54 protein-coding genes (2 of these 54 running past the window's edge) are annotated in these 57671 nt (G+C 56.2%); 24 read left to right on the top strand and 30 right to left on the bottom strand.

Features of this window, described 5'->3' with window-relative positions; genetic code table 11:
- Positions 1-667 carry the 3' portion of an RNA-guided endonuclease TnpB family protein gene (locus EDB95_RS05070; protein ID WP_211352048.1) on the top strand. 497 nt of this gene lie to the left of the window's left edge, so 667 of the gene's 1164 nt are visible here — the last part of the coding sequence; its start codon lies beyond the left edge, outside the window; it ends in the stop codon at positions 665-667.
- 36 nt (positions 668-703) lie between these two features.
- Positions 704-1570, top strand: coding sequence for an aldose 1-epimerase family protein (locus EDB95_RS05065; protein WP_133991207.1), 867 nt, complete (start codon positions 704-706; stop codon positions 1568-1570).
- A gap of 1 nt (position 1571) precedes the next feature.
- Here the strand turns inward: EDB95_RS05065 and EDB95_RS05060 are convergent, their stop codons facing one another.
- Genes EDB95_RS05060 through EDB95_RS05050 form a run of 3 tightly spaced genes read right to left on the bottom strand, consistent with a single transcriptional unit; the run spans position 1572 to position 6833 of the window.
- Entirely contained in the window at positions 1572-2588 is a 1017-nt protein-coding gene (locus tag EDB95_RS05060; protein ID WP_133991205.1) for a glucokinase, read from the bottom strand.
- A 14-nt stretch (positions 2589-2602) separates the two neighbouring features.
- Entirely contained in the window at positions 2603-5947 is a 3345-nt protein-coding gene (locus EDB95_RS05055) for a methylmalonyl-CoA mutase family protein (protein WP_133991203.1), read from the bottom strand.
- Positions 5948-5990: 43 nt separating this feature from the next.
- A complete protein-coding gene (locus EDB95_RS05050; RefSeq protein ID WP_133991201.1) occupies positions 5991-6833 on the bottom strand; it encodes a hypothetical protein in 843 nt (280 codons plus the stop codon).
- 415 nt (positions 6834-7248) lie between these two features.
- Between EDB95_RS05050 and radA the strand changes: the two genes are divergently transcribed.
- From radA to EDB95_RS05035, 3 genes are all read left to right on the top strand, one after another.
- The gene (gene radA / locus EDB95_RS05045) at positions 7249-8616 is read left to right on the top strand and encodes a DNA repair protein RadA (protein WP_133991199.1); all 1368 of its coding nucleotides are present in this window, start codon (positions 7249-7251) and stop codon (positions 8614-8616) included.
- A gap of 64 nt (positions 8617-8680) precedes the next feature.
- Positions 8681-9205: a glutathione peroxidase gene (locus EDB95_RS05040; protein ID WP_133991197.1), complete on the top strand. Its 525-nt coding sequence runs from the start codon at positions 8681-8683 to the stop codon at positions 9203-9205.
- Between the two features lie 61 nt (positions 9206-9266).
- Positions 9267-10076 (top strand): N-acetylmuramoyl-L-alanine amidase, encoded by an 810-nt coding sequence (locus tag EDB95_RS05035; RefSeq protein ID WP_133991195.1) that lies wholly within the window; start codon positions 9267-9269, stop codon positions 10074-10076.
- A 5-nt stretch (positions 10077-10081) separates the two neighbouring features.
- Here EDB95_RS05035 and EDB95_RS05030 read toward each other — a convergent pair whose 3' ends face one another.
- Entirely contained in the window at positions 10082-10261 is a 180-nt protein-coding gene (locus tag EDB95_RS05030) for a hypothetical protein (RefSeq protein ID WP_133991193.1), read from the bottom strand.
- Positions 10262-10298: 37 nt separating this feature from the next.
- The gene (locus tag EDB95_RS05025) at positions 10299-10856 is read right to left on the bottom strand and encodes a DUF6934 family protein (protein WP_394346384.1); all 558 of its coding nucleotides are present in this window, start codon (positions 10854-10856) and stop codon (positions 10299-10301) included.
- 374 nt (positions 10857-11230) lie between these two features.
- On the opposite strand from EDB95_RS05025, the gene EDB95_RS05020 reads away from it, so the two are divergent.
- A complete protein-coding gene (locus EDB95_RS05020) occupies positions 11231-13684 on the top strand; it encodes a bifunctional YncE family protein/alkaline phosphatase family protein (protein ID WP_246073521.1) in 2454 nt (817 codons plus the stop codon).
- 64 nt (positions 13685-13748) lie between these two features.
- The gene (locus tag EDB95_RS05015) at positions 13749-14897 is read left to right on the top strand and encodes an acyltransferase family protein (protein ID WP_133991189.1); all 1149 of its coding nucleotides are present in this window, start codon (positions 13749-13751) and stop codon (positions 14895-14897) included.
- Here EDB95_RS05015 and EDB95_RS05010 read toward each other — a convergent pair.
- From EDB95_RS05010 to EDB95_RS04995, 4 genes are read right to left on the bottom strand one after another with little or no spacing between them, the layout of a single operon-like run.
- The gene (locus EDB95_RS05010; RefSeq protein ID WP_133991187.1) at positions 14894-15826 is read right to left on the bottom strand and encodes an aldose 1-epimerase; all 933 of its coding nucleotides are present in this window, start codon (positions 15824-15826) and stop codon (positions 14894-14896) included. The genes EDB95_RS05015 and EDB95_RS05010 overlap by 4 nt on opposite strands.
- Before the next feature lie 6 nt (positions 15827-15832).
- A complete protein-coding gene (locus EDB95_RS05005; RefSeq protein ID WP_133991185.1) occupies positions 15833-16558 on the bottom strand; it encodes a nucleotidyltransferase family protein in 726 nt (241 codons plus the stop codon).
- Positions 16559-16587: 29 nt separating this feature from the next.
- Complete coding sequence (locus tag EDB95_RS05000; protein ID WP_133991183.1) at positions 16588-17679, bottom strand: PA0069 family radical SAM protein; 1092 nt, start codon at positions 17677-17679, stop codon at positions 16588-16590.
- The gene (locus EDB95_RS04995) at positions 17676-18281 is read right to left on the bottom strand and encodes a 2'-5' RNA ligase family protein (RefSeq protein ID WP_133991181.1); all 606 of its coding nucleotides are present in this window, start codon (positions 18279-18281) and stop codon (positions 17676-17678) included. The genes EDB95_RS05000 and EDB95_RS04995 overlap by 4 nt, the downstream gene beginning before the upstream one ends.
- A gap of 105 nt (positions 18282-18386) precedes the next feature.
- Here EDB95_RS04995 and EDB95_RS04990 point away from each other — a divergent pair, with 105 nt between their 5' ends.
- Positions 18387-19532, top strand: coding sequence for an acyltransferase family protein (locus EDB95_RS04990; RefSeq protein ID WP_133991179.1), 1146 nt, complete (start codon positions 18387-18389; stop codon positions 19530-19532).
- Here EDB95_RS04990 and EDB95_RS04985 read toward each other — a convergent pair.
- Positions 19517-22450 (bottom strand): glycoside hydrolase family 3 N-terminal domain-containing protein, encoded by a 2934-nt coding sequence (locus tag EDB95_RS04985; protein WP_133991177.1) that lies wholly within the window; start codon positions 22448-22450, stop codon positions 19517-19519. The genes EDB95_RS04990 and EDB95_RS04985 overlap by 16 nt on opposite strands.
- Positions 22451-22488: 38 nt before the next feature.
- On the opposite strand from EDB95_RS04985, the gene mutL reads away from it, so the two are divergent.
- Positions 22489-24321: a DNA mismatch repair endonuclease MutL gene (gene mutL / locus EDB95_RS04980; RefSeq protein WP_133991174.1), complete on the top strand. Its 1833-nt coding sequence runs from the start codon at positions 22489-22491 to the stop codon at positions 24319-24321.
- A 2-nt stretch (positions 24322-24323) separates the two neighbouring features.
- On the opposite strand, the gene EDB95_RS04975 is transcribed toward mutL, so the two are convergent.
- The gene (locus EDB95_RS04975) at positions 24324-25295 is read right to left on the bottom strand and encodes a hypothetical protein (protein ID WP_133991172.1); all 972 of its coding nucleotides are present in this window, start codon (positions 25293-25295) and stop codon (positions 24324-24326) included.
- Between the two features lie 45 nt (positions 25296-25340).
- Entirely contained in the window at positions 25341-26465 is a 1125-nt protein-coding gene (locus tag EDB95_RS04970) for a formimidoylglutamase (protein ID WP_133991170.1), read from the bottom strand.
- 41 nt (positions 26466-26506) lie between these two features.
- Here EDB95_RS04970 and pheS point away from each other — a divergent pair, with 41 nt between their 5' ends.
- The 3 genes from pheS to EDB95_RS04955 are packed head-to-tail and all read left to right on the top strand — an operon-like array spanning position 26507 to position 29383.
- On the top strand, positions 26507-27535 hold the full coding sequence (gene pheS, locus EDB95_RS04965; RefSeq protein ID WP_133991168.1) for a phenylalanine--tRNA ligase subunit alpha: 1029 nt from the start codon (positions 26507-26509) through the stop codon (positions 27533-27535).
- A gap of 2 nt (positions 27536-27537) precedes the next feature.
- Positions 27538-28380, top strand: coding sequence for a 3-hydroxyacyl-CoA dehydrogenase NAD-binding domain-containing protein (locus tag EDB95_RS04960; protein WP_133991166.1), 843 nt, complete (start codon positions 27538-27540; stop codon positions 28378-28380).
- Positions 28373-29383 (top strand): NAD-dependent epimerase/dehydratase family protein, encoded by a 1011-nt coding sequence (locus tag EDB95_RS04955; protein WP_246073519.1) that lies wholly within the window; start codon positions 28373-28375, stop codon positions 29381-29383. Before EDB95_RS04960 ends, EDB95_RS04955 begins: the two co-directional genes overlap by 8 nt.
- 18 nt (positions 29384-29401) lie before the next feature.
- Here EDB95_RS04955 and EDB95_RS04950 read toward each other — a convergent pair whose 3' ends face one another.
- Positions 29402-30355 (bottom strand): UDP-3-O-(3-hydroxymyristoyl)glucosamine N-acyltransferase, encoded by a 954-nt coding sequence (locus tag EDB95_RS04950; RefSeq protein WP_133991162.1) that lies wholly within the window; start codon positions 30353-30355, stop codon positions 29402-29404.
- 218 nt (positions 30356-30573) lie between these two features.
- On the opposite strand from EDB95_RS04950, the gene EDB95_RS04945 reads away from it, so the two are divergent.
- The 5 genes from EDB95_RS04945 to EDB95_RS04925 are packed head-to-tail and all read left to right on the top strand — an operon-like array spanning position 30574 to position 34278.
- Positions 30574-31170 (top strand): pseudouridine synthase, encoded by a 597-nt coding sequence (locus tag EDB95_RS04945; RefSeq protein ID WP_133991160.1) that lies wholly within the window; start codon positions 30574-30576, stop codon positions 31168-31170.
- 59 nt (positions 31171-31229) lie between these two features.
- On the top strand, positions 31230-32096 hold the full coding sequence (locus tag EDB95_RS04940) for a YicC/YloC family endoribonuclease (RefSeq protein ID WP_246073517.1): 867 nt from the start codon (positions 31230-31232) through the stop codon (positions 32094-32096).
- Entirely contained in the window at positions 32093-32569 is a 477-nt protein-coding gene (locus EDB95_RS04935) for a gliding motility lipoprotein GldH (RefSeq protein WP_133991156.1), read from the top strand. The genes EDB95_RS04940 and EDB95_RS04935 overlap by 4 nt, the downstream gene beginning before the upstream one ends.
- Positions 32569-33567, top strand: coding sequence for a sensor histidine kinase (locus tag EDB95_RS04930; RefSeq protein WP_133991154.1), 999 nt, complete (start codon positions 32569-32571; stop codon positions 33565-33567). Before EDB95_RS04935 ends, EDB95_RS04930 begins: the two co-directional genes overlap by 1 nt.
- A gap of 3 nt (positions 33568-33570) precedes the next feature.
- Positions 33571-34278 (top strand): response regulator transcription factor, encoded by a 708-nt coding sequence (locus EDB95_RS04925; protein WP_133991152.1) that lies wholly within the window; start codon positions 33571-33573, stop codon positions 34276-34278.
- Between the two features lie 22 nt (positions 34279-34300).
- On the opposite strand, the gene EDB95_RS04920 is transcribed toward EDB95_RS04925, so the two are convergent.
- Together EDB95_RS04920 and EDB95_RS04915 are read right to left on the bottom strand one after the other, a co-directional pair.
- Complete coding sequence (locus EDB95_RS04920; RefSeq protein ID WP_133991150.1) at positions 34301-36343, bottom strand: BatD family protein; 2043 nt, start codon at positions 36341-36343, stop codon at positions 34301-34303.
- Between the two features lie 126 nt (positions 36344-36469).
- Positions 36470-37183 carry an SDR family NAD(P)-dependent oxidoreductase gene (locus tag EDB95_RS04915; RefSeq protein ID WP_133991148.1) on the bottom strand — a complete coding sequence of 238 codons (714 nt, stop codon included), beginning with the start codon at positions 37181-37183 and terminating at the stop codon, positions 36470-36472.
- A 39-nt stretch (positions 37184-37222) separates the two neighbouring features.
- On the opposite strand from EDB95_RS04915, the gene EDB95_RS04910 reads away from it, so the two are divergent.
- Complete coding sequence (locus EDB95_RS04910; RefSeq protein WP_246073515.1) at positions 37223-37921, top strand: YjjG family noncanonical pyrimidine nucleotidase; 699 nt, start codon at positions 37223-37225, stop codon at positions 37919-37921.
- A 31-nt stretch (positions 37922-37952) separates the two neighbouring features.
- Here EDB95_RS04910 and EDB95_RS04905 read toward each other — a convergent pair whose 3' ends face one another.
- Together EDB95_RS04905 and EDB95_RS04900 are read right to left on the bottom strand one after the other, a co-directional pair.
- On the bottom strand, positions 37953-38558 hold the full coding sequence (locus EDB95_RS04905; RefSeq protein WP_133991146.1) for a superoxide dismutase: 606 nt from the start codon (positions 38556-38558) through the stop codon (positions 37953-37955).
- A 39-nt stretch (positions 38559-38597) separates the two neighbouring features.
- Positions 38598-39044, bottom strand: coding sequence for a nucleoside deaminase (locus EDB95_RS04900; protein ID WP_133991144.1), 447 nt, complete (start codon positions 39042-39044; stop codon positions 38598-38600).
- 40 nt (positions 39045-39084) lie between these two features.
- On the opposite strand from EDB95_RS04900, the gene EDB95_RS04895 reads away from it, so the two are divergent.
- Positions 39085-40452 (top strand): aldehyde dehydrogenase, encoded by a 1368-nt coding sequence (locus tag EDB95_RS04895; RefSeq protein ID WP_133991142.1) that lies wholly within the window; start codon positions 39085-39087, stop codon positions 40450-40452.
- Here the strand turns inward: EDB95_RS04895 and dusB are convergent.
- Entirely contained in the window at positions 40449-41492 is a 1044-nt protein-coding gene (dusB, locus tag EDB95_RS04890; protein ID WP_133991140.1) for a tRNA dihydrouridine synthase DusB, read from the bottom strand. The two genes, EDB95_RS04895 and dusB, sit on opposite strands and share 4 nt — an antisense overlap.
- A gap of 46 nt (positions 41493-41538) precedes the next feature.
- Here dusB and EDB95_RS04885 point away from each other — a divergent pair, with 46 nt between their 5' ends.
- From EDB95_RS04885 to EDB95_RS04865, 5 genes are all read left to right on the top strand, one after another.
- Complete coding sequence (locus EDB95_RS04885; RefSeq protein ID WP_162852484.1) at positions 41539-42387, top strand: CPBP family intramembrane glutamic endopeptidase; 849 nt, start codon at positions 41539-41541, stop codon at positions 42385-42387.
- On the top strand, positions 42378-43292 hold the full coding sequence (locus EDB95_RS04880) for a phosphatidate cytidylyltransferase (RefSeq protein ID WP_133991136.1): 915 nt from the start codon (positions 42378-42380) through the stop codon (positions 43290-43292). Before EDB95_RS04885 ends, EDB95_RS04880 begins: the two co-directional genes overlap by 10 nt.
- Before the next feature lie 23 nt (positions 43293-43315).
- Complete coding sequence (locus EDB95_RS04875) at positions 43316-43972, top strand: phosphatidylserine decarboxylase family protein (RefSeq protein WP_133991134.1); 657 nt, start codon at positions 43316-43318, stop codon at positions 43970-43972.
- Positions 43973-44057: 85 nt separating this feature from the next.
- Positions 44058-44372 carry an ArsR/SmtB family transcription factor gene (locus EDB95_RS04870; protein ID WP_133991132.1) on the top strand — a complete coding sequence of 105 codons (315 nt, stop codon included), beginning with the start codon at positions 44058-44060 and terminating at the stop codon, positions 44370-44372.
- Positions 44373-44378: 6 nt separating this feature from the next.
- Positions 44379-44867 carry an SRPBCC family protein gene (locus EDB95_RS04865; RefSeq protein WP_133991130.1) on the top strand — a complete coding sequence of 163 codons (489 nt, stop codon included), beginning with the start codon at positions 44379-44381 and terminating at the stop codon, positions 44865-44867.
- Here EDB95_RS04865 and yidD read toward each other — a convergent pair.
- The 12 genes from yidD to EDB95_RS04805 form a co-directional block, all read right to left on the bottom strand.
- A complete protein-coding gene (gene yidD / locus EDB95_RS04860; protein ID WP_133991128.1) occupies positions 44864-45094 on the bottom strand; it encodes a membrane protein insertion efficiency factor YidD in 231 nt (76 codons plus the stop codon). The genes EDB95_RS04865 and yidD overlap by 4 nt on opposite strands.
- Complete coding sequence (gene rnpA / locus EDB95_RS04855) at positions 45091-45420, bottom strand: ribonuclease P protein component (protein WP_246073514.1); 330 nt, start codon at positions 45418-45420, stop codon at positions 45091-45093. The genes yidD and rnpA overlap by 4 nt, the downstream gene beginning before the upstream one ends.
- Before the next feature lie 91 nt (positions 45421-45511).
- Positions 45512-45667 (bottom strand): 50S ribosomal protein L34, encoded by a 156-nt coding sequence (gene rpmH / locus EDB95_RS04850; protein WP_133991124.1) that lies wholly within the window; start codon positions 45665-45667, stop codon positions 45512-45514.
- 145 nt (positions 45668-45812) lie between these two features.
- Positions 45813-46322 carry an OmpH family outer membrane protein gene (locus EDB95_RS04845; protein ID WP_133991123.1) on the bottom strand — a complete coding sequence of 170 codons (510 nt, stop codon included), beginning with the start codon at positions 46320-46322 and terminating at the stop codon, positions 45813-45815.
- Positions 46323-46358: 36 nt separating this feature from the next.
- A complete protein-coding gene (locus EDB95_RS04840) occupies positions 46359-46874 on the bottom strand; it encodes an OmpH family outer membrane protein (RefSeq protein WP_133991121.1) in 516 nt (171 codons plus the stop codon).
- A 14-nt stretch (positions 46875-46888) separates the two neighbouring features.
- On the bottom strand, positions 46889-49654 hold the full coding sequence (locus EDB95_RS04835; protein ID WP_133991119.1) for a BamA/OMP85 family outer membrane protein: 2766 nt from the start codon (positions 49652-49654) through the stop codon (positions 46889-46891).
- Between the two features lie 127 nt (positions 49655-49781).
- Positions 49782-50567 carry an isoprenyl transferase gene (locus EDB95_RS04830; protein WP_133991117.1) on the bottom strand — a complete coding sequence of 262 codons (786 nt, stop codon included), beginning with the start codon at positions 50565-50567 and terminating at the stop codon, positions 49782-49784.
- A gap of 181 nt (positions 50568-50748) precedes the next feature.
- Positions 50749-51900 carry a SusE domain-containing protein gene (locus EDB95_RS04825; RefSeq protein WP_133991115.1) on the bottom strand — a complete coding sequence of 384 codons (1152 nt, stop codon included), beginning with the start codon at positions 51898-51900 and terminating at the stop codon, positions 50749-50751.
- A 6-nt stretch (positions 51901-51906) separates the two neighbouring features.
- Positions 51907-52779, bottom strand: a complete 873-nt coding sequence (locus EDB95_RS04820; RefSeq protein WP_133991113.1) for a SusE domain-containing protein — start codon at positions 52777-52779, stop codon at positions 51907-51909.
- A gap of 21 nt (positions 52780-52800) precedes the next feature.
- Positions 52801-54387 carry a RagB/SusD family nutrient uptake outer membrane protein gene (locus EDB95_RS04815; RefSeq protein WP_133991109.1) on the bottom strand — a complete coding sequence of 529 codons (1587 nt, stop codon included), beginning with the start codon at positions 54385-54387 and terminating at the stop codon, positions 52801-52803.
- A gap of 34 nt (positions 54388-54421) precedes the next feature.
- Positions 54422-57415: a SusC/RagA family TonB-linked outer membrane protein gene (locus EDB95_RS04810; protein ID WP_133991107.1), complete on the bottom strand. Its 2994-nt coding sequence runs from the start codon at positions 57413-57415 to the stop codon at positions 54422-54424.
- Between the two features lie 54 nt (positions 57416-57469).
- Positions 57470-57671: the final stretch of an alpha-amylase family glycosyl hydrolase gene (locus EDB95_RS04805; protein ID WP_162852483.1), read on the bottom strand. Its footprint extends 2756 nt past the window's final position; only the last 202 of its 2958 coding nucleotides appear in the window; its start codon lies beyond the right edge, outside the window — the gene reads right to left on this strand; its stop codon occupies positions 57470-57472.

Here is a 57671-nt window from a genome sequence, read left to right as displayed (position 1 = left end):
CAAGATCCAGCCCTCAAAAACGGAGCGAGCCATAGGTATAGACATGGGGTTAGCACATTTTGTAGTGCTATCGAATGGAGAAAAGATCGACAATCCCAAATATCTTGCAACATCTTTGACCCGTCTAAAGGTCATGCAACGGAGGGCGATCAGAAAGAAAAAGGGGAGCCAAAACCGAACGAAAGCCAACCGAAAGGTGGCGGTCCTCCATGAGAAAATAGCGAATCAGCGGAATGATTTCTTACAAAAGCTTTCCACACGGCTCATCGTTGATAACCAAATCGATACGTTCTGTGTGGAGAATCTTCGGGTGAAGAATATGGTCAAAAACCATAGGCTTGCCCGAGCAATCAGCGACGTGGGTTGGTCTATGTTCATAACGATGTTGGAATACAAGGGTCGATGGTGTGGTAAGCGGGTTTTTCGTATAGACCAGTGGTATCCCAGCTCTAAGACCTGTTCCCATTGTGGCTATATATTTGAAGAGCTGGACCTGTCGTTGCGCGAATGGATCTGTGCATCCTGCCAGACAACCCATGACAGGGATGTGAATGCGGCTAGGAATATCCTGTCAAAAGGAATAGAATCAGGGGTGGGTAGCTCCGAAGAGCCTGTGGAGCCACGGCGGATGCGCCGGACGATGAAGCAGGAAAGGATACAAATGTGAATTTGTATAGTATTGCCAATACGATAAATTTGGAACATGATCGAACTGCACAACGACCTTTTACAGGTGGCTATCGACCCCAAAGGGGCGGAGTTGCAAATGCTATGCCGGAAGGATAACGGGCTGAATTACTTATGGAAAGGCGACCCGGCCTTTTGGGGAAAGTTCTCCCCCGTACTTTTCCCTATCGTCGGTACCCTAAGGGATAACCATTACCGTTACCAGGGTAAGACATACACCCTCCCCAGGCACGGGTTTGCCAGGGACAAGACCTTTGTTGTAAGCCACCTCGGTCCGTCGGAAGCCGAATTCAGTCTTTCGGACGACGAGAGCACCCGTAGCGTCTTTCCTTTTCCTTTCATATTACGCCTTCATTATCGGTTGGACGGCGCCGTGATGGAATTACGATACGAGGTCCACAACCCCGGTGACGGGCCCTTGTTTTTCTCCGTCGGTGGCCACCCTGCCTTTGCGGTGCCGCTGGTAGCGGGAACGGAATACGAAGACTATACCCTGACGTTTAGCCAACCGGAAACGGCCAGCCGTCGCGTGCTTGCGGACGGTCTTTTGAGCAAGACGGCCACACCCTTTTTACAAGACGAACGCCTTGTCCACCTGAGTCATGCGCTGTTTACCCAGGACGCCATCGTGCTGAACGGCCTGGTATCCGACACCGTGACGCTGGGCAGCAGCAAAACCCCGCACGGGTTGACCTTCCGCATCCGCGACTGGCCAGACCTCGGGATATGGGCGGCACCGGATGCCCCTTTTGTGTGTATCGAACCCTGGCAGGGGCACGCCGACGAGGTGGACACCGACCAGGAGCTCACGCATAAAAAGGGGATCGTGGCGCTGGCGGCAGGGGCGACGTGGAGCCGCGCGTGGACCGTCGAACTGCACTAAACTACATATTGTACATTCCGTACCAGCCCGCGCCAAAGAGCGCCGTCTTTGCCTGGAGAACGATGTGCACATCGACGCTTTCCAGCAGCGGCCGCATACGCCCGCCCTTGTGAAAGACATGGAGCCATTCCCCGGATTGCAACAGCGGCAGGACGGCGACGGGTATGCCGCCCCCGATATACAGCCCGCCCGTGCCTTTCATTTTGAGCACAAGGTTGGCTGATTCGATCGCGAGGTAGCGCACGAACATGTCCAGGGCTTCCCTGGCGGTGGGATCACCGGCGGTCAGCGCCGCCTGGCTTACGGCGGCAGCCCCGTCTTCTTTGGCGGCGGCCATCAATGCTTCGGAGCAAGGTCTTTGCTTCACCTCCACCAGGAAGTGAAAGATGTTCATGATCCCCTGACCGGAGACCACGCGCTCCCAGCTGATGTGTTCGTATTGGGTGTGCAGGTGGTTGAACAATTCCAGGTCAATGGCTTCGCGTGGTCCGAAACCTGCGTGTCCGCCTTCGGTGGCAAAGGGATGATAGTGCGCCCCGTCCCAGTAGAGACCGGCTTCGCCCAAACCCGTGCCGGGCGCGATCAGGGCGATGTTCCCCGGAGTGCCGCCATTGCCGGGGAAACTCAGGACATCCTTATCCTCCAGCGCCGCAAGACCATAGGCGGTGGCTTCGAGGTCGTTGATCAACGCTACTTTTCCCACGCCCAATTCTTGCTCCAACTGTTGCTGGTCGACGTCCCAGGTCAGGTTCGTGAGTTTGGATTTGCCCTCCAGGACGGGACCGGCCACGCCTATACAAATAACATCGGGCATGGGGTCTGTGCCGATAAACTTCCGGACGATGTCCGCCATGGAGGAGAACTGGGCGGAGGGAAAATGATCCTGGCGAAGCAGGACCGGACCTTGATCCTGGTGGCGGAAAAGCGCCATGTTGCACTTGGTGCCCCCGAGGTCGGCGGCCAGCACGAGGGGGCGGCCGGGGGAATCGGTATCTTTTAAAGCGATGGGGATGCGCATAGGCGCTAAAGATACTACATATTCCTCCTGTACTGTCCGCCCACTTCGTACAACGCGTGGGTGATTTGCCCGAGAGAACACACCCTTACGGTGTCCATCAATGTCCCAAAGAGGTTCTCCCCGTTCAGGGCCGACTGTTTCAACCTTTCCAGGGCAAGGGCGCCCGCTTCGGCATGATAGCGGTGAAACGCTTCCAGGTTTTGGATCTGTTGCTCCTTTTCCTCCGTCGTACTGCGGATGACCTCGGTGGGCACGACGGTAGGACTCCCCTGTTTGCCTAAGAAAGTGTTGACCCCAACGATGGGATAGGCGCCGGTATGTTTGAGGGTCTCGTAGTGCAGGCTTTCTTCCTGGATTTTGCTGCGCTGGTACATCCGTTCCATGGCGCCGAGGACCCCGCCCCGTTCGGTGAGCCGGTCGAACTCGGCGAGCACGGCTTCTTCAACCAGGTCGGTGAGCTCTTCCACGACAAACGACCCCTGGATAAAGTTTTCGGTGGCGGCGCTCCCCAGCTCCCGGTTGATGATCAGCTGTATGGCCATGGCGCGGCGCACCGAGGCTTCCGTGGGCGTGGTAATCGCCTCGTCGTAGGCGTTTGTATGAAGGGAATTGCAGTTATCGTAGATGGCGTACAGGGCCTGCAGCGTCGTGCGGATGTCGTTAAAGTCGATCTCCTGGGCGTGGAGGCTCCGGCCGCTGGTCTGGATATGGTATTTGAGCTTCTGGCTGCGTTCGCCCGCGCCATAGGTATAGCGCATGGCCTTCGCCCAGATCCGCCGTGCGACACGCCCGATAACACTGTATTCCGGATCCATTCCATTGGAAAAAAAGAAACTAAGCGAGGGTGCGAAGTCATCGATGCGCATCCCGCGGCTCAAATAATATTCCACATACGTAAACCCGTTGGCCAGTGTAAAGGCCAGTTGGGTGATCGGGTTGGCACCCGCCTCGGCGATGTGGTACCCGCTGATGGATACACTATAAAAGTTGCGGACCTTGTGGGTGATGAAATAGGCTTGTACATCGCCCATCAGCTTTAGCGCAAACTCCGTGGAGAAGATACAGGTGTTCTGCGCCTGGTCCTCCTTGAGGATATCGGCCTGCACGGTGCCGCGTACGGCCGACAAGGCGCCTGCCTTGACCGTTTCGTAGGCGTCTGGCGGCAACACTTCCGCCCCGCTGATCCCCAGAAGCCGGAGACCCAGGCCGTCGTTCCCCTCGGGCAGGCGTTCGGGTGCACCGGGGTTGTAATAGCCGGGACGCGTGTGGTGGGCGTATTTTTGCTGGAGAATTTTTTCCACTTCGTCCCATCTTCCCTGTTCGGTGATCCACTTTTCGCAAGCCTGGTCGATAGCTGCTTGCAGAAAAAAGGCTAAGATCACAGGCGCGGGTCCGTTGATGGTCATGGACACCGACGTCCGCGGATCACACAGGTCAAAACCGCTGTACAGCTTTTTTGCGTCGTCGACGGTGGCGATGCTCACCCCCGAGTTCCCTATTTTGCCATAGATATCCGGACGGCGGCCGGGGTCTTCACCGTACAAGGTCACGCTGTCAAAGGCCGTGCTCAACCGGCGTGCAGGCTGTCCCAGCGAGACGTAGTGAAAGCGTTTGTTGGTCCGTTCCGGGCCGCCTTCCCCGGCAAACATGCGGGTAGGGTCTTCGTCGGCCCGTTTCAGGTCGAACACACCCGCCGTATAGGGAAAGGAACCCGCCACGTTTTCCTGGCATTGCCAGCGGAGGATGTCCCCCCAGTCCTTGTATTTGGGCAGGACGATGCGGGGGATGCGGGTCCCTGAAAGACTCGTCGTTGTCAGGGGCTGGCGGATGACCTGGTCCCGGACCTTGTATTCAAGGAAGTCCGCGTTGTATTTTTCCAGGACGGACGGCCAGCGTTCGATGGCCTGGCGGGCGTCGGGGTGGAGACGGGCGAGGCAGTCGGCCTTCAGGTGTTCGACGGCGTCAGCGCTTTGTCCTCCGAGAGCCGCGAGCACCCCCTCCGCCTGATACCACTTCGTGGCGATCGCCGCCTGCTCCTCCACCCACCGGTCGTATTTCCGGTTTCCCTCGGAGATTTCCGAAAGGTACCGCACCCTGCTCCCCGGGATGATCGGTGTCCTGCTGACGGTGTCCCGGTGATGCACGATGTTTGCTGTGGGAGGAAAAGTACGATTGGGGGTTTGACCCAGCACCTTCACCAACCGGTCAAAGAGCTCTTGCACGCCTGCGTCGTTAAACTGGGCGGCAATAGTGCCCACCACGGGCAGATCCTCGTCCCGGGCTTCCCAGAGGCCGTGGCTGCGTTTGTATTGTTTGCGTACGTCCCGGAGGGCATCCAGGGCGCCGGCCTTGTCAAATTTGTTGATGGCAATCACGTCGGCGTAATCCAGCATGTTGATCTTCTCCAGTTGGGAAGCCGCGCCGTATTCGGGGGTCATCACGTACAGGCTGGCGTCGCAGAAGGGTAGGATGGAAGCGTCACCCTGGCCAACCCCGGCGCTTTCGAGGATGATCCAGTCATATCCCGCCTGTTTGCACACCTCCAGCGCCTCGGCAACGTGGTGGCTCAGGGCCCGGTCGCTGTCCCTGGTGGCGAGGGAACGCATATAGATCCGCGGATCGGCGATGCTGTTCATCCGGATCCGGTCGCCCAGCAGGGCGCCGCCTGTTTTTTTCTTCGAAGGGTCCACCGAAACGATGGCCAGCGTCTTGCCGGGGTATGTCCGCAGATAACGGCGCACGATTTCGTCGGTCAGGGAGGACTTTCCCGCGCCCCCCGTACCTGTGATCCCCAAAACGGGGACCGCGCCTTGAGGGGCTTCGCCCGGTATACCCAGCCCATTCTCCGCGTTGGTGATCAGCCGCGCCACCCGCCGCACATCCCGTTCTTTCGACAATGTGAGCGGGGTATCCCAGCGGGCGTTGCCGTTAAGCGGGAAATCACACGCCTTCACTACTTCTTCAATCATCCCCTCCAGCCCCAGCCGTCTCCCGTCGTCCGGGGAATAGATCCGCGTAATGCCGTAGCGTTGAAGGTCCCGGATCTCGGCGGGCAGGATGGTCCCACCCCCGCCCCCGAAGATCCGGATGTGGCCGCACCCGTTCTCCTGCAGGAGGTCGTACATGTATTTGAAGAATTCCAGGTGTCCGCCCTGGTAGCTGGTCAAGGCAATTCCTTGGACGTCTTCCTCTATCGCCGCCTCCACGATTTCCCGGACGCTGCGGTTGTGCCCCAGGTGAATGATCTCCGCTCCTTTGCTTTGGAGGATGCGCCGCATGATGTTTATAGCGGCGTCGTGACCGTCAAAAAGGGAGGCCGCGGTGACAAGCCGGACTTTATGTTGGGGGATATAACTCATGACCTGCCGAAGGTACGAACTTCCCCGCAGAGGTTAACAACTGTTAGTTTTTATTATGCCGTCGCCGGAACAGGAAATAGGGGTCCACCCCCACGGTCAGCGCTGCATTGGCAAAATAGACATACCGGTTCAGGGTGCCGCTGGACAGGTACGCATCCTCGCCCAGCCGCAGCTCCAGCCGGAGGGCCTGGGTCCCCGGGTAGACCCGGAGCATCATGAAACACTGGCTCATGGGTAAGGTCGACCCGCCCAGGTTGTCCAGCGAGAGTTGCGCCTGCTGGTCTGCCGTATAGTTGGTCGACACACGGGCAAAATGATTGAGCGACACCCGCATGCCCAGGCCGAGGTCCATCCAGCGCCAGGTAAACAGAAAGGCGGGTTGGACATAAGCCTGCAAAAGACGGCTGTCGTGTGTGTAGTCGTCGCGCGTATGGGCGCTGGTGTCGAATTCCCGGTCCCCGATATGAAACACACCTCCGCCACCACCAAACGACGGTGCGAAATAGACGTGTTTTCTCAATAACCACATATAGGAGGCGCCTACCTCCCAAGTGGTGTTGCGGTAAAACAGGCGGCAACTGTCGTACCCGGGGATCATGTTTGTAGACCCCGCATAGGCTGCCGACCGCCGGTCAAAAGCCCCTTGTACCGTCCAATGATCGGACAACGCGTAGGCCCCTTCCAGGTCGTACCCATGGAGTGCGTAGGGCTGAATACCATCTCCGTTCGATTGTCCATTGCTGGCGATCGTCCCGGACACCACCGCTTCCCCTTTGTGGGTCAGCCCCGGCATGGTGGCGGTGTTGTCTCTGAATACATAGCGGCCTTGGGTGATACAGGAGGTAAAGCCGATGGTGAAAATAAGCAGGTATGGTTTGGGTGTCATATTGTTTGCAGGACCACCCGGCCCCGGTTTCTGATGCGCCCTTTTTTGCATTTAGGGAATCATTATAATGCCTTTAAAACACCTTTAACAAGACGTACAAAATGGCAGAAATCGGGTCATTGCACATGCCAAAACGACAGTGACGCTTTCTCCTTATGAAGTGCCCAACCGACAAAATGTCCGCCGGCCGACGGACGATAAGTTAATTTGTATTTCTTTGTTTATCAATCAATTAAGGGGCTTTTTTGGCTCCTGTCAGGAGGCCTGAAAGGGCCTTGAAAGTTATTCACAAAGGGAAAAATTAATTTTTTTATGTGGCGTCAATTTGTAATTTAGTGCAAGAATTTAATGGGTTAGTAAGTACAAAGGGTCGGTAGTCTTGCCGATCCTTTCTTTTTTGTATAAGGGCACATCCATGGCAAAAAGTAAAACGGTCTTCTTCTGTCAGAATTGTGGGTATGAAAGCGCCAAGTGGTTGGGTAAATGTCCCAGTTGCCAGGAGTGGAATACGTTCGTCGAAGAAGTCATCATAAAGGGCCCGGGCCCCTCCCTCTCCGCCAGAACATCCGGCGCCGCTGTTTCCAAAACCGTTCCGCTCCACGAAGTGAAAGGAGGGGAAGACCTCCGCATCATCACCCCGGACCAGGAGCTGAATCGCGTGCTGGGCGGGGGTATCGTGGCGGGAAGCCTTGTCCTTGTCGCGGGAGAGCCGGGGATTGGAAAGAGCACACTTTTCCTGCAAACAGGTCTGCACATGACGGGTTTAGCGACCCTCTATGTCAGTGGAGAAGAAAGCGAGCAGCAGATCCGCATGCGGGCCGATCGCATCGCGAGCCCTCACGAACAATTTTACCTGCTGACCGAAACCAACACGCAGGTCATTTTTGAAGAGATCAGGAAAATGCAACCCGGGCTTGTCATCGTCGATTCCATTCAAACCCTGCATACCCCTTACATCGAATCGTCCCCCGGCAGCGTCTCACAGATCCGGGAATGCGCTGCTGAATTTCAACGTTTTGCAAAGGAAACCGGGATCCCCGTATTCCTCATCGGGCACATCACCAAGGACGGCAACATTGCAGGTCCCAAGATCCTGGAACACATGGTCGACACCGTTCTTCAATTCGAAGGAGATCAACACTACACCTTTCGCATCCTGCGCACCACCAAGAACCGTTTTGGATCCACCTCGGAGCTCGGCATCTACGAAATGACCGGCGCCGGTTTGCGGATGGTCGCCAACCCCTCCCAGCTCCTCATCGCCCAACGCGAAGAAATCCTCAGCGGGACCGCCATCGCCGCTACCCTCGAAGGACTGCGCCCCCTCCTCGTCGAAGTACAAGCGCTCGTGACCCCTTCCGTATACGGCACCCCCCAACGTACCGCCACCGGCTTCGATACCCGCAGGCTCCAACTGCTCCTGGCTGTGCTGGAGAAACGGGGCGGTTTCCACTTCGGCCTAAAGGACGTATTCCTAAACATTGCCGGCGGACTAAAGATCGAAGATCCCTCCATCGACCTCGCCGTGCTGTGCGCCCTCCTGTCTTCATACGAAGACCTGCCGCTGCCCCCCCATACCTGTTTTACCGGAGAGGTCGGCCTCAGCGGGGAGATCCGCGCCGTCGGCCGGATCGAACAGCGTATTGCCGAAGCCGCGAAGCTCGGTTTCGAAAAAATGGTGATCAGCCGGTACAACCTGAAAGGCCTCGATCCTTCAATGTATCCCATTGATATAGTATCTGTTGCAAGGGTCGAAGAAGTCTACGAGCTATTTTTTAAGTGAGTGGGTATGCGGTTTGACAAAACGGTTTTAAGGGCGTACCTTGTATCTACAAAATGCAAGAACTATGTTAAAAGCCGTACTGCTGATGAGCCTGTTGCTCGTCACCAACGTTACACCCCAAACCATTCATAAATTCAAGGTGACCGACATCGACGGAGGCACCATCAATTTCGCCAAATTCAAAGGCAAGTACATCCTCGTTGTCAACACCGCCTCCCAGTGCGGCTACACCAAGCAATACGCCGACCTGGAAAAGCTCTACGAAACCTACAAAGATAAGCTCGTCGTGGTCGGCTTCCCCGCCAACAACTTCGGCGGCCAGGAACCCGGTTCCAACGCAGAGATCAAAACCTTCTGCACCGGCAAATACAACGTTACTTTCCCCATGGCCGCCAAGGTGTCCGTCAAAGGCGACGACATCGCCCCCCTCTTCGACTGGCTCACCCACAAGCAAAAGAACGGTGTGATGGACGCCGAGATCAAATGGAACTTCACCAAGTTCCTCCTGGATAAGGACGGCACGCTCATCACCAAGTTCGATAGCCCGGTGACGCCGATGGATCCGAAGATTACGGCGTATTTGAACTAAACCATCGCCTTCCTAAAATATTGTACCTTCAAGGGTCGTCGCCACCGACGGCCCTTTTTTTATGCCAAAGGTTAAGCTCCTTCTTCTCGCCTTCCTCCTGGCCGCCTGCGCCACCAACCCCTACAAGGCGACCAACCGCTCTTACAGACAGCAGGTGAAGGCCTACGCCCGTTCCCTCCGTCAGACACCGCTCACCCCCGGTACCGATTCCGTTCCCGCGCCCCCCTACTGGGCCGGCACCGTCAACTTCAACCTCCGGAAACCCAATATGGTCATCATCCACCATACTGCCCAAAACGGCTGCCCGGAGACGCTACATACTTTTACGGTTACCCGCACACAAGTCAGCGCCCACTACGTTATTTGCCGGGACGGTACCATCTACCACATGCTCAACGACTATCTCCGCGCCTGGCAGGCCGGTGTCAGCAAGTGGGGGAATATCACCGACGTCAATTCAATATCCATTGGGATAGAACTCGACAACAACGGGTTCGAGCCTTTCCCCGACGCGCAGGTCGGGAGCCTCCTGCGGCTGCTCGCAACGCTAAAGACAACGTATCATATCCCCGCCGCCAACTTCATCGGTCACGGGGACATAGCGCCCACGCGCAAAGATGATCCCAGTGCGTACTTCCCCTGGAAGACGCTGTATGATCATGGGTTTGGGTTGTGGTATGGGGATACGACCGGGGTGATTGTTCCCTCCGGGTTCAGTCCGCTGTTGGGACTACGGCTGATCGGGTATGACATTACCGATAGCAGCGCGGCGGCACTCGCGTTCAAGCGGCATTTTATGTCGGATACTGTTAAGTCTTGGGGGGATCAGGAAAGCAAGATTCTGTATATGCTTTACCGGGCTTATCAGTAAAGACGCTATGCGTTTTTTAGCAGGTGCATAAACCTGTCCGCTTGCTCCTTGGTCTTGATGATTTGGTGCAATGAAGACCTATTATGGACCCCTCTCGAAGGCTTATATTTGAGGCCGTCCTTTTTGGCTTTTTCGATTAAAGCCTGGATCATTTTTTCTACTCTTTCTTTTTCTTCGTCCATCATATAAAACTACAATTTATTCCGAGATCAATCAAGTAACTCATTTTCTATTGAAAATAAAATAGTTGTACATCAAGTCCACACTTGTTCTCCCCCCTTTTTGTATCCTGGCGGGAGAGGGCAAAACATCTTCAAAATCAAAGGGGTTATCATATTGGCGTTTTCCAAACCGGGTGATCCTCACATAATATTTCAAACCATATATATTGAAATAGTGGTCAAGGTAATCGAAGTTCTTTTGTATAATCCTATAGTATAGGAATGCCCTTGCATTGTTGGAACCGTCAATGCCGATGAAGTGTCCATTGTTGATGTTCAAATACGTAAGACCGGTGAAGAGAATCGTTGAAAATACTTTAGAATAGTCTTTATAGGTTAGCAGGGCTTTGTCATCGATGCGGCCTTTCGGGCCCCGGGGGCCAAAGGCCAGGTTATACACGTTTGGCAGCAGTTCATGGGCCTCACTGCCGATCTCTACAATTAGTGGTACTTTTTCCCCCTTCATCACCTCCGGTCGAAAGGTGCTTTTTTTCCAGTCCTCGGAAACCGAGTCGAACTTGTAGACATTCTCAAAATCGATAGCGATTGCAACAGTCACAACAAGCAATTTAAAGTACCAAGTTACAGAATATCTGATCGGCCCAAAAACAATACTGGCAATGGTTTCAATAAAGTATCAAATAGGAAAAAATAGAAGAAAAACTCCCATTTTCTACCTATGTTATAGCAGGGATAAAAGGCTCTTTAGCCATTGCAAGAGTGCTGGGAAGTAGGCATTGTGAAAGACGATTGCCATTGTTTCGAACAGTAGAAGTATTGTCAGGATGGGAAGCTTGTGGAGCAGGAAATCTAACCGCAGGGGCTCAATTTACCCTTTGCAAACGATTACGCTTACGTTAATTTTCACAACCGGCCACGGCCGAAAAAACGGCGACGGTACCTTTGGCGCTTCAAACCTAACGACCTGATCGCATGAATATCCTTCGTATGACTTCCGGCCGCGTGTCTGCGGTGGCGCTTTTGATGTCGGTGCTCCTCGCGGGGACAGCCGCAACGGCGCAAACCCTCGATCAACTCAATAGCGAACGCATCCACCTCCCCAACGGCTGGGCACTAACGCCAGTGGGTACCAGCATCGGCCTCGGCGACCTGCCGCTGAACATGGTCGTAGCACCAGGACGGAAGTACATGGCCGTAACGAACAACGGCCAAAGCGATCAAAGCATCGAACTGGTGGACCTGGCGAAAGGGGTCGTCTCCGACAGCATGCCCATCCGCCGGTCGTGGCTGGGGCTGACGTTTTCGGAGGACGGGCATTACTTATATGCGGCAGGAGGGACAAACAATTGCATCTTAAGATACACCGTAGCGGACGGGAAGCTCACGCAGTCGGACTCGATTCCGCTGGGGCCGCGCTGGCCGAATGCGATCTGGCCGGCGGGGATCGCGGTGAATAAGGGTCAGCTATACGTGGTGACCAAGGACGACAAGTCGCTGTATGTCCTGGACCTGGCGAGTCACGCCATCATGCAAAAGATCGCGTTGCCGGGAGAGGGATATGCCTGCTTGTTGTCCCCGGACAAAAAGGAGTTGTACGTGACCTGCTGGGGTGGAGACGCGGTGTTGATATACGACACGCAAAGCTGGCAGCAGCTCGCAAGCATCCCCGTGGGGGACAATCCCAACGACGCGTGTTTGTCCCGCTCGGGGAAATATCTTTTTGTGGCGAACAGCAACGACAATTCGGTGTCGGTGATCGATGTAAAACACCGGAAAGTGCTGGAGACGCTGAACGCGGCCCTTTACCCGGACGCGCCGGACGGGTCGACGACCAACAGCGTGGCCCTGAGCGAGGACGAGCGGACGCTGTACATCGCCAACGCGGATAACAATTGTCTCGCGGTGTACGACGTCAGCCATCCGGGTTCCAGCACGAGCAAGGGTTTTATCCCGGTGGGGTGGTACCCTACCTGTGTACGGGTCATGGGCAAGACGATCTTTGTGGCCGATGGCAAGGGATTTTCGTCTGCGGCCAACCCGTTTGGACCCAATCCGATCCAGCGGCGGCAACGCGTAAACTACCAGGCGGGGGACGCGCAAAAACCGAGGGATGTGCAATACATCGGGGCGCTGTTTCGGGGGACCCTGAGTATGATCCCGGAACCGGACGCCGCCCAGCTGGCCATCGATCAGCAGGCGGTGTATGCGAATACGCCGTACAACAAAGGGGAGGAAAAGCAGGCGCAGGGCGAAGAAGGGAATCCCGTTCCCCGGACGGTGGGGGCGCCTTCACCGATTCAATACGTGTTTTATATTATCAAAGAGAACCGGACGTATGACCAGGTCTTAGGGGACATGCCGGAGGGCAACGGGGATTCGAGCCTTGTGTTGTTCGGGCAAAAGGTGACGCCCAACGAGCACGCCATCAGCCGCGATTTTGTGTTGCTGGACAATTTCTACGTGGACGCGGAGGTGAGTGCGGACGGTCACAACTGGAGCTCCGCGGCGTATGCGACGGACTATGTGGAAAAGACCTGGCCGACGAGCTATGGCGGAAGGGGCGGTAAATACGACTTTGAGGGCCAGGGCAAAACGGGCTGGCCCAAGGGGGGATATATCTGGGATCATTGTAAAGCGGCGGGGGTGACCTACCGGACCTACGGTGAATTTGCCGACGATGGGAAACCGAACATTCCGGCGGTGGAAGGTCACTTTTGCCCCTATTATACCGGTTTTGACCTTTCGGTGAGGGACACGGTACGGTACGGGCAATGGGTCCGGGACTTCGACTCGCTGGTGGCTAACCATGCCGTCCCCCATTTCAACTACGTCCGTTTCGGGAACGACCATACACAGGGGTTGAGCATGGGCAAACCGACGCCTTTTGCTTTCGTGGCGGACAACGACCTGGCCTTTGGCTTGTTCCTGGAGCACCTTAGCCAAAGCCCCATCTGGTCCCAAAGCGTGGTATTCGTCCTGGAGGATGACGCCCAAAACGGACCCGACCACGTGGATGCGCACCGGAGCACGGCGTATATCGCCGGCGGATACGTCAAGCGGCACTTTGTCGACCACACGGCGTATTCTACGTCGTCCATGCTCCGCACCATTGAACTGATCCTGGGCATGTCTCCGATGAGCCAGTACGACGCGGCGGCCACGCCGATGTGGCGCTGTTTTGCCGACACGCCGGATACGACTGGTTATATGGCCCTGCCCGCACAGGTGGACCTGAACGACAAAAACACCGTGGCCAGCATCTGGTCGAAGCGCTCCGGGCAAATGGACTTCACCCGGGAAGACCGCGTCCCCGACCGGGAATTCAACGAGATCCTCTGGAAGGGCCTCAAGGGTGACCAGGCGCCGCTGCCGGCGCCGCACCGCAGCGCGTTCGTGCGCCCGGCGGCGCAGGGGGATAACGACTAACGCGGCACCGGGCCGCGCCCGGGCGAAGGCGACCACGCAACAATTATTTGCGTATCTTCCGCTAATGCGCGAGCGCTATTACTCTTTAGACGTCTTCAGGGGAGCCACGCTGGTCCTGATGATCCTGGTCAATAACCAGGCGGGAAAGTTTGTATACACACCGTTGGACCATGCGCCCTGGAACGGGTGTACACCCACGGACCTGGTCTTCCCCTTTTTCCTTTTTGCGATGGGGAACGCCTTTGCCTTTGTGTTGCCGCGTTTGGAGCAGGCGGGGCCGGGGGCCTTTTTGAAAAAAGTCGTCTGGCGGAGCTTTCTGATTTTCCTCATCGGTTACCTCCTGAACTGGGCGCCTTTTTTCGAGTGGAAGGATGACCACCTGGTGTTCCGGGCGATCGGCCAGATCCGTGTCATGGGGGTCTTACAGCGGCTGGCGCTTTGTTACCTTATAGGCGCTTTCCTGCTGTACTATCTAAAGCCGAAAGGGGCATTTGTGGCCGTCGTGGCGATCTTGTTGCTGTATTGGTGGGCGTGTTATGCATTTGGTACGCCGGGCGATCCTTACAGCCTTCAGGGTTACTTTGGGCTAAAGGTCGATAAGGCGGTGTTTGGAGAAGCGCTGCTGTACCATGGCGAGGGCGTACCCTTCGATCCGGAAGGCCTGATGAGCACGCTTCCTGCGGTGGGGAATATGGTATTTGGCTATTTCGTGGGGAATTATATCCTGACCAAAGGCAAGACCTATGAGATGCTGAGCAACCTTTTTGTCGCGGGTTGTGTGTTTGCCGTGCTGGGCTTGTGCTGGGACCTGGTTTTCCCGATCAATAAAAAGATCTGGACGAGCTCCTATGTTCTTTATACCGTGGGGCTGGCGATCCTTTCCCTGTCGGTCCTCGTCTTCGTGATCGAGTTCCGCGGGTGGAAAGGAGGGTGGACAAAGTTTTTTGACGTCTTTGGCAAGAATCCCCTTTTCCTATATATCCTCAGTTCTTTTTTCCCCAAACTCCAGCGACTGATCCGGTGGGACGATATTGACCCGGTAGACGGAAAGCCCATCCATACGGCCCCGCTGGGCTGGTTTTATAACCACGTCTGTTATCCGCTGGCGATCGACAAAAGGGCCGCGGCCGTCATGTACGCGGTGACGCTGATCGCGCTTTATTGGGTCGTCGCTTATTACCTGGACAAAAAGAAGAAATACATCCGGGTCTAACGCCCCGCGTGTATCGTATACGTCGTCGAAAACACCTTCACCTCCCCGGGTTGCACCTCGATCAACCCGATCCCGTTGTTGAAATTATCGGGCGCGCCGCTTAGGTTTTCGATGGCGATGCTGCGACGGTGGGGAGGCGTGTAGATCTGGAGAATGGGGTAGCTGGCGTCGGGGGCGATCTCGACACTAATCCCGGTCAAAGGGTCCCGAAGGATGCAAGCAGCTCCGGTGTATCCTTTATCCAAAACAAAAGCATTGTCGAGTTCGGTCTTGCCGATCTTTTCCAAACGGTTGAAATGGGTGTTGCTAAGCCGGCGGCCGGTGGGCAGGAGGTTTTCGAATTCGAGCATTTCGTGGGCGTGGAACTGGAACTCCAGTTCGTCGATGGGTTTGCCCAGGGTGAAATAAGGGTGCCAGCCGTCGGCCAGGGGGATGCTGCGGTGGCTGGTATTGAGGACCTCGGTATCCAACCGGATGGAGGCGCCTTTGAGCGTGTACCGTACCAGGCAGTCAAACGTGAAGGGATAACCGGGATCGGTGCCTTTGTAGACAAAACGCAGGGCCACCGAGGCTTCATCGGGGCCTTCGAGGGATTCCACCGGGACAAAGTCTTCGTCAAACAACAACCCGTGGATGGCCGCCCCGTTGAGGGTGAACTTCTCCAGGGCATACAGGCTCCCCTGGTAACTATAGCGTGCGTCCCGTATGCGGCAGACGAAGGGAGACAGCTTGGCGCTTTGAAACGCGGGCTTGATGGCGCCCTTTGCGGACGCAGGGTCCGGAAAAGCGTCGATGACGTTAAAGGGTTTTCCCCCGATTTGTATGGCAAAATAGTTGAGCAACGCGCCGCAGGAAGGGATGATTTCGGCCTGGGTGCCGTCGGGTCCGCTCAGGAGGATGGAATCGGGCTGTTCGGTTATACGGTACATAGCAAGTTATTGAAAGTACATTTCCGCCTTGGCAATGCTTTCCGGGCGGCCGATGTCGACCAGTTGATCCCCGGTATGGTCATAGCCCAAGACCAGTGCGTGTTTGGCGACCTCTATATACAGGTCGATGATGGAAAAGGCACCCGTCTTGGTGATCAGCGGGAAAACCGATGGCTGGAAAATATTGATACAGCTGTAGGCCTTGGGGATAAGGGGATGGTCTGCCCGGCACATCCGTTGTTCACCTGTCTGGGTGTTGATCCACCCGCAAAGACGGCCCTGGTCGTTGAAAAGGAAATTCCTGGACGTCAGCCGCTTGGTCACGGCCATCGTCACCTTGGACCCGTGGGACTGGTGGAAGGCCAGCATTTTGTCCAGGTCCAGGTTGGTGAGCATGTCTACGTTCATCACCACGAAGGGGTCGGTGTCACCGAAATACCAGGCGGCGTGTTTGAGACCGCCTCCGGTCCTTAAAAGTCCACCGGTTTCGTCGGAAATCGTTACCTGGCTTCCCCACCCTTTGCTGCGCTCTATTTCACCGATGACCTGGTCCGAAAAATGGTGTACGTTTACGATCACGTCCTTGATGCCGTATCGCTGCAGGTATTCTATGTTGCGCTGGAGAAGGCTTTTGCCATTGACCTGGGCCAGGGCTTTCGGATGTTGGTCTGTCCAGGGTTTGAGGTGCGGTCCCTGTCCCGCGGCAAAAATAATGGCTCGTTGCAGTGGCATGTTCCGGGCGATGAGGGCTCAAAACTACGTTAAAAAAGCCTCATTTGTTCTCCGGGCCGGCGGAACAGGGAAGTATCCAGGGAAAGCCGCTCGCTGTTGAGTCCCAGGCGTTGTGTATGGATGCGGAACTGCTGGCGGATCACGTCGGCTTCGCCTCCTTCCCCGCTCATTCGCCGTCCGAATTCGCTGTCGTTGACCTTGCCACCGTGGCAGGCTTCTATCTGGTGCCAAACCTTGTCGGCCCGGTCCGGGAAATTCTTGTACAGCCAGTCATGAAAAAGGAGCTTGATGGCCCCATTGAGCCGGACAACGGTATACCCGGCCCTGGATGCCCCCGCTTCTTTGGCCGCTTTGAGCAGGGCGGGCATTTCATGGTCGTTGAGGCCAGGGATCATGGGCGCGGTCATCACGCCCGTGGGTATCCCCCAACTACTCAGTGTCTCCAGCACCTTTAGCCTTTGGTGAGCCGTCGTCGTCCGGGGTTCCATCGCCCTGCGGAGGTCCTCGTTAAACGTCGTGAGGGATACCAATACCGTGACCAGGCGCATGGAGGACATTTCCCGAAGCAGGTCCGCGTCCCGGAGGACGCCCGCGTTTTTGGTGAGGATCCCTATGGGTTGCCGGTACTCCAGGGCCACCTCCAGCAGGCTGCGCGTGATCCGGAACTTCCTTTCGGCGGGTTGATAACAATCCGTATTGCCGGACAGGGAGATCGGCACCACCTCCCAGTCCTTGCGATCCAGGAATTTCCTCAGGAGCTGGGCGGCGTTCTTTTTCACCAGGATCTTGTGCTCGAAATCGCTCCCGGCGCTGTATCCCCAATACTCGTGCGCGTTCCGTGCGTAACAATAGATACAGCCGTGTTCGCAGCCCTGATAGGGGTTCATGCTGTACCACATCCCCACGTCCGGGCTGTCCACCTTGTTGACAAGGGTCTTGGCATTTTCTTCCAGGTAAATGGTGGCTTCGTCGGGCTGTCCCCATTCGTCGATCCCTTCGGCGTGTTCCTGCACATACGACTGTTGCAGGAAACGGTTCCGGGTATTGATCTGGGCGCCCCGGCCCTGAAAGTAGTCTGGCGAATCGCCTTGTGCAGGTTTTATGAGCCTCTTGTTTCTCATGCAAAAAGACTGGCCTGCCGGGCCGTGACGGGCAGGTGCTCGAAGTCGAACCGCGCCAGTATCTGGTACGGCTGTCCTCCGGCGCGCCGCTTGAGGAGCAGCATGGCACTCGCCACAAAGGAGGCGTGGAAGTGCTTGCCCCCCAAGACCTGCATGGCCTGTTCATATTGGGGTGCGGTCAGCCCGCGCGCGATGGTCAGGTAGGGCTCGCTGACGAAATAGGGGTCGTTTTCCATGGACCGCATCAGCCGTTTGTGTTTTCGGACCCTGGCCACCAGCCGGAGGATGGGTTCCCGGGTAGGGACCTGAATGCACACCGTGTGCGAAGGGAACCCCTTGAAATCCTCCATCTGCACCTGGAACGGGTATTGCTCCATGGCAAGGACGCGGAGGCGCTGCAACAGGCGTTCCTCCATCATATCCCAGGCCTGCCAGCGGGCCAGCGTGATGTGGGTTTTGCCTTCCCGCGTACGGATGCCGGTCTTTTCAGAAAGGCTTTGACGGACGCGCGCGATGCGCTCCTGCAGGTGTTCCTCAGGGGAAATGACCAACATGTATTCGGCCTCGGGGAAGGGGGGTATCGAGGTGGGTTTGACAGCCATGACCAAATATTTTAGCACAATTTACTAAAATATTTAGTTTATGGCTCCATATTTCTCCTTCCTATCTGATTTTTTTTCATTAATATTGATTACCAATATTCTATTATGCTCTCTTTGAGATCTGCATGGAAAACCATCGGCGACGCTCGTTTTGATGCCATACCTGCCAGCCTTTCTGTTTCCTACCTCCCTTCGCTGGACGGTTTGAGGGCCATATCCATCATCTTTGTCATTGTAGGTCATATCCTGTACACCACCCCTTATGGGCGGTATATCAGCGGGAGCACGGGGGTGATGATCTTTTTTGCCATCAGCGGATTCCTGATCACGACCCTGTTGCTAAAAGAGCAGGTCACGACCGGCTCCTTTTCGCTGAAGCGTTTCTATATCCGGCGTTTTCTGCGGATTTTCCCGGTTGCCTATCTCTTTCTACTGGTCTTGCTGGTCATCAACCAGGTTTTTGCCTTGCACATCGCGCGGCTCGATTTCCTGATGGCCTTTTTCTATGTAAAAAACCTGATGACGGTATACGATACGTCCTGGCAAACCGGGCATTTCTGGAGCCTGGCGGTGGAAGAGCAGTTTTATTTCGTCGTCCCTTTTTTGCTGAAATACCACTACCGAACCTATATACGCCTGATCTTTATTCTGCTGCTGATCGGTCCCCCGATTTCCATCCTGTACTATCATAGCCACATCACGGGAACGACGGGGATACTCCTGGGCATCGGGGTGGATCTGTTCGGGAGAGGGATCACCTCGATTCTTTTTGGCTCTTTTTGCGCCATCCTGATGTTCAAGGGGATGATCCCCCTGCAGGTCCTTTCGAAGTATCGATTCCTGGCGCCGTTCCTGGTGCTCCTGGTGGCGGTCGGGCACTTCAATATCACGGTGGGGGGGTGGCAATCCTTCTGGATGTATGCGAACCCGCTCCTGGCGGGCGCGGCGGTGCTGTTGAGTCTCCAGCCCGGGTCGTGGTTTTACCGGCTGCTGAACATTCCTTTCCTGAAATGGATCGGCGTGCTGTCGTATAGTCTCTATATCTGGCAGCAGCTTTTTACAAACCACCAGCCCTGGGCACACACCATTCCCCACGGGGATGCTTTCTGGGTAAACATCCCGGTCCTGCTCCTCGTCGCCTGCGCGTCCTATTACCTTTTTGAAAAGAAATTCCTGAAGCTGAAAGACCGGTTCCATGGCCCCGCAAAGGCCGTCCGGGGAGAACCCGCCCCGGTTCACTCCATGGCCTGATAGATCGCTTCCTGGATGTTGCTCCGTACGTTCAGCTTGGACAAAAGGTTGTTGTTCCCGTCCGGGCAAACCCGGTTGGACAGGAAAACAAAAACCAGGTTGTATACGGGGTCGACCCATATACAGGTCCCGGTAAAACCGGTATGACCAAAGGTTTCCGGGGAGGCGCTCCGGCAAGGATAGGGATCCGGGCGCCCGGCATTGTCCTTTTCCGGTTTGTCAAAGCCAAAACCCCTGCGGCTGATGGTGCTGTGGTAGTCCGTAAAATACCGGACCGTACTGTCCCGGATGTAGCGGACGCCGTTCATTTCTCCCCCGTTGAGGAGCATCTGGAGCAGGATGGACAAATCGTAAGCGTCGCTGAACAAACCGGCGTGTCCGCTGACGCCGCCAAACATCGCCGCACCCGGGTCGTGTACGTCACCCCGGAGAAGCTGGCGGCGAAATGTTTTTTCGTCTTCGGTCGGAGCGATCTGCGAAAGCGGAAAACGATCTCTCGGATGAAAACCCGTCGTGATCATGCCCAGGGGCACATAAAAGTGTTGCCGGGCATATTGGTCGAGGGACATCCCGCTGACGGCCTCCACGATTTTGCCCATCAGTATAAAGTCGTTGTCGCTGTATACATACTTGCCTTCCGGGCCCAGGGGGCTGGTAGCGATCTGCCGGTACATGCTGTCGACATAGTCGTTGCGCATGTACAGGCCTTCGGCGACGCGTACGGTAAAACCCGTTTCCGGACGGCCGGTGAAAAAAGCCGGGAGCGGATCATCCTTTTTGTCGGACACGTCTTTGTAAAAGGGTATAAAGGCTTTCAGACCCGCCTGGTGGAGCATGATGTCCCTTAGGAAAAGACCGGCCTTGTCCGTACCGGCGAGCCAGGGCAGGTAGTCGCCCAATGTTTTGTCCAGGTCGATCTTGCCCTCATCGTAGAGCTGCATCACGGAGACAGTGGTGGCGCAGATCTTGGTGACCGAGGCCAGGTCATACAGGTCGTCCGGGCGCACGGATTCGGTCCGGTCAAACGTCATATAGCCATACGCCTTGTCCCAGACGATCTTCCCGTTCCTGGCCACCAGGACCACGCAACCGGGCGTGGCGTGACGGGCGATGGCGTCTTCGGCCAGGGAATCAATGACCTGGAGCCGCCGGGCGTTAAGCCCCACGTCTTCCGGCCGGGCGGCCGGCATCGGCAATGGTTCCGGCGGAACAGCCGGTTGCAGGCCCGTTCCCACGGCAAAACCTCCGGCGCTTACGGGCAATACGCCCATCGGCTCCTTCCGGCCGGCGAGCATTTCCGCGGCGACGCACTGGGTGACCGAGTCGTCCTCGTAACAGGCGACGAGGTTGTGCATCCCGGGGAAATACCTTATCGCATACGGATTACCAAACACAAAGGTCACGGCATTTGAAAAGGTCTGCAGGCTGTCCAGCAAGGCAAGGGCGGGCGCGCTCAACCCATAGTGTCCCTGTGGTCTGCGGCTATACCCGTGTATGCCAACGACTACGGCCTGGTAATTCCCTTTTAACAGCCGGAGAAGGGTGGGAACACGCTCCATCCCTTCTGTATAAGGGAAATAAAAGGCGTCGGCGCGATACCCTTCGCGAATCTTCCGGGCAAAAGCATTGTCGTCTTCCAACCCGATCCCCAGGTAGGCCACCCGGAGCGCAGTACTGTCGCCCTGTTCGATCCGTTCCGGCCGGTTCAACAAGGGGAATAACCGCGGGTTGTCACGGCGGAGGAGCGTCAGCGCCTCCAGCGCCACCTGCCGCCGGAGCACAGCAGTTCCCGCATTCAGGTCCTGGACGAGGTGACCGGTGTCAACCACCCGGGGAGACACGCCTACATAGGTATATTTCGCCATCAGTACCTTGCGGACCTTGTCGTCCAGGCTGGCCGCGGAAAGGACGTGATGCCGGACCGCTTTGCGCACCGACTTCAGCGTTGCTTTGACGTCCACGGGGAGACACAACAGGTCGTTGCCTGCGCGCAACGCTTCGAGGGCAGCGTTGCCCTTTGGAAAGTATTTGGTGACACCCTTCATGTCAAGGGCATCGGTCATCACGATCCCTGTATAGCCCCACTGCCTCAATAAACCGATGGCTTTGTCGGAGAGCGACGTAGGGCGGTTCTCCCGGGCATCCAGGGCGGGGATATACAGGTGCCCCACCATAACCGCAGGTACGCCCGACGCCACCAGGCTCCGGAACGGGTAGAGCTCCAGGGAATCCAGCTCCGCCCGCGTCTTGCGGATGACGGGCAGGTCCAGGTGCGAGTCGGTCTGGGTATCCCCGTGTCCGGGGAAGTGTTTGGCGCAACCCATCACTCCTTGCCGCCCGAGTCCTTTGACGTACAACGCGCCGTACCGGGCGACGGTATATTTATTTTCCCCAAAAGACCGGTCGTTGATTACCGGGTTATCGGGGTTGTTGTTGACGTCTATATCGGGCGCCAGGTCCATGGTGACGCCCAGCCGCTTGCATTGTATACCGGCCTGTTCACCGATGCGTTCGATGAGCCCCGTGTCCCGGACCGCCCCCAGCATCATCTGGTGGGGCAGGGCGTCGACGCTGTCAAGGCGCATCCCCAGGCCCCATTCGGCGTCCTGCGTGATCAGCAACGGGACCGCGCTCATCTGCTGGTACGCATTGGTCAGCTCCGCCTGCCGGACGGGTCCGCCCTGGAAAAAACAAAGCCCGCCGACGTGGTACCGCCGGACCGCGTCCTCCGTCTCCGCGGTGTAGTACCGCGCCTGGTCCGACGCCCGGATTACCATCAATTGTGCGATCTTGTCATTTACGCTGAGCCTTAAGAGCACGCTGTCCGCCCAGTGCCTGGCCACGGCATCCGGCACCTGAGCCTGGAGTGTCGTCCGCGTGAGCAGGGAAAAAGCGGCTGCACAGAATAGCTTTATCATCAATATTCGCAGTAATTTTACCCTGTAAATTAAAAGATTTGCCCGACATCATTCGTTTGCTACCGGATGGCATCGCCAACCAGATCGCGGCAGGAGAGGTCATCCAGCGTCCATCCAGCGCCGTAAAAGAGCTGATGGAGAACGCCATCGACGCCGGCGCGACCGACATTCGCGTGATCATCCAGGACGCCGGAAAGGCCCTGGTACAGGTGACCGACAACGGATCGGGCATGAGCGCCGCCGATGCCCGGAATTGTTTTGCTCGCCACGCCACCTCCAAGATCACAGGCATCGACGACCTTTTCCACATCAAGACCATGGGGTTCCGGGGTGAAGCCCTGGCGTCCATCGCCGCCGTATCGGAAGTGATCCTCAAGACCCGGCGGGAAGAAGACGAATGGGGCACGTGTATCGAGATCGACAATACCACCCTTCGGAAAGAAGAGCCTGTAGCTATGGCCAAAGGGACCAGTATCTCGATGAAAAATCTTTTTTTCAATGTTCCCGCGCGAAGAAACTTTCTAAAAAGCAATGCCTCCGAGATGAGGCATATCGTCGAGGAATTCATGCGGATCGCGCTGGCCTTCCCGGAGATCTTTTTTTCGCTGGTGTCGGGCAGCCAGGAAATGTTCCATCTTGAAAAAGGCTCCCTCAAACAACGCATCGTCCAGCTCTTGGGTAATGGGTACAATGCCCGGCTCATCCCCGTCCAGGAAAATACCGATTACCTCAACATCTTTGGTTTTGCGGGGAAACCCGATACCGCCAAAAAAACAAGGGGTGACCAGTACTTCTTTGTCAACAGCCGCTTTATAAAAAGCCCCTACTTACACCACGCGGTCATGACCGCCTACCAGGAGCTCATCCCCGCCGACAGCTTTCCGGTGTACACCCTTTTTATCGACATCGACCCTTCCCAGCTCGACGTCAACGTACACCCGACCAAACAAGAAATCAAATTCACCGACGAGAAGATCGTCTACGCCTTTGTACAGGCGGCCGTCAAACACGCCCTCGCCCAGTTCAGCGTCACCCCCACGCTGGACTTCGACCTGGACGCCTCCATCCAGCAACTGGATGCGGTCACCAAACCCTTTACCTCCCGGGAACGCACCGCCGCCACCGGTTCCTCGCTCTACCAGACCTTTAGCCGCGGGAACCAGGCGCACAAGATCGAAAAGAGCGAGCTAAAGGACTGGAAAGAGTTCTTCACCCCACCTTCAGCTGTGGAGGAGCCCTTCCAACCCATTACCCATACGCTCCAGGAGCCTCTGGGGCTCCCGGGCAGGAACGACCTCCCCGAGTCCGACAGCCAATACCTCCAGATCCTGCGCACGTATATCCTGGTGGCCTACCCCGGCGGCCTCCTGATGATCCACCAGCAGGCCGCCCATGAGCGCGTCCTTTTCGAACGGTTTTCGCTGGCCATCAAAGGCAAGGCCCTCCCCAGCCAGCGCTGTTTGTTCCCGTCGGTACTGCCCCTGTCCCCCGCCGACAGCGTCCTCCTGGAGACCCTTTTGCCGGACCTTGCCCAGTTGGGGTACCAGATCGAACCCTTTGGCAAGGATACGTTTGCCATCCAGGGCACCCCGGCCGACCTCGAAGCGGGTACCGAGCGCCGCGTGATCGAACAGGTCCTCGAACAATTCAAGTTTTCTACCGGCTCTCTCCAGGTCACGCCCCGCGAAAAACTCATCCGTGGTCTGGCGCGCCAGCAGGCCATCAAGGCCGGTGTTTCCCTGGCGCCTTCCGAAATGCGGCACCTGACCGGCGCCCTTATGGAGTGCGCCACCCCCAACGTATCGCCCTTCGGGCAACCGGCGTATGCGGTGCTCGACCATGGGTCGCTGGAAAAATTATTTGCGCACTAGCGTTATTGGACGCGCTGGAATACAACCCTCGCATTGGTCGTCATATCGGAAGACAACCGCACCTCGTAGCGCTGGTCGTCAATATAGACGATCATGAGCGCCGTGTTCGGCGGGATCTCGCCCAAATTCTCCGCATACAAGGAAAGGACCTGCTGCCCCAGGCTAGGGTCCAAATGAAGTGTCAGAACATGTGCGTCCGCGAGCAGCTCGTAGTTTTTGAGGATAAGACTATCGCCAAGGAAAAGGGAGATGCGGTCGCCGTCCACGATGCCGTTGTCGTACAGTTCAAGACGGGCCGTATCGGCCTTGTGTTTCACGGTGAGCTCCAGGGAGTCCTTTCGGGACTTGAAAGCGACGAACCGGAGGGAATCCTGGTTGAGCGGCGGGGCGACCACGACGGGGGCGGGTGGCGCCGCCGGGGCAAGTGAAGGTTTTTCAGCCGCGGGCGTGCCCGTCGCGGGCTTTTCACGCGCAGGGGTCACCCTGGCCACCACGCGGGCACCGCGCTTCACCGCATTGCCGGCCGGCCGGTTCCAGGCCGCATCCGGTGGTATGCTGCGAAAAAAGGTGACGTGGGTATCGGCACACCGCAACCGGCTGCCCGCCGGTTTTTTCCATACACCTTCCAGGTACTCCTTTTCGCTGTCGTGCCGGTAATGCAAGTGAAAGACGCCCCGGCAGTCGTTGGCAAAAATGCCGTTTCGGTTGGCCACCATGGCCACTTCCCGGAGCTCGACGGAGTCCCCCGGAAGCACCTTGCCTTCGAGGCTGATGGCCTGATAATAGATCCCATGTTCCCATAAGTAGTAAACGCTCCCGCTGTAAGCGTTCCCCGATGGGTCCAGGCGCATCTCGACACTCTCCAGGCCTTCGAAAAAACCGGTTTTGTCTTCACTCAGCCAATAGCCGGAAGGCCCTTGCGCCCGGGTGACGGACAGAAAGCAACAGCATAACACTAGGAGGGTGTATCGCATGGAATCGGTGTTTAGGTTTTCACGCCTTGAATGCAAAAAACGAGCCTAACCTCTTTCCTGGGCCCGGAACCAACGCTCCGGTATATCGTTGTTGCTGGCTTTTACATAGTCGGTGTAGCTACAGGCGATGTAGGTCCGGTCGGGGAGCTGCATCCACCAGCGGCCGGTTCTTTTGCTTTGCAGGAAGGTACTTTCGACTTCTCCGAACACCGTGTGGAATTCGTTGTAGTGGTCCCGCTCCTCCAGGGGCGCTTCCTGAAAGCTTTTTTGACGCCCGTCTATAAAATACCACAGCATTTGGGCGATCTGACGGGCGGTCAGGTCATCCCGGTCCAGGGAGGGCCTGTAGCCATAGATACCAATAGAGCTCAGCCGGTTGCTCAGGCCGGCAAAACGCGTCAGCTGGCACATGTCTTCTCCGCTAAAGCCGTTGGGGCTGATCCTCGCGGCGGGGGCATAGCTGTTGGCCATCGCCGAAATGTCGATGCTCACGAGGTCGGAGTGCCGGATGACGGGCTCCATTTCTTCCATCTGTTCCCGGACCCTGCCGACACGGTAGCAATCGAAGTGGAGTTTGTCAAGGGTTTCGAGCATGCGCGGATGGACATAGTAACTTTGAAAACCGATGTGGTTGTAATGCCGGATGTAGTTGGGGTCTTCCGTCAGCATCGAGAGCAGGAAGTTGTCGGCCTTGAGCGGGGAATCCGTATTCAGGTCGATCAGGGCGTCGATACAACTGACCTCTATCAGTTGTTTCCGGTCCCGGTACGCCTGGTACTGGGCGAGGGTGAGGTCGTGGCTGCCGCCCAGGATAACGACGGTCTTTCCCGCCCCTGTCAGCTCCTGGACGACGTGTCTCAACGCCGCGTACGTGTCTTGCAAGGTAGCGCCCCTGCGCACATTTCCTGCGTCCGCTAAGCGGACTTCGGGATGCCAGTAGTACGACGCATAAAAATGCTCCCGGATCTTGTCCGGCCCACCGGGTTCCCCGTCCCTGCGCCCATTGCCCCTTTCCTCTGCAACGCCCAGCAGGACCACGTCTGCGGTACTCATGTCCGGATCGGCTCCCTCCCAAACGGCGATATGGCAACCGATCTGGCCGTCTGAAAAGCCACGGTCGTGGCTAAGCTCGTAGGTACTGACGGGTTGCAGAAAGTCTTGGAGGGACATACAGGTTACTTTAGGGGCAAAGATATTCCTATCTTCGCTTTATGGAACAGGTGTTGCAACAAATTGACCAGTACAAGAAGGAGATCGACCAGTGGGTCATCGGTTCCGCGGAAGACCTGGAGAACTACCGGATCCGGTTTCTCGGCACCAAGGGCATCGTCAAGGCGCTTTTCGGGGAGATGAAAAACATTCCCGCCGGGGAAAAACGCTCTTTCGGGCAAGTCCTCAACGACTTCAAACAACTCGCGGAGGCCAAGTACGAAGACAACAAAGGGCTGACCGACGGGAAGGACAAAGACACACCGGGCATGGACCTTACGCTGCCCGGCGACGCCTTTACCTTGGGCACGCGACACCCCCTTAGCCTGGTACGCAACCGCATCGTATCCATCTACCAGCGGTTGGGTTTTGCCGTAGCGGAAGGACCGGAGATCGAAGACGACTGGCACAACTTCACCGCCCTGAACATGCCCGAAAACCACCCGGCCCGCGACATGCAGGACACGTTCTATATCCAGCGCAATCCGGACTGGGTGCTCCGGACCCATACGTCTTCGGTACAGGCGCGGGTGCTGGAGACCAGCCCCTTGCCTGTGCGGATCATCTGCCCGGGAAGGGTATACCGCAACGAAACCGTATCGGCCAGGGCCAACTGCTTTTTCCACCAGGTCGAAGGACTGTACGTGGACAAACACGTGTCTTTCGCCGACCTCAAACAAACCCTTTACTTCTTTGTAAAGGAAATGTTCGGTGAGCATACCCGTGTTCGCTTCCGCCCGTCCTACTTCCCCTTTACCGAACCCAGCGCGGAGATGGACATCAGCTGCACCGTTTGCGGCGGCACCGGGTGTTCGCTTTGTAAGCACACGGGCTGGGTGGAGATCCTTGGCTGCGGCATGGTGCACCCCCAACTGCTGGAAAACCTCGGCATCGATTCCACGCAGTATACGGGGTTTGCCTTTGGGATGGGGGTCGAACGCATCGCCCAGTTGAACTACCGGGTGAACGATCTGCGCTTATACGCCCAGAACGACCTCCGCTTTCTTCAACAATTTACCAGCAGCACCTAGCCATGTCCCCCCTATCCATCATCGTTTGCGGGGCCGGCACCATGGGGAGCGGCATCGCGGCAGTGGCCGCCCGGTTCGGACACGAGACCTTTCTGTTCGACCTGGAACCGGCCGCTCTTTCCAAAGCAGCGCAAGGCATAAAGGCGTCCTGGCAGGGCCTGGTGGATAAAGGGAAAATGAGTGCGGAAGAAAAGGCCGCGGCAGAAAAAAGGCTGCACCTGTGTAGCGAAGTCCCGGCCGCCGGCGCGGACCTGGTCATAGAGGCCATCGTCGAGCGTTTGGACGCCAAGATCCAATTGTTTCAAAGCCTGCGCGCATCGAAGGATACTATTTTTGCCTCCAATACATCCTCCTTATCGATCAACAGCCTGCAGGACGCCCTACCCGAACCGGGCCGGGTGGCCGGGCTGCATTTCTTTAATCCGGCGCCGGTCATGAAACTGGTCGAAGTAGTCGCCGGATCAAAGACCGATCCCGCCGTTGTGGAGACGCTGGAGCGGCTGGTTCGCTCCTGGGACAAAGTACCGGTCGTCTGTAAGGACGCCCCCGGTTTTATCGTAAACCGCGTCGCCAGGCCCTATTACCTCGAAGCGCTGCGGCTGGCAGAGGCGGGCGTGGGCGACTTTGCCACGATCGACCGCCTCCTCGAATCCACCGGTTTTAAAATGGGCCCCTTCCGGCTGATGGACCTGATCGGCAACGACATCAACCTGGCGGTCACCCGCTCTCTCTATACCGCATTACAGCACGCCCCCCGCTTTACCCCTTCTCCCCTCCAGGAAGCCCTCGTTTCCCGGGGTGACCTGGGAAGAAAAACGGGACAAGGGTATTACGCTTATGTCTAACGCTCAAACAAAACCCATGGTATTCGTCACCGGTGGAACAGGCCTCGTCGGCAGCCATTTGATCAAGGCCCTGCTCGACGCGGGCACACCTGTCAGGGCATTGTGCCGGCGCCCCTACGAAGGCTTTATCCTGACCCCTGCGGAACAGGAACGCGTGGAATGGGTGCAGGGCGACCTGATGGACGTGCTTTCCCTGGAAGACGCCATGGAAGGGATCCGGGAAGTCTACCATTGCGCCGCCATCGTCAGCTTTAATCCCCGTCAGGCGGAGACCCTGCTTCGGATCAACACCGAAGGCACCGCCAACGTCGTCAACGCCGCCTTGGAAAAAAGCGTACGCAAAATGGTCTATGTGAGCTCCGTGTCTGCCCTGGGCCGGCTTAAACAAGACAGCCTCATCGACGAAGCCACCCAGTGGACCGAAGAGACCAACAACTCCCGCTACGGCAAGAGCAAATACTACGGTGAAATGGAGGTATGGCGGGGCATCGCCGAGGGTTTACCGGCTGTAATTGTCAATCCCACCATTATACTGGGTGCGGGTGACTGGGAAAAAGGATCTGCCGAGCTTTTCAAGTCCGCCTATAACGAGTTCCCCTGGTATACCGAGGGCGTCAGCGGGTTTGTCGACGTACGCGATGTGGTACAGGCAATGATCCGGCTGATGGACAGCACCCTTCATTCCGAGCGGTACGTGCTCAGTGCGGACAACTGGACCTACCGGCAATTGTTCTCCACCATGGCCGATGCTTTTGGCCGGCGGAGTCCTCACAAAGCGGTGACCCCCCTGTTGGGTGAGGTGGTTTGGCGCATGGAAAAAGTAAAAAGCATGTTTACCGGCAAAGACCCCCTCGTTACACGGGAAACGGCCCGTACGGCCCAGGCCGTGACGCGCTTTGACAACCGGAAGGTGTTGGAAGCGCTGCCCGGTTTTGCCTTCACGCCCCTGGAGGAAACGATCCGTTTCCACGCCTCGGCATTAAAAAAGCATTTTGCCCTTTGAGCGCCGCAGGCGCGGCTCTTAGCGTTCTTCCAGGCGCTTGACCTTGTCCCAGAGCTCGGGGAGCCGTTTCAACCAGACGAGCCGCCTTTTGGCGACGCCGGCATCTTCCACGGGCGAACCGAAATAGACCTTACCCCCTTCGAGGTCACCGGGCACCCCGCTTTGGGCGAGCACTACCGCATGATCCCCTATTGTCAGGGTCTTGCTGATCCCTACCTGTCCCCAGAGGGTAACCCCGTCCCCGATCGTTACCACGCCCGCGATGCCCACCTGGGCGGCAATCAAACAGTTCTTGCCGATGACGACGTCGTGACCGACGTGTACCATGTTGTCCATCTTGGTTCCCCTGCCGATCACGGTATCGTGGCTGACCCCTCTGTCGATCGTGCACCCGCAACCGATCTCCACGTCGGACTCGATCACGACCCGGCCGCAACTGTCCATCTTTTTGAACCATACATCCCGGGCTGTTTTCCGGTTGTAGTAAAACGCATCCCCGCCAATCGCCGTCCCGGCGTGAACGACCACATTGTCGCCGATCTGGCAATGATCGTAAATCGAAACACCGGGGTGAATGAGACAATTTTCACCGATGACGACATGGTTCCCCACAAAGACATTGGGCATGATAACGGTTCCTTTTCCGATCACGGCAGAAGCGCTGATAGGGCGATCGGAGGACTCGAATGGACGGAAGTGACGAACCAGGGAAAGATAGGCCTCAAAGGGCTCCGGGACCACCAATAACGCCTTCCCGGGGGGTACTTCGGCGACTTGATTGATGATGATGAAAGAGGCCGCTGAATGGATGCAGACGGCATAGTATTTCGGGTGATCGACAAAGGCCAGGTCGCCTTTTTCAACCTTATGCAATTCATTGATGCCCGTCGCAAAGCCTTGCTCATTGCCGATGATAGAAGCTCCTATGAAATCGGCGATCCACTGTACGGAAACTGGAGAGGGAAATTTCATGCCTGCAAAATTTCGTCAAAGGTAACGTGGGGCGTGTGCGCCTTATCCACAGCCCTAAAAAAATTGTGAATAATTTTTTGCTAAAAATCTTCTTTGTAGTGCAAATTCTTTTTAATATTGTGTTGGGAATTTTTTTCCCGGTACTTACTAACCCATTCTTATAAGAAGCCCGACCAAAAGTCGGGCTTCTTCGTTTTTGACATTGTCCGTTGAAACGCATGCCCCATCACTATTTCATCATCTACAAACCTTACCAGGTCCTTTCCCAGTTCTCACCTTCGGAAGGCAAAGCCACTCTTGCCGGGTTTTGCAAGGTCCCCCCCGATGTGTACCCGTTAGGCCGCCTGGATTACGATAGTGAGGGGCTCCTCCTGCTCTCCAACGACCCGGGTCTCAACCATCGTCTCCTGCATCCCTCCTTTCACCACGAACGTGAATACTGGGTCCAGGTGGAGGGCATCCTCACACCCGAAGCGGTAACGCAATTGGCCTTGGGACCGGTCATTTCCCTGGACGGTAAACCCTATAGCACTAAACGATGCGTAGTTGCTGCCTTTAATACCGAACCCGCCGTACCTCAACGCGTACCCCCCATCCGGGTGCGCCAAAACATCCCGACTTCCTGGCTTCGCCTGACATTATCGGAGGGCAAAAACCGCCAGGTCCGGCGGATGACGGCGGCGGTAGGATTCCCCACCCTGAGGCTCATCCGCTATCGCATAGAGGGTATCCGGTTGGATGGGTTGCAACCGGGGGATTGCGTAGCGCTGCCACGGGCGGAGGTGTTCGAAAAGCTCTTCGGGCGACACATTTAGCCCGTTGCGACCAATATTGCACTATATTGCAGGAAAGAACTACATCTATGTTGAAATCAATGACAGGCTTCGGTCGGACGGAACAAAGCGTCGGGGACAAAACCTTCCTGGTGGACATTCGTTCCCTGAACGGCAAACAGTTTGAACTGCAACTGAAGATTCCGGCCATCCTCAAGCCTTATGAGTTCAACATCCGGAACATCCTTTCCGAAAACCTGCTGAGGGGCACCATCGATTGCCTGATCATGCTCAAACAAAACGGGGGGACCAAGCCCGTATCGATCAATACCGAGCTGGCCAAGAGCTATTTCAAACCCCTGGAATCCCTCGCCAAAGAATTGAACCTGGACACGGCCTATACCCTCAGCGCGCTCCTCAAGCTCCCGGAGGTGATCACCCCCTCCACGGAGGTACTGACTGACGAAGAATGGGAAGGGCTGCAGCGGATCGTCCTGGATGCGGTTCTGGACCTGGACCGGCACCGGATGACGGAGGGTGCGGTCCTGGAAAATGACCTGCTCCAACGCGTGGACCAGATCCGGGTCCAGCAGGACCAGGTGATCGCCCTGGAGCCGTTGCGCAAGCAAAAGACAAGGGACGGGCTGACCAAGCTCCTGGAGGACCAGGTAGGGCCCGGGAATTATGACGCCAACCGGCTCGAACAGGAACTCATCTACTACATCGAGAAAATGGACATTTCCGAGGAACAGGTCCGGCTCAAGAACCACTGTGACTATTTTCGCTCGATCATTCTCGAAGACGGGGAAACGGCAAAGGGTAAAAAGCTCTCCTTTATCCTTCAGGAGATGGGGCGCGAGATCAATACGACCGGTTCAAAAGCTTATGATTCAACGATCCAGAAGTGTGTAGTGCTGATGAAGGACGAACTCGAAAAGGCCAAAGAACAAATCCTGAACGTATTATGAACCTCCGGTGGACGAACTTCCTTACCCTGGCCCTGGTTGGCGCGCTCTCGTGCGGGGGGCCCCACCTGAATGATTTTGAAAAAAGCATCCCGATCAAGGGCGGCGCCTGGTCATACGCGTTTCAACCTTCCGTCCAGTTTAACGTGACCGATACCACGGCGGCCTATAAGGTGTACGTCGTTTGCCGGCATACGGACCGGTATGCCTACAAAAACCTTTGGGTGTTTATTTCCACGCGCCAGCCGGGTGATACGGCGTTCCGCAAGGAGCGGTTCGAATTGACCCTTCAGGACAACCTCGGACGCTGGTACGGCACCGGTATGGACGATATTTGGGCGCAGCAGATTCCCTTGTATACAAACCTCCACTTTAGCAAGACCGGGACCTATACCGTCGTGTTCCAGCAAGACATGCGGGATGACGACCTGAAGGGTTTCCTGGACGTCGGGCTCCGGGTGGAAAAAATACCTTGATGCTATTGCTCCATAGACGATACCGGCTATTGATAGTCAATGTCGTGTACTGGTTTCTTCTTCTGTACATCATCGCGGAGCTGGTCTGGTGGTTTATTGCCCTGGGCCGGCAGAACGAAAAAATGGCCGGGTTTGAGCTCGCCAGGATCCGGAGCAGCCTGGACAGCGCCAGCGCCCCTGGGTCGTTTAATACAGCCGTCCGGGCGGTCCACGAACAGGCCCATATGCAAAACATGGGGTATATCGGGGAAGGGGGTGTTTTCCTGATTGTGCTTTTGCTGGGGGCATTTTACGTCTACAGGTTCGTCCGCAGGGAAATGCGGTTGTCGGGGCAGCAGCAAAACTTTATGATGGCGGTTACCCACGAGCTCAAGACACCCATCGCGGTGGCCAAACTGAGCCTGGAAACTCTCGCCAGGCGAAAGCTGGGGGAAGAGCAACAGGCCAAACTGATCCAAAGCGCGCTATCCGAAACGGAGCGTTTGAACCAACTCTCCACCAACATCCTCCTCGCCGCCCAGTTAGAGGAAGGACGGTATACACAGATCCTGGAAGCGGTCTCCTTGTCCGACCTCGTCACCCGGTCGGTCGAATCGTTTTCCGGGCGTTTTCCCGGCCGGTTACAGGGCACGCATATCACGCCGGATCTGGACATAAAAGGGGATCCACTCCTCCTGGAGCTGGCCGTCAACAACCTCATCGAAAACGCCCTGAAATATTCCCCAAAAGACAGCCCGGTCCAGGTGACCTTGTCCGCGGAAGGACACCGGGCGGTCGTATTCCGGGTGGCAGATCAGGGCGCGGGGATACCCGAGGAGGAAAAGTCCATGATTTTTCGTAAGTTTTATAGAGTGGGGAACGAGCAGACGCGGACGACAAAGGGTACCGGTTTGGGGCTCTATTTATCCAGGGCGATCGTCCGTAAACACCGGGGACAGCTCTCCGTGACGGACAATCATCCCAGGGGAAGCATTTTTTCGATCACCTTTTACATTTGATCCATGGCAGGGAATTCCAATGGCTCCATCCTTTTGGTGGAAGATGAAGAAAATCTACAAGACGCCCTAAAGCTCAACCTTGAGCTGGAGGGTTATGAAGTAACGACCGCCTCCAGCGGGACCAGCGCACTGAGGGCGATAGAAAGCGAGTATTTCGACCTGGTGATCTTAGACGTCATGCTCCCCGAGCTGGACGGCATCAGCGTGGCAGAGACCATACGCCTTCAAAACAACGACGTTCCTATCCTCATGGTGAGTGCCAGGAATACGACGGCGGACAAGGTCCTGGGGCTCAAAAAGGGCGCCGACGACTATATCACGAAGCCGTTCAACCTGGAAGAATTGCTGCTCCGGATCTCGAAAATGATCGAGAAGAACAAGAAACTCCAGGAGAAGGGAAGCCTTCCGGCGGTCATCACGTTCGGGAAGAACGTCGTGGATTTCAAGGCCCAGGAGGCCACCAATTTCAAGGGCGAGAAGTTCCCCCTTTCCAAAAAAGAAACCATGCTCCTGAGGCTGCTCATCGAGAACAAAAACGAAGTGGTCACCCGGGAAAAGATCCTTCAGTCGGTGTGGGGATACAACGTGTATCCCACGACCCGCACGATCGATAACTTCATCTTGAACTTTCGGAAATACTTTGAGGCGGATTCGCGGAATCCGGAGCATTTTCACTCGGCCCGGGGCGTAGGCTATAAGTTTACGGAATAGCGCGGGCCGTACGGCCCGCGGCTCAATCCTTCAGGTTGTGCTCGAAACGCTTTTGCAGGCGTTCCGCGACGTCCAGGTTGCGCTGCATGTCCGAACCCGTGTGGATCGGCGCGTACAGGGCCAGCTCGCATTCTTCGAGGAGTTTGCGAACTTCTTCACGGACGTAGGGGCTGAATCCCTTTCGCTCCAAACGCTGCAACACCTGGTTCTTGTCGCGTTCCTGGCCAAGGTCCAGGTATTCGCGCAACAGCGCCCAAAGGCCTGCGTTGAGCTCGCGGTAGTAAGCGGCGCTGTCGTTCTCCCTCAATTGCCGGCGGGCGCTTTCCATCCAGTCCTTTGCCTCATATGTAGTAATGGATGGCGCCATATAGGGTTGGTGGGCAGGGTCTGCCTGGGGCGTGACGCGTACGGACTGCGCGGGCTCTGTTTCGCGGACAGGTGTGCTCCCTACCGGGGCCGTTTCGCTTCTCCGGACGGGTGCATTGTCCGCCGAGGCAGACCCCACATTCACTTCCGGTTGGCTCGTTCCCGGTTTGGGGGCAGCAGCGCCGGTGGGGCGTTTGCGGCGGGCCCGGCTCAGCCCCACGAGGGCCGCCAGCACCAACAACAAACCGGCACCCAGCCAGATCCAGCGGAGCAACGGTTGTGCCACCCCCTGTGTCGTGGTTTGACCACTGGTGTCCCTGTGACCACCGGGACCCGGCAATACCTGCAAGAGCATGGGCGGGGTCGAATCGGTTATATAAGCGGCTGTCTGTGGATTGAAGTACGAGAAACGGATGGAAGGGAGTGTGAACTGCCCGTCGCTGTTGGCGGTAAAGGCGTACGAGAATACCTTTCTTCCCTTGATCGGCGCGATCGTCTGGTCGATCTGTTCTTTGGCCGAAGGATCATATACCTCCAGGCCCGAGGGTAAATGTAATGCAGGCGCGTTGATCAGGGGCAGGTTGCCACTGCCGGCCAACACCAGTTGAAGCGTATCCGTCTGGTTGGCCTTTACGGTCGTGCTGGTCAGGCTGGCCTGGATGGTAAACTGTCCCACGGCGCCGGAAAAATCAGCCGGTTTGCCCGCGTCGGGCAGCGGTTTTACGTGGATCGTGATGGAATCGGTGATCAGGTTGAGGGCATGCTTTTCGGGAACGCCTTCACCTTCTTCATCTCCCCAGAAGTCCTGCATCATCTGGTCGAAGACAGAGCCCGAGGGGGCCTGTTGCTTGGTGGGTTTGGCCTGTCTGTAAAAGGTCACGTTGTTGTCCAGCTCCACCGGTTCTATGGTCAGGCTGCCGCTTTGCAAAGGATACAACTGTGCCTTGCGGATCAGGTAGCCGTTGTACGGCCGCCCGTTCAACATCTCCCTGGAAATCGTCCCCTGTTCGGGCTGCACCATTTCGAAAACAGAGAAACCGCTAAATGAAGGCCGCTCCGCCACCTTGGAGTCGGACTGCAGACGGGAATAGAGTTTACAGGTAGCCACCACCGGTTCCCCTACATACACCGAATTCTTACTGGCGGTCATCCGCAGGATCATGTTCTTCCGGATCTTGTCCTCTGCCTTTTCTCCTTTGCGCAGGAACTGGTCCCCATACATTTCCCTACCCGACGGCGCCAACGGGTCCATGTTCATGGACGGCATCATCCCCTGGAAAGGATTCGACTGTTGGGGGGAAACCCCGCCACCCGTGCTGCCCTTGACGACCTCGACGCTGACGCTGTTGGAGTGCATGGTCTGATTCCCCATAAGGACGGAAGCCGGACCAAAAGTAAACTTGCCCAGGCTCGTAGGTTTGAGCAGAAACGTGACGGAATAGTACCGGCTGGTGTTGCCGTTGATGAGGTTGAACCCGCTGGTATACGAGGGACCCTGGGCAACCTGGAACGAGCCGAAGGAAGGGGGACTGAACTGGTCCACCTCCGACACACCGTCAAGGACAAAGTCAACCTGCAGCAAGTCCTCTTGCCCAATGACTTTTTGGGAAACCTTGGCCGTAAATGACGCTTGCGCGTGTAGCCGTGGGGCCGCCGCCAGGAGTAGGAACACAAACAAGGAGAACGTGATCCGTTTCATAAGACAAGAGACAAATTTAAGTCCGCGAGCCGAGAAAAACGCGGTTAAAATCGTGTTAAACCTTGTGCCGGCGCGGGCTGCGAAGCAGCGCTCCCCGCCGGGCGCCGCCGCGCCTCAGCCAGCCTCCTAAAGGTCCCCCAACTGGGGCCTCAGGACAATATCCTCCACAGTAGCTTGGGGCGACAGGCTGGCCGCGGCAAAAACCATCTGCGCAACGTCAGCAGCCGTCATGATGCGGCCGGGCTCCACCCCCGAGCCTTCCCAGGAGGAGGTGTAGGCTGCCCCCGGGCAAACCGCGGTGACCTTGATCCCGTGGGGCTTCAGGTCCTCCCTCAGGTTTTTGGAAAACCCCAGGAGTGCGAATTTGCTCACGCTATAGGAGCCCCCGTATTTGTAGGCCTGCAGGCTGGCGATCGAGCAGATATTGAAAATGTGCCCGCTGCGTCTCGCCATCATCGACGGCAAAAGGGTACGGGTGACGTGGTAAGCGCTGTACAGGTTGGTCCCGATCATATCCTCAAGGCTACCCTCGGGTTCGTCAAACAGGTTCCCCATGACAAAGCGACCGGCATTGTTGATCAGGATGTCCACGGGCACTCCCTTGTCCAGGACCCACTGCCCGAAAGCCTTTGCCGCTTCCGGCCTGCCCAGGTCAAAGGCGGCGGTAACGACAGTAATCCCCGGATACGCCTCCCTGAGGGAGGCCGCCGCTTTGTCCAGGTCCTTTTCGCCCCGGGCGCACAACACGAGGGAACAGCCCCCCGCCGCAAAGGCTTCCGCAAAGGCAAAACCCAACCCCTTGGATCCACCCGTGATCACGACATGTTTCGATAGTACCATTTTACGCTGTAGATTGCAGGCCCGCAATCTACTAATTTGATGATGCAATACCGGCACATTTTTTTCGACCTCGACCATACCCTTTGGGACTTCGACCTGAATGCAAAAGAAGCCCTGCTGGAACTCTACGAAGTCCTCGAACTATCGGGGGAAGGTATCGACGATTTCGGGAAGTTTTATGAGCGATACCTGCACCACAACCAGGTACTTTGGGACCGGTATCACCACGGCCACATTTCCAGCGAAGAGCTCAAATGGAAACGCATGTGGAGAACACTCCTCGACTTCAAGATCGGCAGCGAGCCCCTGGCCCGTAAGATGAGTGCCACCTTCCTGGAGCTACTTCCGGAAAAACAGAACCTATTCCCCTATACCCTTGAGATCCTCACCTATCTCAGAAACAAAGGTTATCTCCTCCACCTCATCACCAATGGGTTTGAAAAAGTACAATGGCGCAAACTGCGGACCAGCCGCCTGGACGACTATTTCGAAGAAGTGATCACCTCGGAGAAGTCGGGGAGTGTCAAGCCCCAGAAGGAGATCTTTGAGTTCGCGCTCCGGATCACCGGGGCGGATGTAAAGGAAAGCATCATGATCGGGGACAACCCCGACGCAGATATACAAGGGGCCCTCAACATCGGCATGGACTGCATTTTCGTCAACCACATCGCGTCGGCCGACAGGGTGCCGGCAACGTATACGATCCGGCACCTGAAAGAGCTGGAAGAGATATTATAGGTCCGGGACGGGCGCCCCGGACCTTAACGCATTAGTGCGCTTTTGCGTAATGCTCCGCGACCTTTTTCCAATTCACCGCGTTCCAGAAAGCCTTCAGGTATTCCGGACGGCGATTTTGGTATTTCAGGTAATAGGCGTGCTCCCACACATCTACACCCAGGATAGGCGTACCCTTTACCTCGGCCACGTCCATCAGCGGGTTGTCCTGGTTGGGGGTAGAAGTAATCTCCAGTTTGCCGTCTTTGACGATCAGCCAGGCCCAGCCGCTTCCGAAACGGGTGGCACCGGCAGCAGCAAATTTCTCCTTGAATTCGTCAAATGAGCCAAAGGTACCGGCAATCGCATCCGCCAGTTTGCCTTCGGGGTTTCCACCGGCATTGGGCGCCAGGATCTCCCAGAAAAAGGAGTGGTTCCAGTGACCGCCGCCGTTGTTGCGAACCGCGGGGCTGATGGTACCGGCCACCTTTACGAGCTCTTCCAGGGATTTGCCCTCGTTGGGCGTTCCGGCAATCGCCTTATTCAGATTGTCGACATACGCCTGGTGGTGTTTACCATGGTGGATTTGCATCGTCAGCGCATCGATATGCGGCTCTAACGCGTCAAACGCGTAAGGCAGAGGGGGTAATGTGAACGACATAGATGTATATTTAAGATTATATTCCTCAAAATTAGGGCCTCACCGCTTACTCTGAAAAAAAGACTTCATTAAGGTTGCACATTCTTCCATCATCACGTCCCGCGTAAGGACGGTCTTTGGATGAAAGGGATTGTTGTCTCCGCAGGTATGCAGGTACCCGTTTTTGGGGTCCGCCGTTCCCTGCACCACGCGGCCGATCTTGCTCCAATACAACGCCCCCGCGCACATCAGACAAGGTTCCACGGTCACGTACAGGGTTGCATCGGGCAGGTACTTACTTCCCAGGAAGTTGAACGCGGACGTCAGGGCGATGATCTCGGCGTGGGCGGTCGGGTCGTTGAGCCGCTCCACCTGGTTGTGTCCCCTCGCGATGATCCGGTCGCCTATGGTGATGACTGCACCCACGGGGATCTCACCTTCCTCATAGGCCTTTTGCGCTTCCCGCAGGGCCTGTCGCATCATTTGAATGTCTTTTTCCGGGTCCATAAGGCTACGTAAGGTACGGCAAAGACGTTACTTTTGAGGTATGCACGCGTCGCTTGCCGCCATGAAGGCCTTTGTCGATTCCGGGCAGACCCGCCCGGTTGCTTTCCGCAAACAACAGTTGTCGCGGTTAAAGGCGGCGCTGCACCGGCACGAAGACGCCCTCCTGGAGGCCCTTCACCGCGACCTCCGCAAACCCGCGGTGGAAGCCTACGCCACCGAACTCGGCCAGGTCCACCAGGAGATCACCCACACGCTGCGGCACCTCGACGCCTGGGCCCGGCCCGATCGCCGGTCCACCCCACTGGCATTTTTTCCTTCCCGCAGCGTGGTGTACAAAGAACCCCTCGGTGTCGTCCTGGTCATCGCCCCCTGGAACTACCCCCTCATGCTGCTCCTCCACCCGCTGGTAGGCGCCATCGCCGCCGGGAACAGTGTCTTGTGCAAACCCTCCGAGTTTGCCCCCGCCACTGCCGTCCTTATCGAACAGATACTAGGGGAATTATTTCCACCTGAATACGTCGGCGTTCTACAAGGCGACGGTCGTCTCGTGCTGCCGCCCTTGTTGGCTCAGGGCCGGCCCGATCACATCTTTTTCACCGGCTCCATCCCCGTTGGCCGGGAAATCCTTTCCATGGCCGCACCCCCACTCATCCCCGTCACCCTCGAACTCGGCGGCAAAAGCCCTTGTATCGTCGGCCCCACGGTCGACCTGTTGCCCGCCGCCCGCCGGATCGTCCAGGGGAAATTCATCAACGCCGGACAAACCTGCGTTGCCCCCGACTATCTCCTGGTGCATCGTTCGATAAAAGCCGCTTTCCTGGACGCCGTACTTTCTCAACTCCGCGCCTTTTTCGGAGAGGATCCCCGTTCCTCCCCCGACTACGCACGCATCGTCCACGCCGGTCGTTTTGCAAAACTCACCGGCTATCTCCCCCAAGGCCGCATCCTCCACGGCGGCGACCACGACGTAGCGGACCTCTATATCGGCCCGACCCTCCTCGACGACGTCTCCCCCGATAGCCCTTTGATGGAAGAAGAAATATTCGGCCCCCTGCTGCCCATCTTTACTTACGATACCACTGAAGAGGCTCTGGCATTTATCCGCGCCCGCCCCTGGCCACTGGCCCTTTACGTGTTCTCCAGCGACCGGTCGTTCGCCGATTTCTTTCTCCGGGAAGTCCCTTTCGGCGGCGGCTGTGTCAACAACACGTTAGTACACTTCGGTAATCCTTCGCTCCCGGTCGGTGGGATCGCTTACAGCGGGATGGGGCGGTACCACGGCTTCGAGAGCTTCCGCATTTTTTCCCACTTCAAATCCGTGACGCGGTCGGGCACCTGGCTCGACCTTCGCCTAAAGTATCCACCCTATGCGGGGAAGTTACGGCTATTCAAGTGGTTCTTCCGTTAGTAAGCGCAGGATTCCTCCACCTGGGACCCGGTGAACCCAGCCATGAAGCGCTCTGCTACAAAGCCGGCATAACGCACCCCGATGTCACGGAGAATGGCCTCGACCGAAGAAAAGTCGGGCGCGGTGACGAGCCGCATGCGGAAGTCTTTGATGTGGGGAAGCCCCTTCAGATAGTTGGCATAGTGCCGTCGCATTTCGAGAATGCCAAGCACCGGTCCCTTCCAGGCCACGGACTTCTCCAGGTGCTGAAGGCAGACGGCCACGCGCTCCTCGATGGTAGGCGGCGCAAGCACCTCCCCGGTAGCAAAATAGTGTTTGACCTCGCGGAAGATCCAGGGATAGCCGATCGCGGCACGACCGATCATGAGCCCGTCGACGCCATAGCGGTCGAGATACAGCTTCGCTTTCGCCGGCGAATCGATGTCCCCGTTGCCAAAGATGGGAATGCGGATACGCGGATTGTTCTTAACCTTGGCGATCAGCCTCCAGTCCGCCTCACCCTTGTACATCTGGGCGCGGGTGCGACCATGAATGGTGAGCGCCTGGATGCCTTCGTCCTGGAGCCGTTCGGCCACTTCCTCGATGTTGATGGAGGCTTCGTCCCAGCCGAGGCGGGTTTTCACAGTCACGGGCAGGTCGGTGGCGCGGACAACGGCCCTGGTTAGACGGACCATCAGGTCCAGGTCTTTGAGGACGCCGGCCCCGGCGCCTTTACACACGACCTTTTTGACGGGGCAACCGAAATTGATGTCCACAAGGTCGGGTTGGGTGGCGGCGACGATCCTGGCCGAAAGGGCCATGGCTTCTTCATCACCTCCGAAGATCTGGATCCCGACCGGGCGCTCGAACTCGAAAAAGTCGAGCTTTTGCCGGCTTTTGATGGCGTCCCGGATCAGCCCTTCGCTGGAGATGAACTCGCTGTACATCAGGTCCGCCCCGGCAGCCTTGCAGACCGCGCGAAAGGGGGGATCGCTGACGTCCTCCATGGGGGCGAGCAGGAGTGGGTTGTCGGGGAGCGATATGGGACCAATCTTTACCATTGTCTTGGAAAAGGGTGTAAATTTACGCACTTATTTCGGTATGCCCATGCGCCCTATCTTCGGCGACAAGCCCCTTTGGTTCCACTGTTTACTGCTGGCGTTCCTTCTTGTGTTTGCCATGGCGTTGACAAGCGTGTTGATCTTAAACATGCCGTCAAACGCCTACCATGCCCAGGCACTTGTTAACTCGCTGATTTTCTTACTACTGCCGGCTCTGTTCTATGGCCAGCTGGTGTACCAGGCGCCCTTACAGGAATCGGGGTTCCGTTCACCCGGGAACAAAAACTTTTTTGTCCTGGCGGTGGTGGTCATGCTTGTCTCCATCCCCATGGTCCAGGTGCTGGCGGGCTGGAACGAAGGGTTGCATTTTCCGGTGGCGGGCGCCGACAAGTGGATACACGATACGGAAAAATCGCAGGACGCTTTCCAGGAACAGATCCTGAACATGCCGACGCCTGGTTATCTCGGGCTGAACCTCCTGGTGATGGCGTTTTGCCCCGCGTTGGGGGAAGAAGCGTTTTTCCGGGGGGTGATCCAGAAGATACTGGTCCGCGCGACCCGGAACGTACACGTGGGCGTATGGCTGGGCGCCATTCTTTTCTCCGCCATGCATTTTCAGTTCCTGGGCTTTTTCCCGCGCCTGGCGCTGGGGCTTGTTTTGGGTTATCTGTATGCCTACAGCGGGAGTCTTTGGCCGTCCATCGTCGCCCACTCGGTGTACAACGCTTCCCAGGTGATTTTCTTTTACGCCCAACAACACCAAAGCGGGACGCATCCGAATCCCGTGTTTGATACCAATGCTACCATGCCTTTGTCCTATGGGTTGATCAGCACCGTCCTGGTGCTGGCCTGTTTCGTATGGATGAAACGGATTAAAACCACTACATGGCCTTAAACGTCGCTACATTCAAAACCCGGACGCTGTCCGCCATCATCTTTGTCGTCGTCATGGTAGGCGGTCTTCTTTGGAACCGCACCTCTTTTTTTGCGTTGTTCACCCTGATCCATTTCGGTTGCTGGTATGAGTTCCTGTTGTTGATGAAGGCGATCGACCCGGATTTTAAAAAGATCCACAAAACCTGGGCCTGGGGTTTCCCCTTGCTGGGCTGGGGGGGCATGTGGTGGGCTTTCCGAGGCATCCCTGATGCCATGGAGGGGCTTGCATGGGCCGGATATGTGGGGGACGCGGTGATGGGCGCAGGTGTGCTCCTGATCGCTGCCGGCGCGGTTTTGAAGCCCGAAAAAACCGGCAAAAACTTATGGTACGCCCTGGCGGGTCTGGCCTATATTTCGCTCCCCTGGTTCCTGATGATCCTCCTTTATGGGATGGGGGATTCCTTGTTATCGATGACACGGCTTTTGGGGGGCACCCCGACGCTGTTCCAGCGCATCGCCTACCCCGTGGCTTTGCCTTGTATCCTGATCTTCTCGATCTGGATCAACGACACGATGGCGTATATCGTCGGGTCTTTTATAGGCAGGACGCCGTTTTCGAAGATCTCGCCTAAAAAGACGTGGGAAGGGACGGCCGGTGGTGCGTTGTTGTGCGTAGGCGCGATGACGCTGTTGGGACACTTCGTAGGCATCTACCAGTTGGGTGTTTGGATCGGTATTTCCGCGATTGCCGCAGTGGTCGGTACCGCAGGTGACCTTCTGGAAAGCCGGCTGAAACGGCTGGCGGGTGTCAAGGACAGCGGCAGCATCCTACCCGGACATGGGGGCTTCCTGGACCGCTTCGATTCGCTGCTTTTGGCGACGCCGGTGACCTATGCATTTTTCATCCTGCTGAGTATCTTGTAACTTCGGCCCAAATTCCGTAACGAATGACGATCCATAGAGAAGGTTTCCCCTCCATTGCCATCAGCGCTGTGTTGTTTATCATCATCAACCTGCTGTCCTTTGCATTTATCAGCGCAGCGGTCCCTTTTCTGGCCTGGGTCATCTTTGCCGTTACGCTTTTCCTGTTGTTGTTTATGATCTCCTTTTTCCGGATTCCCAACCGGAAGCTCACGGTGGATGCCGGCGCTGTCATTTGCCCGGCGGACGGCAAGGTCGTCGTGATCGAGGAGACCGATGAGGTGGAGTATTACAAGGACAGGCGCATTCAGGTGAGCATTTTCATGAGCCCCGCCAATGTGCACGTCAACCGCAATCCCATCAGCGGCGAAGTGCTCTACAATCAATACCACAAGGGCAAATACCTGGTGGCCTGGCACCCCAAGTCGTCTACGGAGAATGAGCGCCACTCAGTGGTGCTGGCAAACGATAAAACCACGATCCTGGTCAAGCAAATCGCGGGCGCGCTGGCCAAGCGCATCGTCAACTACCTCCACGTCGGGCAAAAGGTGGAGCAGGGCAGGGAACTGGGCTTTATCAAGTTCGGGTCCAGGGTGGACGTACTTTTACCGCTGGGCACCAAAATCAATGTGCAGATCGGGCAAACCGTGCAGGGCGGCGTGACCGTGCTGGCGACGGTATAAAACTGAAAAAGCGAACTCAAAAACATGGCCCGCGAATAGGCGGGCTAATTTTTTTCCCTATATTTGTAACCGAATAGTTACACAAATGGACTTAAGAAGGGATGTATTCCAGGCGATAGCGGACCCCACCCGCCGGGAGATCATCGGGTTGTTGTCCCGGAAGACCTTGACCCTAAATGGGGTGGCGGAGAATTTCACCGTATCCAGACCTGCTATTTCCAAACACATCAGGATCCTTAGCGAGTGTGGGCTGGTGGTGATCCGGCAACAGGGACGGGAGCGCTATTGCGCGGCCAACCTGCAACGGATAAAGGAAGTGTCGGACTGGGCGGACCAATACCGGGAGTTTTGGAAAGGGAAGTTGGACCAACTCGAAGCCTTCTTGGAGACACAAAAATAAAATTCTATGGCATTCCCTCTCGGCCAGGTCCTGCAACGGGATGGCCACTACACCCTGCGCTTCGAGCGGCAACTGGAGCACCCGGTGTCCCGGGTCTGGGACGCGCTGACCCAACCGGCCTACCTGGCCAAATGGATAGCGGAGGCGCGGGTGGATCTGCAACCCGGGGGTGAATTCATCCTGGATTACACACACAGCCCGAAAGTTATGCGGGGTACGATTACCCGGTTGAAAGAATACGCGCTCTTGGAATACACTTGGGACGAAGGACCCGACCAAGAGGCATCACTGGTATGCTGGGAGCTTTTGCCCCAGGGCCCCAATGCCTGTTTGCTGGTGTTGACGCATTCGAGGCTGACGCGCCAGGTACCCGGCTTAGGGGCGGGCTGGCATACGCATATCGACCTCATGGCGGAAGTCCTGGATGGTAGCCGGCTGGACTTTTCGTGGAACGATGAATGGTGGAAAAGCAAACTGCCGGACTACGGAGGTTAGGGCACCGGGTCATACCCATGCCCCCCCCACGGATGACAACGGGAGATCCGTTTGAACGCAAGCCATCCGCCTTTCAAAGGACCATACTTCTTAAACGCTTCCAGCGCATACTGCGAACAGCTGGGTGTATAACGGCACTTGGGCCCGAGGATGGGCGACACGATCCATTGATAGAGCTTGATGAGCAGGACAAATGGCAGGGACAATATGTACCGGAGGGTCTTCATGGCTGGAGGTCCCGGAGTTTTTTCAAAATTACGCCGATCTTGTCCATGATCTCCGCCTGGGTGGGGAGTTCTTTCCCGGTATAAATGATAAAGGCGTGAAGACCGGGCAAGGCTTCTTTTTGGAGACGGTAGCCTTCCCGGAGCAAGCGTTTGATGCGGTTACGATCGACGGCCCGCTTGAAATGACGCTTGGGCGCACCCACACCGACACGAGCGGCGGCCGACCCCTCCCAACGGTAAAACACACGAAGGGGGAAAACGGAGAACGACTTTGCGGAGCGGAAAAGAAAATCGATCTGTTTCCGGCTCTTCAGGCGTTCGGCCATGGGGAATGTGTAACGGTGGGGCATAAGGGGTATAAGGCAAAAAAGCTCTCCAAAAACGGAGAGCTTTAGTTATATCAAAAAGCGATAATTCCTATTTGAGACGGGAATCGTCGGAGACGGTCAGGCGTTTACGACCCTTTGCACGGCGGGAAGCGAGTACCTTGCGCCCATTAGCCGTTTGCATACGCTTGCGAAAGCCATGCACGGTCTTGCGACGACGTCTGTGCGGTTGAAATGTCCTCTTCATGTGAATAATTTATTAGATTTCAACATTTTACGGAAACCACCATGTTCCCGTCCCCGGTGAAAGGAGGGCAAAGGTAAGTAAATAAATTGAAAAACCGGGGCGATGGCCCCGGTTCTATTATTAAATCTTATCTGCCAGAAAAAACTTATTTGATCCCCAGCTTCTTTTTCACGAGAGGCAGGATGTCGTCGGTAGGAGGAGACACCAGGAGGTTTTCCTTGGTCATGATGTAGGCGTAGCCGTTTTCCTTGGCGACTTCCGTAATGGCGTCCATGGCTTTTTTCTGGATGGGGCCGTAGACTTCCTGTTGCTTCAGGCTCATTTGCTGTTGCGCGTCCTGGTTATAGTTCTGGAGCTTGTTGGCGAGCTCTTGGATACCGCGGGTTTCCAGGTCCTTTTTGGGCTGGCTCATCGTAGCGGAGTCCTTGATGTATGCCTGGTAGCGGGTTTGGAGTTCTTGCTGGATTTGCTGTTGGGCTTGTGCCAGACCATCCCGGTATTGGGACAGGACGGTGTCTGCCTTTTTTGCTTCGGGCATGACGGACACGAGCTCGTCCATGCTGATATAACCGATTTTATTTTGCGCCTGTACCTTCACCCCCACAATCGTCGAAAGCCCCATGACAAACAGCGTGGCAAATAAAACTTTTTTCATTGTTCTTTTTTTAATTTTAGTTTTTGTTGAAGTGGTTTAGAGTTTAACCCCTAGAGCCCTTAATACGTCATCACTCTTGTCCAGCTTGGGGTCGGCAAATATAACGGTAATTCCTTCACTTTTATCCAAAATAAAATCATATAACCTCGAAACGGCCAGTTTCTGGATGGCGTCGTAGACCTTGTCCTGGATGGGTTTGATCAGTTCCTGGCGTTTCTTGTACACGTCGCCTTCGAAGCCGAAGCGCCTCCGTTGAAGGTCCCTGAGGTCCTTCTCGGCATTAAAGATCTGGTCTTCTCTTTTTTTCTTGAGGTCGTCGCTCAACATGACCTGTTCGGCCTGGTAGTCGCTGCGCAACTTGTCGAGCTCCGCGGACTTTTGCTCTATTTCGGCCTGCCAAAGCGTGCTGAAATCATCCAGGGTTTTTTGGGCTTTCTGGTACTCCGGGAGCTTGCTCAGGATGTATTTGGTGTCGATCACCGCATAACGCTGCGCCTGGAGGGCGCCCAGACCCCACCCCAGACAAAGGAGGATACAAAGGAAGTGTCGCATATTAGCAAATTACACTATTCCGGCTCATAACCCAGCATGAAGGTGAACCGTCCTGCGTTCCGAATACCCTGGCCCGGTTGTAGACGATCAAGACCAATCCCATAGTCAAAGCCCAGCAGACCGAACATCGGCAGGAAGAACCGCATCCCCAGACCCACCGAACGGCGGAGCTGGAAAGGATCATAGTGCTGGAAGTCATACCAGCCGTTGGCCGCTTCGAAGAAGCCCAGGCCATAGATGGTACTGGTCGGGCTGAGACTGAGCGGGTAGCGCAGTTCCAGCACGTACTTATTGAATATGGTAAAGAGCTGATTGGGATTGACCGTTCCCGTCGTACCGTTGTCGGGGTTCACCGAAGGATTGGAGTTGTAATAGACCGGGTAACCGCGCTGGGAGATGATGTCATACCTCAGGATACCGAAGTTATTGGTCAGACCCGCATCCCCAAGCTGGAACCTTTCAAACGGAGAAATCGGCAGTTTAGTACTATACCGCCCCATATATCCAAATTTCCCTGCCACGTGGAGGACGAACTGGCGCGTCTTGTCCTCGCCACGGCCGACACCTAAGGGGATGTACCACTCGGCGTTCAAACGCCATTTGTGGTACTCCACGAACCGGTATTTGTCTTGGATAGAGGTATAATTATCCGGATTGTTCCCCAGTTGGCTGTAGGGCGGAGTCGCCTGTACGCTCAACATCAGGTTGGAGCCGATGCGCGGGAACTGCGGGTTGTCCAGGCTATACCGCGCCAGCGTCAGCTTGACGTTGATGTTGTTCGAATTCCCCGTGGCCATGTCCGGGAAGTAGCCGTAGTAGCTCCGGAGCTGGTACACGTTGTAGTTGATCGCGTAGGTGAGCGTGAAATATTCATCCGGCCAGCGGAGCGCCTTACCCAGGGCGAGGCCCACACCGAGGATGTTCAGGTGAGAGGTGTCGCTGTGGTTGGTGACATAGCTGCCCGTGGCATAGTTGTACGCGTAGGCGTTTGAATAACGGGTATTGTATACACTCACCGTGAGCGAGTTCCTTTTCTTCCCCCCAAACCAGGGCTCGGTAAAGGACAGGTTTTCCGCCCGGTAAGACTTACCGTTGGCTTGTATGCGGGCAGAGAGTTTCTGGCCGTCACCGGAAGGCAGCGGATCCCAGGCCTTCTTATGGAAAATGTTGCTCAGTGAAAAGTTGTTAAACGTGACCCCCAGGGTACCGGTCAGACCGATATTTCCCCCCCAGCCCGCGGACAGTTCCAACTGGTCGGAAGACTTTTCCTCGACCGTATAGTTGATGTCCACCGTCCCGTCCTCGATGTGCGGCACGGGGGTGATCCCGATCTTCTCCTGGTTGAAGAAGCCAAGGTTGGCGATGGTCCGGTTGTCCTTGATGACGTTTTGCCGGCTGAACTTTTCCCCGGGGATCGTCCGGAGTTCGCGGCGTACCACGTATTCCTTGGTCTTGTCGTTCCCGGAGATGTTGACGTTCTTGATGGTGGCCTGGGGACCTTCCACGATACGGACCTCGTAATCGATGGTGTCGTGGTAAACCCTGGTCTCTACAGGGTCGATGCGGAAGAACAGGTAGCCGTCGTCCATATAGAGGCCTTTGATGTCCCCGCCTTCGGGCGAAGGTTCTACCCCGAGACGCTTGTTGAGCATCCCCAGGTTATACAGGTCCCCTTTGTGAATATCGAGGATAAGGCTCAGGACGGAATCGGAATATTTGGTATTCCCCTTCCAGGTGATGTCCCCGAAATAATATTTATCTCCCTCGGAAATCTTCATGTCGACGTTCATGGTCCCGTTAGAGGTATAATACGTCGTGTCCGCGGTGATGGCCGCGTCCCGGAAACCGATGGAGTTGTAGTATTGGATCAGTTTATCCTTGTCCTCGTCGTACTTGGTCTGGTTGAATTTGGCGGACGTAAAGAGTTTAAACCGGACGTAGGGATCCATGAAGTCCTTGATCTTGGTGGGGATCAGGAAGTCGTAGTCGTGGACAAAGTCGTGGAAAGTGATGTTCGGGCGATACCCGTAGACCGCGCGCTTGGGCACCGGGAAAAGGGTCAGCCGGCTCATCTCGTGCGTCCCCTTCATCTTGGACATCAGCTTGCTGTCGGTAGCATTTGTGTTCCCGAAGAAGTTGATGTCGTCGACCCGGACTTTCGGTCCTTTAGTGATGTAAAACGTCAGGGTCTCGAAGTTCTTGGCACCACCGGCGTCGGGTTTCTCCTCGACACGCACGTCTGCGCTTTGGAAACCCTTATCGGTAAAGAATTTCTGGATGCTTTGGATGGCCGTCAGTTTCATGTCCTCCGTGACCACACGGCTACGGACAAGGCCTGTTTTCGGCTCCAGGTCTTCCGCCTCCCCCTTGCGAATACCCTTAAAATAGAAGTTCGACAACCGGGGGCGTTCCTGGAGGTCGATCTCGACCCAGATATTTTTCCCCTCCAAACGGGTGATATAGATCTGTGCGTTGCTAAAAAGGCGTTGTTTCCAAAGATTGGTGATGGCCTTGGAAAAAGCATCTCCCCCCGGTATCTTGACCACGTCGCCCACACTCAGCCCCGTCACGGAAAGGACGATGGATTCTTCCAGGTACTTGGCGCCCACGACCTTGATGCCGGCGATCGTGTATTCCTTTTGGATCTTGGAATTGAAAAGGTTCTGCAATTCAGGATTTACCGAAGCAGGGAGGGTGTCTGTCGTCTGGGCCCGGAGGCTGGTGAAGAATAAAGCCGATAATATAATCCCCGCTAAAAAAACCCTACAAAAACGTTGCATCCAGTTTGAGTTTTGTGAAATTGCCTTTGCCCTTTAGTTTATTAAAAAAGTTGCTATATTTTTCCTGTTACAATTCCCTCCTAATAAGCATGGCCGGCAAATTAAGCGGAATTATTAAAACGCTTTGTTAAAACCTCCCAATTGAATCCTTGGAAATGACGCCCGTTGGCACTTCTGCGATCTGCTCACTGGTCTTCCCGAAGCGTCTTTCCCGGTTCTGGAAATCCAGTATGGCCTCGTACAGGTTCTCTTTCCTGAAGTCCGGCCATAGTGTCGGCGTAAAGTACAGTTCCGCATACGCCAGCTGGTAGAGCAGGAAATTGCTGATCCTGAATTCCCCGCTGGTCCGGATCATCAGCTCCGGATCAGGTATGCCGCGGGTGCACAGATACTGCTCCAGCAAGGCCGGGGTGACCGCTCCGGGGTCCACCTTACCCGCCTTGACGTCTTCGGCGACCTGGCGCATGGCGTGGACCAGCTCCCAGCGGCTGCTGTAGCTAAGGGCCATGACCAGGTTCAGGCCGGTATTCGTCCCCGTTAGCTCCATGGCCTCCTCCAGTTCGTGCTGGGCGGACTCCGGAAGCATCTGCATATCCCCGATCATGTGCAGGCGGATGTTGTTCCGGTTGAGGGTATCCACCTCTTTCCGGATCGTGTCGATCAGCAGCTCCATAAGACCGTTGACTTCATACGCCGGCCGGTCCCAGTTCTCGGTGCTAAAGGCGTACAGGGTCAGGTAACCGATCCCCAGTTCCGCACAACCTTCCACGATATTGCGCACGCTCTCCACCCCATGAAAATGCCCGTACAGGCGGTCCTGCCCCTGTTCCTTTGCCCAACGCCCGTTTCCATCCATAATGATGGCGATATGGCGGGGCAGACGTTGTTTGTCAATTTGTTCCAGGAGGCTCATGACGGCTTTTATGGCATTTGAGGGGGCGAAGTTACAAAAATATGGCGGAGTTAGATGCAGCCGATCTTCTTCTTTAATGCATTGGTTATCAATTAAATCATAAAAAAGCCGCCCACGCGGGGCGGCTTGAAAACAAACCCTTAACCAACTGCTCATGTCTAAATAGAGCACCGATGGACAACTATTGCACCGTATACGTCCAGCTCAGGAAGTCGACCGTCATCGTATAGGTTCCGGTCGTCGTCGGACCGGTGAAGTTTGTATTAAAAGTGCCGTTGTTCCCATTGTACCCGAAGGTGCCCCCGCTGACCGTGTCGTTGGTTCCGCGGACGGCGTACTTGTTGGTCCAGCTGCCGTTGACGGGTAGCAACAGGTATTGGTTGCCGCCACTCAAAGGGAGTTTGATGGAGAACTGGCTGGAATTGACCCTTGTCAATTTCTGGGCGGGATCGGGCACGGGATTGTTCCAGGCGCCCGCCGTAGCCGAACCCACGATAAACAAGCTGTCGGGAACGACGCCGGAGAAGGGCGTGATCGAGAGGGTACCCGCTTGGAAATTGAACCAGATGATGTACCAGCCGGAGGTGGTCGGACCGGTGAAATTGGTGTTGTACGTGCTGTTGCTGCCGTTGTATCCGAAGGTGCCGCCCGTTCCGTCTTCGCTGTTGTCGCTGGTCGCGAATTTGTTGGTCCAGTCCCCGTTGACGGGTAAGGCCAGGAATTGCCCACCGCCGGTCAGGTTGAAGACGCCGGCATAATCCGTGGAATCCACCATTTCGAACTGCTGGCTCGGGAGCGGGACGGGGTTGTTCCATGCACCGGCGGTGGCGCTGCCGACCAGGAAAAGTTTTCCGGACGCAGGCGGCTGCACCTTGGGCGGGATCTTATAGGGCGTAACGGTCAGGGTCACCGTATTCGACGTCAACAATTCGTTGTTGTTGGCGTAGGAAGACATTACCCGTACGTCCACCTTGTAGGGCACCCCGAAGGAGGCCCCAAAACCCAGAACGACGTTATTGATCTGTTTGGCGATAAACGTATCCGTCAACGCGCCCGATATGACAAAGCTTACGGCCTGTGTAAAGTTCCGGCCGGACGAATCGATCTGGATAGTGTATTTCTCGGTGGACGAATCCGTAGCATAGTGCGGGTTGGACCAACTCAGCACCAATACGCTGGTGAGCGAGTCTGACGGAGGAACCGCGATCGTCGTCGTGGAGCTCGCCAGCGTGGGGGTGCTCCCGTTTTTGTAATAAGGATTGGTCATCTTGGAGCAGGCGGCAAGCCATACAGCCACCGCAACGCCCGAATATAGAAGGAAATGCTTTCTCATACACTTTTAGTTTTGGGTGACGGTATAAATACCGCTCTGGAAATTGACGTCTATGGTGTACGTTCCGGCCGAGGACGGCCCGGCGAAGTTGTTGCTGAGATTATAGCCAAACGTGCCTCCACCGCTGAGCGTCCCGGCGGGTGTCGCGGAGCTGGCGTATTTGTTGCTCCAACTCCCGTTGACAGGCAGGAAGAGGTATTGATCGCTACCGTTCGTCGGATCTCCCCCGGAGAGGGCGATCGTAATCTTATACTCCGTGTTGCTTATTTTGGTGAATTGCTGCGCTGCAGGTACGGGATTTGCCCAGGCGCCCAGTTTGGTATCGCCACCTACCAGCCACAATTCCCCCGAAGCGGGCGGTGTGACTACAGGAGGGGGAGAATAGGGCGTAACCGTAAAGTTCAGCGAATTGGAATTGAGGGTATCCGCCTCCGGTGAACCCGAGCTTAACGGCTTGATATAGGACTGCACCCGAACCTGGAGGTTGTGACTCATGCCCGCCAGCAACCCCATATTATTGGCGAGGAAGCTGTTGAAGACGCTCACCGTCATGGTGGCGCTGATGTCCGGACTGTAGGTAAGCGTGCGCATAACCGGACTGGTAAAGTTGCCGCCCACCGTATCGAACTGGAGGCTGTAGCTCACATTGAGCGAGCTGATCCCGGTGTTGAACTGATAGTTTGGATTGGTCCAGGAAAATGTCACCGCGTTGGCCAACGTATCGGTCACGGGCAGGGGAATAGTGCCCGTTTGGCTGGCCGACAACACGGGCGGCGTTCCACTTTCCAGGTATACCTTAGCCTCGTCCTTTTTGCAAGCAGCCAGGGCCAGGAGGCAGCCGCCCGCGAGGAACCAGATCTTGTTTATTTGTCTTTTCATAACAATCGTCTTTTACGTGGATTAATACCCGGGGTTTTGGGTGAGGTTGCCGTTGGCATTAAGGTCCGTGGCGGGGATGGGGAAGATGTTGTAGTGCGCATCCACACCCGTTCCGGAGGAGACGCCTCCTTTCCAGGGCCACAGGTAACTGCCGGTAGTAAACAACCCGTACCGGATCAGGTCGGTACGGCGGAAACATTCCCAATACAATTCCCGGCCTCTTTCGTCCAGGATATTCTGGAGGGTCAGCGAGGTCAGGTCACCCGAGACACCTCCATAGGCCCTTTCGCGGACCGTATTGACGTCTGCCAGGGCCTGGGCGGCGGTGCCGCCTGTGCCCCCGCGGAGCACGGCCTCTGCATAGATCAGGTATTGCTCTGCCAGGCGGAAAAGCGGGAAGCTGGTGGAGGCATAAACGCTGGCTCCGGCCGGCGTGGCACCGGTGGACGTAAGGTTGGTGAATTTTGTGACCGCCAAACCATTTGTAAATGTCCCGATGGCGGCGATGGCCTCCGTCTGTCCGCTGGTATAAAACATCGAACGCTTATCCGCGGTCCCGGTCAGGTCGGGGAAAAGGTTCGGGATATTGGACGTTACACGGTTACCGCCCCATCCGCCGCCGGGTACCCCGTAGTTGGCGGGCACCATAGAGCCTCCGATCGCCGCATTGATGATAAAGGTCGTCCCCCCATAGTTCTGGGTATTGATCCCATCGTAGGAGATGGAGAGCAACTGCTCCGTATTGTTAAGGTTGTTATCCGACTCGAAGAGGTTGGCATATTTCGTCATCAACTTATACACGCCTGAATTGATGACCTTGGAGGAATAAGTGATGGCGTCCGTATACCGCGCGGTGCCGGTGTAGACGGCTGCGTTCAGGTATACGCGCGCAAGGAGCGCCCACACGCAGCCCTGGTCGGCACGCCCGTATTCATTATGACCGGCGGCCACCATGGCGTTGGTGCTGTCCAGGTTTTTGAGCTCGGACTCCACGTACGCAAAGAGATCGGAGCGGCTGATCTGTTTGGGTATATAAGACCCGATCGGATCCTGGTCCGTTACAAAGGGCGGGTTGGCGAAAAGGTCCATCAGTTCCGAATATTGGAACGCCCGCAGGAAACGGGCCTCCGCGACGTAATTGGCGAGGTCGGTTGCGTCGCTGCCGGTAAACTTGCCCTTGACGGCTGAGGCCTGCTGGATGAAAGCGTTGGCCACCGTGATCTGGTAAATACTACGGGCATAAAGTCCCAGCAGGATGACATTGCTTGAATTCCAGGACATATTGTGGAAGTCGGGTACTCCCGGGTCATTCCAGGCACAGACCGCTTCGTCTGTGGACAGCTCATCGGCGTCCCATAGCAAACGGACAAAGTCGGACGTACCTGCGTCAATCCCGCCCAGGTCAGAGCTGGCGGAACCGCTGCTGCCTGTCAGGGCATAGGCGCCGTACACTTTGGCCAGCGCCTCTTTGGCCCCCGCCGGCGTACTGAACACCTCGGAGGCCGTTGTGGTGTTATACGGCTGTCGGTTCAGGTCCTTGTTACAGGATACCAAGGTCCCTACCCCCAGGGCCGACATCACTGCTATTGTTAAAAAACCGTTTTTCATATTCGAAGTTCTTTATGGTATTATTTACGATGAATTAGAAGCCCAGGGCTGCGCCAATCGTGAAATTCCTTGGCCTGGGATAGAGGTTGTTGTCTATGCCCCCATAGACTTCCGGATCCACCCCTTTATACTTGGTTATAACGAATACGTTCTGGCAGTTTGCATTCAACCGGAGGTTGATGTTTTTGGTAATCTTGCCGAAGTTGTACCCCAGCCCGATGTTGTCCACCTTCAGGAAGGAGGCGTTCTTTACGTAGTAGTCTGAAAAATATTGGTTTGCGTAAAAGTTCGTGTTGTAAATGTCAGTGGTGGCATTGCTCAGGAACTGGAGCGGGTTCTGGATGTACTGGGTGACGCCAAGACCTGCATCCACGTTGTCGTATACATAGTTCCCGATATTGGCACGGGCCACGATGCTCAGGGTCCAGCGCTTATAATCCAGGGCGGTGCTAAAGCCCAGGACGACCGGTGCAAAAGGCGACTTGTAGTGGTACTGGTCTGAAAACGGCGTGATCACACCGTCACGGTTGCGGTCGACGTATACGCCTTCCAACGGTTTCCCGTTCTTGCCGTATACCTGTTGGTACACATAAAAGGAATAGGCAGAGTAGCCCACGGTATTGATCTGGATCGTATTCCCGGTACCACCCCCGATGGAGCCGACCTGGTCCCCGTAAAAGGTGGGGTCGTTCTGGTTGGCGGTGAGCTTGGTGATCTTGTTCTTGTTGTAAGCGAAGTTGAAGTTAAAGCTCCATTCAAGATCCTTCGTCTTGACCGGGATGGCGTTCAGGGTGAATTCCGCCCCTTCGTCAATCATGCTCCCGATATTGATGGTAAACTGGTTGGTGAAGTTGGAACCAACCGGGATAAACACGTTATTCAGGAGGTTGGAAATGTTTTTATGATAGTATTCTACACTGCCGCTCAACCGTCCGTTGAACAGACCAAAGTCAAGGCCGACGTTGGCAGAGGTCGTTTGTTCCCACTTCAGACCGGAGTAATAGGGCGAGGGCGTATACATATAGTAATACGTGCTTCCGAACTTATACTGGGACCCGTTCTGGGAAAGATAGTAGGAAGGAATGTACTCGTAGTTACCGATGCCATCCTGGTTCCCTGTGACACCATAACTGCCCCTCAGCTTCAGGTCGGTTAGCCAATGAACGGACCTCATGAAGTTTTCCTGGCTGACTCTCCAGGCCGCGGATACGGCGGGGAAGGTCCCCCAACGGTTTTGGGGGGAGAAACGGGAGGACCCGTCGTCGCGGATGGAAGCGGTGAGGATATACTTCTGATCGTACGTATAGATGACACGCCCGATGTAGGAGATCAGGGTATGTTCCTGCGGAGACGTCGGGTAGAGCGGAACCGTGCTGGCAATCGTGTCTTTCGCGGCGTCGATGCTGGCATAATTGTAGGGGGTCGTCAGGGTGTTGTAGTACCCATACGTGCCCAGCACGTTGATGTTGCTTTTGATGGAGCGCAGGTCCTTGACATAGTTAAGGCTGAACTCGCTCATGGTATAGGTATTGTTCTGCTTGTACCGGCTGTGCAGACCCGGTCCGGGTGTTTGGGCAAAGTCCTGGGCCGCGTCTGCCGGAATGTCCGTGGTTCCGTGACCCGTGGCTACGTCGTACCCAAGGTTGAGAATAGCGTGGAGCTCGGGGAGGCCGTGGAATTTATAGTCGAGCTTGGCATTGCCGATGCTGTTGTCCGCATAACCGATGGAATTGTATTGTTTCAGGAGGGCGACCGGGTTACGCGTGGCCAGGGCATTGAGCTGACCGCCTTTGAGCCATTCGAAATAACCGCCGAAGGAGCTGTTCGCCTGATACACAGGCTGCGTGGGGTCAAAGCTTACCGCGGATCCAATGGCGCCCTGGTTGGCAAACCTGGACCGGGTGTGCGCGCCGGTAACATTCAATTCAACCTTCAGGTGCTCGTCAAAAAAGGAAGGGGTAAGGTGGATGGAGACGTTTCCGCGTTGCAGTTCGTCCGTCTTCAAAATACCTGTTTGGCCGAGATACCCCACGGACACCGAGTAAGGAAGGAATCCAGACCTTCCGGTGACGCTGAAGTTGTCGCTCGTGGTCAGTGCCGTCTGATAGATCTGTTTTTGCCAGTTGGTGTTGGCCGTCCCGAGCAATGCTTTGAAGGTGGCGGTGCCATTGGCATTTACATAAGCCCGGAACTGGTCTGCGGACAACACATCTACGTACTTGGCCACCGTGCCTACCGTGTTCTGTGTATTGAAATTGAAGACAGGCTTTCCACCCCTTCCTTTTTTGGTGGTGATGATGATCACACCGGCGGATGCACGGGAGCCATATATGGCGGCTGCGGAAGCGTCTTTCAGTACAGTGATATTTTCAATATCGTCGGGGTTGATCAGGGACAAGGGATCTGCTATACCCGAGATGGTAGACGTCCCGTCCGGGTTTTTGATGGACGGAAGGATAACGCCGTCGAGCACGATCAGCGGGTCCTGGTTCCCGTTGAGGGAGGCCAGGCCGCGGATGCGGATGACGCTGGAGTTCCCCGGTTGCCCGCCACTGGTGGTCACCGACACCCCGGCCACTTTCCCCGCGATCAACTGGTCGGGGCTCGTGATGGCGCCCTTTTGGAAATCTTTGGAGGAGACGGAAGAAATCGATCCCGTCAGGTCTTTTTTCTGCTGGGTGCCGTACCCGATCACTACGACGTCGTTCAACTCGGAGGCACCGGTTTGCAGGTGCACCATAAGCGCGCCGCTGGCAGTGAGTAGCACCTCTTGCGCCTTATACCCGATAGAGGTGATGAAGACGCTTGTCGCGGAAGCGGGCACTGTCAGCCGGAAATTCCCGGAAGAATCCGTAACCGCGCCTCTTTTTCCACCCTTCACCGTCACGGAAGCGCCGGCAACGGGCACCCCGTTCACATCCGTGACATTGCCTGTCACCGTCCTCGTCTGGGCAAAGGCACCCAGCGAGCAGAAAAGCAGCAAAAGACAGGGCAAGACATAAGTCGTTAGTAATTGTCTCAATCGCATAAATAAACAGTTTTCTTTAGTGATCTAAACTTTTATTTCAAGGGACGGGTTATGCTATTGTTTCACAAATGGACAGATGTTAAACCGGTCGCCTACCCCCAGCCTGACCCAGTATACACCGGGCGAAAGGAAGGCGTTTCCGGTAATGGATGCGAGGGTCACCTGCTGCGTGTGCGGGCTGATATAGCCTAAGTTGAGCACACCCAACTGCTGACCGGTCATGCTAAAAACGGATAAGGTGGTGGTGCCCGCATCC

Source organism: Dinghuibacter silviterrae, from assembly GCF_004366355.1.
Taxonomy (GTDB): Bacteria; Bacteroidota; Bacteroidia; order Chitinophagales; family Chitinophagaceae; genus Dinghuibacter; species Dinghuibacter silviterrae.
This window is presented reverse-complemented; position numbering and strand designations above follow the sequence as displayed.

Coding starts and splice junctions, on each gene's coding strand:
- EDB95_RS04825 (WP_133991115.1), bottom strand. CDS start 51,900: ATGAGAAAGCATTTCCTTCTATATTCGGGCGTTGCGGTGGCTGTATGG.
- EDB95_RS05015 (WP_133991189.1), top strand. CDS start 13,749: ATGCGCGAGCGCTATTACTCTTTAGACGTCTTCAGGGGAGCCACGCTG.
- EDB95_RS05010 (WP_133991187.1), bottom strand. CDS start 15,826: ATGTACCGTATAACCGAACAGCCCGATTCCATCCTCCTGAGCGGACCC.
- EDB95_RS04995 (WP_133991181.1), bottom strand. CDS start 18,281: ATGGCTGTCAAACCCACCTCGATACCCCCCTTCCCCGAGGCCGAATAC.
- EDB95_RS05035 (WP_133991195.1), top strand. CDS start 9,267: ATGCCAAAGGTTAAGCTCCTTCTTCTCGCCTTCCTCCTGGCCGCCTGC.
- EDB95_RS04975 (WP_133991172.1), bottom strand. CDS start 25,295: ATGCGATACACCCTCCTAGTGTTATGCTGTTGCTTTCTGTCCGTCACC.
- yidD (WP_133991128.1), bottom strand. CDS start 45,094: ATGAAGACCCTCCGGTACATATTGTCCCTGCCATTTGTCCTGCTCATC.
- EDB95_RS04925 (WP_133991152.1), top strand. CDS start 33,571: ATGGCAGGGAATTCCAATGGCTCCATCCTTTTGGTGGAAGATGAAGAA.
- EDB95_RS04935 (WP_133991156.1), top strand. CDS start 32,093: ATGAACCTCCGGTGGACGAACTTCCTTACCCTGGCCCTGGTTGGCGCG.
- EDB95_RS04900 (WP_133991144.1), bottom strand. CDS start 39,044: ATGGACCCGGAAAAAGACATTCAAATGATGCGACAGGCCCTGCGGGAA.
- EDB95_RS04970 (WP_133991170.1), bottom strand. CDS start 26,465: ATGTCCCTCCAAGACTTTCTGCAACCCGTCAGTACCTACGAGCTTAGC.
- pheS (WP_133991168.1), top strand. CDS start 26,507: ATGGAACAGGTGTTGCAACAAATTGACCAGTACAAGAAGGAGATCGAC.
- EDB95_RS05005 (WP_133991185.1), bottom strand. CDS start 16,558: ATGCCACTGCAACGAGCCATTATTTTTGCCGCGGGACAGGGACCGCAC.
- EDB95_RS04920 (WP_133991150.1), bottom strand. CDS start 36,343: ATGAAACGGATCACGTTCTCCTTGTTTGTGTTCCTACTCCTGGCGGCG.
- EDB95_RS04830 (WP_133991117.1), bottom strand. CDS start 50,567: ATGAGCCTCCTGGAACAAATTGACAAACAACGTCTGCCCCGCCATATC.
- EDB95_RS04985 (WP_133991177.1), bottom strand. CDS start 22,450: ATGATAAAGCTATTCTGTGCAGCCGCTTTTTCCCTGCTCACGCGGACG.
- EDB95_RS04875 (WP_133991134.1), top strand. CDS start 43,316: ATGACGATCCATAGAGAAGGTTTCCCCTCCATTGCCATCAGCGCTGTG.
- rnpA (WP_246073514.1), bottom strand. CDS start 45,420: ATGGCCGAACGCCTGAAGAGCCGGAAACAGATCGATTTTCTTTTCCGC.
- EDB95_RS04820 (WP_133991113.1), bottom strand. CDS start 52,779: ATGAAAAGACAAATAAACAAGATCTGGTTCCTCGCGGGCGGCTGCCTC.
- EDB95_RS04865 (WP_133991130.1), top strand. CDS start 44,379: ATGGCATTCCCTCTCGGCCAGGTCCTGCAACGGGATGGCCACTACACC.
- EDB95_RS04945 (WP_133991160.1), top strand. CDS start 30,574: ATGCCCCATCACTATTTCATCATCTACAAACCTTACCAGGTCCTTTCC.
- EDB95_RS04885 (WP_162852484.1), top strand. CDS start 41,539: ATGCGCCCTATCTTCGGCGACAAGCCCCTTTGGTTCCACTGTTTACTG.
- EDB95_RS04840 (WP_133991121.1), bottom strand. CDS start 46,874: ATGCGACACTTCCTTTGTATCCTCCTTTGTCTGGGGTGGGGTCTGGGC.
- rpmH (WP_133991124.1), bottom strand. CDS start 45,667: ATGAAGAGGACATTTCAACCGCACAGACGTCGTCGCAAGACCGTGCAT.
- EDB95_RS04960 (WP_133991166.1), top strand. CDS start 27,538: ATGTCCCCCCTATCCATCATCGTTTGCGGGGCCGGCACCATGGGGAGC.
- EDB95_RS05065 (WP_133991207.1), top strand. CDS start 704: ATGATCGAACTGCACAACGACCTTTTACAGGTGGCTATCGACCCCAAA.
- EDB95_RS04905 (WP_133991146.1), bottom strand. CDS start 38,558: ATGTCGTTCACATTACCCCCTCTGCCTTACGCGTTTGACGCGTTAGAG.
- EDB95_RS05050 (WP_133991201.1), bottom strand. CDS start 6,833: ATGACACCCAAACCATACCTGCTTATTTTCACCATCGGCTTTACCTCC.
- EDB95_RS05030 (WP_133991193.1), bottom strand. CDS start 10,261: ATGATGGACGAAGAAAAAGAAAGAGTAGAAAAAATGATCCAGGCTTTA.
- EDB95_RS04990 (WP_133991179.1), top strand. CDS start 18,387: ATGCTCTCTTTGAGATCTGCATGGAAAACCATCGGCGACGCTCGTTTT.
- EDB95_RS05060 (WP_133991205.1), bottom strand. CDS start 2,588: ATGCGCATCCCCATCGCTTTAAAAGATACCGATTCCCCCGGCCGCCCC.
- EDB95_RS05020 (WP_246073521.1), top strand. CDS start 11,231: ATGAATATCCTTCGTATGACTTCCGGCCGCGTGTCTGCGGTGGCGCTT.
- dusB (WP_133991140.1), bottom strand. CDS start 41,492: ATGGTAAAGATTGGTCCCATATCGCTCCCCGACAACCCACTCCTGCTC.
- EDB95_RS04880 (WP_133991136.1), top strand. CDS start 42,378: ATGGCCTTAAACGTCGCTACATTCAAAACCCGGACGCTGTCCGCCATC.
- EDB95_RS05040 (WP_133991197.1), top strand. CDS start 8,681: ATGTTAAAAGCCGTACTGCTGATGAGCCTGTTGCTCGTCACCAACGTT.
- EDB95_RS04915 (WP_133991148.1), bottom strand. CDS start 37,183: ATGGTACTATCGAAACATGTCGTGATCACGGGTGGATCCAAGGGGTTG.
- EDB95_RS04950 (WP_133991162.1), bottom strand. CDS start 30,355: ATGAAATTTCCCTCTCCAGTTTCCGTACAGTGGATCGCCGATTTCATA.
- EDB95_RS04870 (WP_133991132.1), top strand. CDS start 44,058: ATGGACTTAAGAAGGGATGTATTCCAGGCGATAGCGGACCCCACCCGC.
- EDB95_RS04815 (WP_133991109.1), bottom strand. CDS start 54,387: ATGAAAAACGGTTTTTTAACAATAGCAGTGATGTCGGCCCTGGGGGTA.
- EDB95_RS05055 (WP_133991203.1), bottom strand. CDS start 5,947: ATGAGTTATATCCCCCAACATAAAGTCCGGCTTGTCACCGCGGCCTCC.
- EDB95_RS04955 (WP_246073519.1), top strand. CDS start 28,373: ATGTCTAACGCTCAAACAAAACCCATGGTATTCGTCACCGGTGGAACA.
- EDB95_RS04940 (WP_246073517.1), top strand. CDS start 31,230: ATGACAGGCTTCGGTCGGACGGAACAAAGCGTCGGGGACAAAACCTTC.
- EDB95_RS04835 (WP_133991119.1), bottom strand. CDS start 49,654: ATGCAACGTTTTTGTAGGGTTTTTTTAGCGGGGATTATATTATCGGCT.
- EDB95_RS04895 (WP_133991142.1), top strand. CDS start 39,085: ATGCACGCGTCGCTTGCCGCCATGAAGGCCTTTGTCGATTCCGGGCAG.
- EDB95_RS04810 (WP_133991107.1), bottom strand. CDS start 57,415: ATGCGATTGAGACAATTACTAACGACTTATGTCTTGCCCTGTCTTTTG.
- radA (WP_133991199.1), top strand. CDS start 7,249: ATGGCAAAAAGTAAAACGGTCTTCTTCTGTCAGAATTGTGGGTATGAA.
- EDB95_RS04930 (WP_133991154.1), top strand. CDS start 32,569: ATGCTATTGCTCCATAGACGATACCGGCTATTGATAGTCAATGTCGTG.
- EDB95_RS05000 (WP_133991183.1), bottom strand. CDS start 17,679: ATGAGAAACAAGAGGCTCATAAAACCTGCACAAGGCGATTCGCCAGAC.
- EDB95_RS04910 (WP_246073515.1), top strand. CDS start 37,223: ATGATGCAATACCGGCACATTTTTTTCGACCTCGACCATACCCTTTGG.
- EDB95_RS04845 (WP_133991123.1), bottom strand. CDS start 46,322: ATGAAAAAAGTTTTATTTGCCACGCTGTTTGTCATGGGGCTTTCGACG.